55 protein-coding genes and 2 tRNA genes (1 of these 57 running past the window's edge) are annotated in these 57671 nt (G+C 35.1%); 16 read left to right on the top strand and 41 right to left on the bottom strand.

Features of this window, described 5'->3' with window-relative positions; genetic code table 11:
• Together TTHT_RS01580 and TTHT_RS01575 are read left to right on the top strand one after the other, a co-directional pair.
• Positions 1–205: the 3' portion of a ZIP family metal transporter gene (locus TTHT_RS01580; RefSeq protein ID WP_201328289.1), read on the top strand. 614 nt of this gene lie to the left of the window's left edge; only the last 205 of its 819 coding nucleotides appear in the window; its start codon lies off the left edge, out of view; its stop codon occupies positions 203–205.
• Entirely contained in the window at positions 198–2159 is a 1962-nt protein-coding gene (locus TTHT_RS01575) for an LTA synthase family protein (RefSeq protein WP_201328288.1), read from the top strand. Before TTHT_RS01580 ends, TTHT_RS01575 begins: the two co-directional genes overlap by 8 nt.
• Here TTHT_RS01575 and cmoB read toward each other — a convergent pair.
• Genes cmoB through TTHT_RS01555 form a run of 4 tightly spaced genes read right to left on the bottom strand, consistent with a single transcriptional unit; the run spans position 2143 to position 4116 of the window.
• Complete coding sequence (gene cmoB / locus TTHT_RS01570; protein WP_201328287.1) at positions 2143–3144, bottom strand: tRNA 5-methoxyuridine(34)/uridine 5-oxyacetic acid(34) synthase CmoB; 1002 nt, start codon at positions 3142–3144, stop codon at positions 2143–2145. The two genes, TTHT_RS01575 and cmoB, sit on opposite strands and share 17 nt — an antisense overlap.
• Positions 3080–3616 carry a signal peptidase I gene (gene lepB / locus TTHT_RS01565; RefSeq protein WP_201328286.1) on the bottom strand — a complete coding sequence of 179 codons (537 nt, stop codon included), beginning with the start codon at positions 3614–3616 and terminating at the stop codon, positions 3080–3082. Before lepB ends, cmoB begins: the two co-directional genes overlap by 65 nt.
• Positions 3597–3953 (bottom strand): 6-carboxytetrahydropterin synthase, encoded by a 357-nt coding sequence (locus TTHT_RS01560; RefSeq protein WP_201328285.1) that lies wholly within the window; start codon positions 3951–3953, stop codon positions 3597–3599. Before TTHT_RS01560 ends, lepB begins: the two co-directional genes overlap by 20 nt.
• A complete protein-coding gene (locus TTHT_RS01555; protein WP_201328284.1) occupies positions 3943–4116 on the bottom strand; it encodes a Trm112 family protein in 174 nt (57 codons plus the stop codon). The genes TTHT_RS01560 and TTHT_RS01555 overlap by 11 nt, the downstream gene beginning before the upstream one ends.
• A 139-nt stretch (positions 4117–4255) precedes the next feature.
• On the opposite strand from TTHT_RS01555, the gene TTHT_RS01550 reads away from it, so the two are divergent.
• The 5 genes from TTHT_RS01550 to TTHT_RS01530 are packed head-to-tail and all read left to right on the top strand — an operon-like array spanning position 4256 to position 10588.
• Positions 4256–4852, top strand: a complete 597-nt coding sequence (locus TTHT_RS01550; protein WP_201328283.1) for a TetR/AcrR family transcriptional regulator — start codon at positions 4256–4258, stop codon at positions 4850–4852.
• Entirely contained in the window at positions 4849–6135 is a 1287-nt protein-coding gene (locus TTHT_RS01545) for a TolC family protein (RefSeq protein ID WP_201328282.1), read from the top strand. Before TTHT_RS01550 ends, TTHT_RS01545 begins: the two co-directional genes overlap by 4 nt.
• The gene (locus tag TTHT_RS01540) at positions 6125–7210 is read left to right on the top strand and encodes an efflux RND transporter periplasmic adaptor subunit (protein ID WP_201328281.1); all 1086 of its coding nucleotides are present in this window, start codon (positions 6125–6127) and stop codon (positions 7208–7210) included. Before TTHT_RS01545 ends, TTHT_RS01540 begins: the two co-directional genes overlap by 11 nt.
• The gene (locus tag TTHT_RS01535; protein ID WP_201328280.1) at positions 7207–10299 is read left to right on the top strand and encodes an efflux RND transporter permease subunit; all 3093 of its coding nucleotides are present in this window, start codon (positions 7207–7209) and stop codon (positions 10297–10299) included. Before TTHT_RS01540 ends, TTHT_RS01535 begins: the two co-directional genes overlap by 4 nt.
• Positions 10292–10588: a PG0541 family transporter-associated protein gene (locus tag TTHT_RS01530; RefSeq protein WP_201328279.1), complete on the top strand. Its 297-nt coding sequence runs from the start codon at positions 10292–10294 to the stop codon at positions 10586–10588. Before TTHT_RS01535 ends, TTHT_RS01530 begins: the two co-directional genes overlap by 8 nt.
• A gap of 22 nt (positions 10589–10610) precedes the next feature.
• Here the strand turns inward: TTHT_RS01530 and TTHT_RS01525 are convergent, their stop codons facing one another.
• The 17 genes from TTHT_RS01525 to ffh form a co-directional block, all read right to left on the bottom strand.
• Positions 10611–11105 carry a hypothetical protein gene (locus tag TTHT_RS01525; RefSeq protein WP_201328278.1) on the bottom strand — a complete coding sequence of 165 codons (495 nt, stop codon included), beginning with the start codon at positions 11103–11105 and terminating at the stop codon, positions 10611–10613.
• Entirely contained in the window at positions 11077–11808 is a 732-nt protein-coding gene (dapF, locus tag TTHT_RS01520) for a diaminopimelate epimerase (RefSeq protein WP_201328277.1), read from the bottom strand. The genes TTHT_RS01525 and dapF overlap by 29 nt, the downstream gene beginning before the upstream one ends.
• Positions 11799–12452, bottom strand: a complete 654-nt coding sequence (locus TTHT_RS01515) for a LolA family protein (RefSeq protein WP_201328276.1) — start codon at positions 12450–12452, stop codon at positions 11799–11801. The genes dapF and TTHT_RS01515 overlap by 10 nt, the downstream gene beginning before the upstream one ends.
• A 1-nt stretch (position 12453) precedes the next feature.
• Positions 12454–13710 (bottom strand): transcription termination factor Rho, encoded by a 1257-nt coding sequence (gene rho, locus TTHT_RS01510; protein WP_201328275.1) that lies wholly within the window; start codon positions 13708–13710, stop codon positions 12454–12456.
• A 4-nt stretch (positions 13711–13714) separates the two neighbouring features.
• Positions 13715–14311: a ribosome biogenesis GTP-binding protein YihA/YsxC gene (gene yihA / locus TTHT_RS01505; RefSeq protein WP_201328274.1), complete on the bottom strand. Its 597-nt coding sequence runs from the start codon at positions 14309–14311 to the stop codon at positions 13715–13717.
• 13 nt (positions 14312–14324) lie between these two features.
• Complete coding sequence (lon, locus tag TTHT_RS01500) at positions 14325–16709, bottom strand: endopeptidase La (RefSeq protein ID WP_201328273.1); 2385 nt, start codon at positions 16707–16709, stop codon at positions 14325–14327.
• Positions 16710–16712: 3 nt separating this feature from the next.
• Positions 16713–17954, bottom strand: coding sequence for an ATP-dependent Clp protease ATP-binding subunit ClpX (gene clpX, locus TTHT_RS01495; protein ID WP_201328272.1), 1242 nt, complete (start codon positions 17952–17954; stop codon positions 16713–16715).
• On the bottom strand, positions 17954–18535 hold the full coding sequence (gene clpP, locus TTHT_RS01490) for an ATP-dependent Clp endopeptidase proteolytic subunit ClpP (protein ID WP_201328271.1): 582 nt from the start codon (positions 18533–18535) through the stop codon (positions 17954–17956). Before clpP ends, clpX begins: the two co-directional genes overlap by 1 nt.
• Positions 18535–19983, bottom strand: a complete 1449-nt coding sequence (gene tig / locus TTHT_RS01485; protein ID WP_201328270.1) for a trigger factor — start codon at positions 19981–19983, stop codon at positions 18535–18537. The genes clpP and tig overlap by 1 nt, the downstream gene beginning before the upstream one ends.
• A 35-nt stretch (positions 19984–20018) precedes the next feature.
• A tRNA-Leu gene (locus TTHT_RS01480) sits at positions 20019–20103 on the bottom strand.
• Positions 20104–20290: 187 nt separating this feature from the next.
• Positions 20291–20638 carry a 50S ribosomal protein L19 gene (gene rplS, locus TTHT_RS01475; protein WP_201328269.1) on the bottom strand — a complete coding sequence of 116 codons (348 nt, stop codon included), beginning with the start codon at positions 20636–20638 and terminating at the stop codon, positions 20291–20293.
• 1 nt (position 20639) lies between these two features.
• Positions 20640–21320, bottom strand: a complete 681-nt coding sequence (locus TTHT_RS10800; protein WP_456243432.1) for an RNA methyltransferase — start codon at positions 21318–21320, stop codon at positions 20640–20642.
• Entirely contained in the window at positions 21209–21976 is a 768-nt protein-coding gene (trmD, locus tag TTHT_RS01470; RefSeq protein ID WP_201328268.1) for a tRNA (guanosine(37)-N1)-methyltransferase TrmD, read from the bottom strand. Before trmD ends, TTHT_RS10800 begins: the two co-directional genes overlap by 112 nt.
• A gap of 1 nt (position 21977) precedes the next feature.
• Entirely contained in the window at positions 21978–22562 is a 585-nt protein-coding gene (rimM, locus tag TTHT_RS01465) for a ribosome maturation factor RimM (RefSeq protein ID WP_201328267.1), read from the bottom strand.
• A gap of 15 nt (positions 22563–22577) precedes the next feature.
• On the bottom strand, positions 22578–22808 hold the full coding sequence (locus TTHT_RS01460; RefSeq protein WP_201328266.1) for a KH domain-containing protein: 231 nt from the start codon (positions 22806–22808) through the stop codon (positions 22578–22580).
• A gap of 45 nt (positions 22809–22853) precedes the next feature.
• Entirely contained in the window at positions 22854–23099 is a 246-nt protein-coding gene (rpsP, locus tag TTHT_RS01455) for a 30S ribosomal protein S16 (protein ID WP_201328265.1), read from the bottom strand.
• Between the two features lie 13 nt (positions 23100–23112).
• Positions 23113–24462, bottom strand: coding sequence for a signal recognition particle protein (gene ffh / locus TTHT_RS01450; protein ID WP_201328264.1), 1350 nt, complete (start codon positions 24460–24462; stop codon positions 23113–23115).
• A gap of 327 nt (positions 24463–24789) precedes the next feature.
• On the opposite strand from ffh, the gene TTHT_RS01445 reads away from it, so the two are divergent.
• The 4 genes from TTHT_RS01445 (at position 24790) to TTHT_RS01430 (ending at position 30932) form a co-directional block, all read left to right on the top strand.
• The gene (locus TTHT_RS01445) at positions 24790–25908 is read left to right on the top strand and encodes an IS110 family RNA-guided transposase (protein ID WP_201327034.1); all 1119 of its coding nucleotides are present in this window, start codon (positions 24790–24792) and stop codon (positions 25906–25908) included.
• Between the two features lie 506 nt (positions 25909–26414).
• Positions 26415–27848 carry an FAD binding domain-containing protein gene (locus tag TTHT_RS01440; RefSeq protein WP_201328263.1) on the top strand — a complete coding sequence of 478 codons (1434 nt, stop codon included), beginning with the start codon at positions 26415–26417 and terminating at the stop codon, positions 27846–27848.
• Complete coding sequence (locus TTHT_RS01435; RefSeq protein WP_201328262.1) at positions 27845–30112, top strand: molybdopterin cofactor-binding domain-containing protein; 2268 nt, start codon at positions 27845–27847, stop codon at positions 30110–30112. Before TTHT_RS01440 ends, TTHT_RS01435 begins: the two co-directional genes overlap by 4 nt.
• The gene (locus TTHT_RS01430) at positions 30090–30932 is read left to right on the top strand and encodes an XdhC family protein (protein WP_201328261.1); all 843 of its coding nucleotides are present in this window, start codon (positions 30090–30092) and stop codon (positions 30930–30932) included. The genes TTHT_RS01435 and TTHT_RS01430 overlap by 23 nt, the downstream gene beginning before the upstream one ends.
• A 123-nt stretch (positions 30933–31055) precedes the next feature.
• Here the strand turns inward: TTHT_RS01430 and TTHT_RS01425 are convergent, their stop codons facing one another.
• The 7 genes from TTHT_RS01425 to TTHT_RS01395 form a co-directional block, all read right to left on the bottom strand.
• Positions 31056–32006: a Fic family protein gene (locus TTHT_RS01425; RefSeq protein WP_201328260.1), complete on the bottom strand. Its 951-nt coding sequence runs from the start codon at positions 32004–32006 to the stop codon at positions 31056–31058.
• Positions 32007–32175: 169 nt separating this feature from the next.
• Entirely contained in the window at positions 32176–33294 is a 1119-nt protein-coding gene (locus TTHT_RS01420; protein ID WP_201328259.1) for an aminopeptidase, read from the bottom strand.
• The gene (gene gcvPB / locus TTHT_RS01415; RefSeq protein ID WP_201328258.1) at positions 33287–34744 is read right to left on the bottom strand and encodes an aminomethyl-transferring glycine dehydrogenase subunit GcvPB; all 1458 of its coding nucleotides are present in this window, start codon (positions 34742–34744) and stop codon (positions 33287–33289) included. The genes TTHT_RS01420 and gcvPB overlap by 8 nt, the downstream gene beginning before the upstream one ends.
• Complete coding sequence (gene gcvPA, locus TTHT_RS01410) at positions 34741–36078, bottom strand: aminomethyl-transferring glycine dehydrogenase subunit GcvPA (RefSeq protein WP_201328257.1); 1338 nt, start codon at positions 36076–36078, stop codon at positions 34741–34743. The genes gcvPB and gcvPA overlap by 4 nt, the downstream gene beginning before the upstream one ends.
• Before the next feature lie 2 nt (positions 36079–36080).
• Positions 36081–36467 carry a glycine cleavage system protein GcvH gene (gcvH, locus tag TTHT_RS01405; protein ID WP_201328256.1) on the bottom strand — a complete coding sequence of 129 codons (387 nt, stop codon included), beginning with the start codon at positions 36465–36467 and terminating at the stop codon, positions 36081–36083.
• A 17-nt stretch (positions 36468–36484) separates the two neighbouring features.
• On the bottom strand, positions 36485–37576 hold the full coding sequence (gene gcvT, locus TTHT_RS01400; protein WP_201328255.1) for a glycine cleavage system aminomethyltransferase GcvT: 1092 nt from the start codon (positions 37574–37576) through the stop codon (positions 36485–36487).
• A gap of 149 nt (positions 37577–37725) precedes the next feature.
• Positions 37726–38643: a glycosyltransferase family 2 protein gene (locus TTHT_RS01395; RefSeq protein ID WP_201328254.1), complete on the bottom strand. Its 918-nt coding sequence runs from the start codon at positions 38641–38643 to the stop codon at positions 37726–37728.
• Positions 38644–38977: 334 nt separating this feature from the next.
• On the opposite strand from TTHT_RS01395, the gene gmd reads away from it, so the two are divergent.
• From gmd to TTHT_RS01380, 3 genes are all read left to right on the top strand, one after another.
• Entirely contained in the window at positions 38978–40165 is a 1188-nt protein-coding gene (gene gmd / locus TTHT_RS01390; protein WP_201328253.1) for a GDP-mannose 4,6-dehydratase, read from the top strand.
• A gap of 9 nt (positions 40166–40174) precedes the next feature.
• Positions 40175–41329 (top strand): GDP-L-fucose synthase family protein, encoded by a 1155-nt coding sequence (locus TTHT_RS01385; RefSeq protein ID WP_201328252.1) that lies wholly within the window; start codon positions 40175–40177, stop codon positions 41327–41329.
• A gap of 187 nt (positions 41330–41516) precedes the next feature.
• Positions 41517–43343 (top strand): hypothetical protein, encoded by a 1827-nt coding sequence (locus TTHT_RS01380; protein ID WP_201328251.1) that lies wholly within the window; start codon positions 41517–41519, stop codon positions 43341–43343.
• A gap of 84 nt (positions 43344–43427) precedes the next feature.
• On the opposite strand, the gene hutI is transcribed toward TTHT_RS01380, so the two are convergent.
• The 10 genes from hutI to TTHT_RS01330 form a co-directional block, all read right to left on the bottom strand.
• A complete protein-coding gene (gene hutI / locus TTHT_RS01375) occupies positions 43428–44663 on the bottom strand; it encodes an imidazolonepropionase (protein WP_201328250.1) in 1236 nt (411 codons plus the stop codon).
• On the bottom strand, positions 44647–45117 hold the full coding sequence (locus TTHT_RS01370; protein WP_201328249.1) for a DivIVA domain-containing protein: 471 nt from the start codon (positions 45115–45117) through the stop codon (positions 44647–44649). Before TTHT_RS01370 ends, hutI begins: the two co-directional genes overlap by 17 nt.
• A 7-nt stretch (positions 45118–45124) precedes the next feature.
• Positions 45125–45421 carry a YggT family protein gene (locus tag TTHT_RS01365; RefSeq protein ID WP_201328248.1) on the bottom strand — a complete coding sequence of 99 codons (297 nt, stop codon included), beginning with the start codon at positions 45419–45421 and terminating at the stop codon, positions 45125–45127.
• Positions 45408–46106 carry a YggS family pyridoxal phosphate-dependent enzyme gene (locus TTHT_RS01360; protein WP_201328247.1) on the bottom strand — a complete coding sequence of 233 codons (699 nt, stop codon included), beginning with the start codon at positions 46104–46106 and terminating at the stop codon, positions 45408–45410. The genes TTHT_RS01365 and TTHT_RS01360 overlap by 14 nt, the downstream gene beginning before the upstream one ends.
• Positions 46090–46815, bottom strand: coding sequence for a zinc ribbon domain-containing protein (locus tag TTHT_RS01355; RefSeq protein WP_201328246.1), 726 nt, complete (start codon positions 46813–46815; stop codon positions 46090–46092). The genes TTHT_RS01360 and TTHT_RS01355 overlap by 17 nt, the downstream gene beginning before the upstream one ends.
• Before the next feature lie 114 nt (positions 46816–46929).
• Positions 46930–47005, bottom strand: a tRNA-Ile gene (locus TTHT_RS01350).
• Positions 47006–47158: 153 nt separating this feature from the next.
• Positions 47159–47719 (bottom strand): HhH-GPD family protein, encoded by a 561-nt coding sequence (locus tag TTHT_RS01345; RefSeq protein WP_201328245.1) that lies wholly within the window; start codon positions 47717–47719, stop codon positions 47159–47161.
• Positions 47720–47792: 73 nt separating this feature from the next.
• The gene (locus TTHT_RS01340) at positions 47793–49241 is read right to left on the bottom strand and encodes a hypothetical protein (protein ID WP_201328244.1); all 1449 of its coding nucleotides are present in this window, start codon (positions 49239–49241) and stop codon (positions 47793–47795) included.
• Positions 49242–49259: 18 nt separating this feature from the next.
• Entirely contained in the window at positions 49260–51452 is a 2193-nt protein-coding gene (locus TTHT_RS01335; protein ID WP_201328243.1) for a sensor histidine kinase, read from the bottom strand.
• Positions 51442–52707 (bottom strand): DNA cytosine methyltransferase, encoded by a 1266-nt coding sequence (locus TTHT_RS01330; RefSeq protein ID WP_201328242.1) that lies wholly within the window; start codon positions 52705–52707, stop codon positions 51442–51444. Before TTHT_RS01330 ends, TTHT_RS01335 begins: the two co-directional genes overlap by 11 nt.
• A 440-nt stretch (positions 52708–53147) precedes the next feature.
• On the opposite strand from TTHT_RS01330, the gene TTHT_RS01325 reads away from it, so the two are divergent.
• Positions 53148–53858, top strand: a complete 711-nt coding sequence (locus TTHT_RS01325; protein ID WP_201328241.1) for an arginase family protein — start codon at positions 53148–53150, stop codon at positions 53856–53858.
• On the opposite strand, the gene TTHT_RS01320 is transcribed toward TTHT_RS01325, so the two are convergent.
• Together TTHT_RS01320 and TTHT_RS01315 are read right to left on the bottom strand one after the other, a co-directional pair.
• Entirely contained in the window at positions 53855–54655 is an 801-nt protein-coding gene (locus TTHT_RS01320; RefSeq protein ID WP_201328240.1) for an HAD hydrolase family protein, read from the bottom strand. The two genes, TTHT_RS01325 and TTHT_RS01320, sit on opposite strands and share 4 nt — an antisense overlap.
• Positions 54656–54712: 57 nt before the next feature.
• Positions 54713–55189 carry a DUF302 domain-containing protein gene (locus TTHT_RS01315; RefSeq protein WP_201328239.1) on the bottom strand — a complete coding sequence of 159 codons (477 nt, stop codon included), beginning with the start codon at positions 55187–55189 and terminating at the stop codon, positions 54713–54715.
• A gap of 125 nt (positions 55190–55314) precedes the next feature.
• Here TTHT_RS01315 and TTHT_RS01310 point away from each other — a divergent pair, with 125 nt between their 5' ends.
• Positions 55315–56460 carry a cation diffusion facilitator family transporter gene (locus TTHT_RS01310; RefSeq protein WP_201328238.1) on the top strand — a complete coding sequence of 382 codons (1146 nt, stop codon included), beginning with the start codon at positions 55315–55317 and terminating at the stop codon, positions 56458–56460.
• On the opposite strand, the gene TTHT_RS01305 is transcribed toward TTHT_RS01310, so the two are convergent.
• Entirely contained in the window at positions 56457–57665 is a 1209-nt protein-coding gene (locus TTHT_RS01305; protein ID WP_201328237.1) for an RtcB family protein, read from the bottom strand. The two genes, TTHT_RS01310 and TTHT_RS01305, sit on opposite strands and share 4 nt — an antisense overlap.
• Positions 57666–57671 lie beyond the last annotated feature (6 nt).

The raw sequence follows: 57671 nt of genomic DNA, 5'->3' as shown, positions 1-57671 counted from the left end.
TGCAGGGGTTTTAGGTGCCTGGCTTGTTACAATTTTTATTCAAATCCTTCCTTTTGCTCTGTCCTTTGCTGCAGGGGCAATGATTTATGTTGTAATTGAAGAACTAATCCCTGAATCGCAACTTAACTCAGAAACAGATTGGTCTACAATGGGTGCAATGATTGGCTTTGCTGTAATGATGGTGCTGGATGTGGCGCTTGGATAATTTAAAACAATCTCTTCAAAAAACCAAAAATTACATACTTTTATCAGTATTCCTGTTTACTGTTTTTCTTATATCCTATGGAGAATTTTACCTGTACACAATATGGAAGTGCCCATCCTGTATATCAGACAAAGCAATACCAATTCTATCATTGCAGACTATCTCTTTAATGAAATTCTTTTTAATTGAAAACTCACTGATAGCATCCTTTTTAATAGTTAGCTCACTTGTTGAAAAGAGAAAACTTAAAATTCTTTTAAAAACAATACGTTTTATCCTTCTTTTAATAATTCCGGTACAATTTGTTGCAATGTACTTCACAGGGGAATACATAAAACTCCAGCCTATTTTACAGATAAGGTATATAGGGTTTGTTATAAATCTAAAATCTCTTTTAATCTTTTTTTCAACACTTCTTATTATTTTTCTAACAGGCTATCTTATTGATTTTCTTGCAAAAAGATACTGCAAAAATAATTATATGAAGATAATAGGTTCTCTTTTTGCTTTAAATATAATCCTTATTTACTTTACAATGAACAATACAGCATCTATTAAGTTTAAAAAATATTACTCGGTAAACTTTTACCCACCGGTAAGGGAATTCATAAAGTTAGGTTACCTTGCATTTCAAACAAAGGATATTTACCTGGTTAAGGATTTAACAAAGAAAGAGAAAAAACTTGCTGAAGATTACGGTTTCTTTATCCATTACGGAAAAACCTATCCATTAATTAAAAACTTTGTTTACTCCTCTCCCTTTCCATATCCTAAAACAAGAGATGTTAAAAGGCCTAACATAATAATATTCTTTGTTGAAAGCTTATCAGCAGGAACACTTAACCCTTACAATCCAACTTACAAAGATTTAACCCCAAACATTAACAACTTTGCAAAAAACTCAATGGTTGTAAAAGATTACTATAACCACACCTACCCCACAATTCCAGGATTGCAGGGACAAATGGCTTCCTTTTATCCACCTTTTAACTGGTACGATTGGGATATAACATCAGATGACATTAAGCTAAACAAACTTTTAAGTATTGCAAATGTTCTTGATGAAAAAGGATACTATACAGTTTATCTAACACATAGCTCTGGTTTTGACACCTTTTTGAAGCCTCACATACTTGCCTTAGGCTTTGACAAAACTTACTTTGAAGAGGATTCAATTTACGATAAGTACCGCCCCAAAAACGGATTTCCAGAATACTGCGGTGCTGATGACCAGACTGTATTTAAGGTTGTAAAAAACTTATCAAACAAATTAGCACAAAATCAACCTTTTCTTTTAGCAGTCTCAACAATTGAAACCCATTCAGGATATAATCCAAAGAAAAATGCAAAAAAATACCCTTTAAACCCACAAAACCGGATATTAACACAATTCCATAACCTTGATTACTCCTTCGGGATTTTCTGGGACTGGTTTAAAAAAAGCAAGCTTAAAGACAACACAATTGTAATTTTAACTGCAGACCACGCTCACAACCCAACTATTCCATTCAACGCAACATTTGGAGACTATGTCTCCCATTCAACCTTTGACAGAGTTTGTTTCATAATCTATGACCCCATTCATAAATTACCTGAAAAATTTGACGCAAAAACAACCTCAATTGACCTTGCCCCTTCCCTTATTCACCTTTTAGGATTTGAGAACTTCAAAAACCCCTGGCTTGGGCTTTCTTTTTTTGGTGACAGGCAGATTTTCAACAAATCATTGGGGCTTCACAATACATTTTCTTTAATGAAACTTGAAAACGGAGAGATGACTGTTTTTGACGAAACTGAAACTTTAGAAAAGAAACAATTACTTGACATTATCCACTTTACTCAGGGGATTTACATTCAAAACAGGCTGTGGAACAACAACATAAAAATCAATCTTGAAAATGACAAAAGTAAAATTTTAAAACTAAAATTAGAGAAAGCTACTTCCTTGCAATAGCGTAAATCCTTATTGGGGCAGGATACCCTTCAACAGTCAAAGTGTTGTCTTCATTAATAAAATCTTCATAAGATTGATAAACCATCCATTCTGTCTTTCTCTGCTCTTCAGAAGACATTTTATGATAGGTAATTAAATTTACATCCTTAAACCCTGCTCTCTTTAAGAAATTGACAAGACAGGATGGAGTTGGCACAAAGTATGTCCCCGGTACTTTTGCATACCTCTTTTCAGGAAACAGTGCAACAGACAAATCCCCTTCTATCCCCTGGGATTCAACAATAAGGTATCCATCTTCCTTTAAAGAATGTTTTACTTTTTTCAAAATATCCACAGGGTTTGGGTGATGATAGATTATCCCCATTAAAAACACAATATCAAACATCTCTTCAAAAAGATGAATATGCTCAACCCCCAAAAGTTGAAAATTTGTATTTTCAACTTTAGCAAATGAATTAAGAGTGTGAAATTGGCAATAGTATTGAACTGTCGGGTCTATACCTAACACAAAATCCGGGTTATAATTTGCCGTTTTAAACATATAGTAACCGTTGTTGCAGCCAATATCACAAATGACCTTTCCCTCAAAATCAGGGAAATAATCTTTAAACCTATTCCACTTTCTAAAGCTTCTCCACTCTGCGTCAATTTCAATCCCAAAAACTGAAAAAGGGCCTTTTCTCCAGGGCATTAAAGACTTTAAAGAATTAAAGATTTTTTCTCTTTCAACTTCATCAATCTCTTCTTTCTTTCCTATAACAACAGTATCACCTGAAAAATCCTTAAAACCTGCCTTAATCCCCTGAATCTGAAAGAGAGGTTTCAAAAACCTCTCACTGCTTTCCCTTAACAGAAATAAAAATCTTGAATCTATTAGTTTTTCAATTTCTGAAAGTTTTTCACAGTCTAAAGAGGATAATTTATTTAGTAGGCGTCTCTTCTCCCGTAAATACAAGCTTTCCGTAAACGCTTTCAAATCTGACACAACCAAACTCCCTCGAATCTGAACTTATCACCCTGTTGTCCCCTAAAACAAAGAAACTTTTTGGAGGAACCCTTAAAAGAGGAATTGTCTCATGGCTTTTAACACCGTTTAAGTAATTCTCCTGCAACAACTTACCATTAACATAAACATCACCGTTGACTATTGCAACAGTATCATCTGGAAGTGCTATTACCCTTTTTATCAAAAGTTTATTGTGGTCTAATGGGGAATAAAAAACAATTATATCCCCTCTGTGTATATCATTAATCCCAACATTTCTTTTAATAAAAACAGTTTCATTATTGGTTAAAGTAGGAAGCATGCTTGAACCAGAAACAACCACAGGCCTGTAAAAGAGAGAGAAAAGTAGAAAAACAGTTAAAATCCCGGCATAGCTAAATGCAATAATAATCTTATAACGGAGAACAAAATTTTTTGTTCTTCTTAAAAAATCAACTATCAAATCTTGCAATATAACCTTCCTCGCTGTTTGTTAAAGAAACCTCGCTTATTACAATATGGCTATCTTTTAAGTATTTGGCAACAAAATCTTTGATAAATTGAAGAAAATCCCTGAAATCAAAGTCATTTTTTTCAATAACTTCATTTGCGGTTCTACCTTTAAGTTGCTCTTCAAGAGAGTTGAGTATTTTCTCAACCTCAAGAAAATCAAGAACAAAGCCGTTTTTGTTCAACTTATCAGACTCAATTACAAGCTTTAATTCAAACCTGTTGCCGTACAGTCTATCTTTTATTTTATAAACAAGATTTATATTTCTAACGGCTGAAATAAAAAACCTATTCTTCAACAACAGCTTCCTCTAACAAAAGATGGGGAATGCCGTTTTCATCAATAGGGTAAACCCTCTTGCACTGTTCACACTTCAATCCCTTTCCATCTTTAACAAGCTTTAATTCAACCTTGCACTCAGGGCAAACTATAATCTCAAGTAATTTTTCGTTAAACTTCATAAATCCCTCCGTTATTCTTTTTCAAGATTATTATAACATTAGAAAAAAACCATTTATCAACTTATTTTTCTTGACATTGAACTTTAATTCATTATAATGAACAATCGGTCAGAAAATAAACTCTACATTCGGAGGAACTATGGCAATTGACTTTGAAAGCATTAAAAAAGAAGCAATAATTAAAAAAACAAAAGAGTTTATAAGCAATTATGGATTAAATGAGTTTTCAATGGAGAAATTGGCAAAATTCTGCGGCCTTGCAAAAGGCACCTTTTACAACTATTTCAAAAGCAAAGATGAGTTAATTACCTCAGTAATTGAAAATTCAGTTGAAGAAGCCTGGGGAAATCTAATTGAAAAAATAGAAAAATGTAAATCCTGGACAGAAAAATTGCAAACAATTGTCTCCCTTTCCCTTTCATTCTTCAACGAAAACAAAGACATTCTCATTTTATATGCAAATGAAATCAAGATGCTTGACTGCGTTGCCCCAAACAGCGAAACAATGCACGGAAAATTTTTAACCTATCACATTAAAAGGATTACCTCACTAATAGGGAATATACTTGAAGAATCCGGAGTTAAAAAAGAAAGGGAAAAGATAGCCTTTTTGATACACGAGGCAATAGTGAACTTTGCAAAATACTTTATTTTCTTCAACAGGGAGATGGATATAAAAAAAGATTCAGAAATCTTATACACCTTTATCTTAAAGGGAATGGAGGGGATTAAATGAGAAAAATAACGGTACTGGTATTACTTTTGTTTTCATTTTTATTAGAGGCGGCAGATTTCAACACCCTTCTTGAAAACGCATTTAAAAACAACAAAGAAATTCAATCTGCAATGAAAGAGGTTAAATCCTCTGAATACCAGGTCAAGTCAGTAAGGTCTTTATACTTTCCTGATATTGAAGCAGGATACTTTAAGGTTATTTACGACAAAGAGCCTTTAGTTGTTTTACCGGCTGGGAGTTTTGCTCCAATTGATGTTTACTTCCCCTTAACAGATGATAATTTCACAAACTTTAACATTACATTAAACTGGTTGTTATACGATTTTGGTGGAAGAAGTTCAGCCTACAAATCTGCTAAAAAGGGATTTGAGGCTGCAATTTTAAACGTAAACCTTACGAAAAGGCAGGTGGCTATTAACCTCCTTGACAGGTACACAGATGCATTAACATTAAAAAGTTACATTGATGTAATTAACCATTCAATAGACGCAATAAACTCACACTTAAAGGATATTAAAGAATTCAGGGAGGAAGGGTTTGTTCCCAAAAGCGATGTTTTAAGGATTGAGGCTTTAAAACTAAACCTTGAGGCTCAAAAGGCAGAATTAAAGGGGAAATTAAAGGTTGTTTTAGGAGATATTGAAAGAATTTCTTTCACAAAGGTAAATGAAGATGATATATCCCCTCTAAAAGACATTAAATTATGGAAAGAACCTGTTAAGCTTGCATTAGAAAACAGGGAAGAATTAAAGCTATTAAAAACACAATCAGATGTTTACAAGCTAAAGGCAAAGATTGAAAAATCCCTAAACCTTCCACAACTTGTGGCAAAGGTTGAATACAACGACACCACAAATGCTTTGAATCCTGTTAAATCAAATACAACTTACTATGTAGGCGTTAAATTCAAAATCTTTGATGGAATGAAAAGCCATTACAACAAAAAAAGGTATTTGAAATTATCCGAAAAAACAACAGACCTTTATGATGACACAAAAGAAAAGATAAAGATTCAGATTGAAAATGAACTTGAAACACTTAACGCATTAAAAAAACAGTATAAATTTTCAAAAAAAGCATTTGAGGCTGCAAAAGAGAATTACAGGGTTGTTAAACTTCAGTTTAAAGAGCACATTGTATCTTCCGTTGACTTAAAGGATGCAATTACAGATTTAAAACAAAATGAGGCAAATTACCTGATTACCGGTGAAAAATTAAAAGCTCAAAAAATCAAAATACTCTGGCTTTGCAAAAAATTAGGGGAGGAAACCCATGAAGAATAAAATTTTTGTATTCATTTTTGCTTTAACACTCTTTTTTATGCCTTCTTGTTCAAAAAAAGAAGGGGAAAAGGTAAACGAGATGAAAGCAATTCCTGTATCTGTTTTTAAGGTTAGCGAAAAAACCTTTTTACTGTCAGAGGAGAGAGACGGGGAGATACTTCCATCAAACAGGGTTTACCTTGTGCCAACAGTCCAGGGCACAGTAATTGAAATGAAAAAAGATATTGGTGATTCTGTTAAAAAGGGAGAGATTGTTGCCATAATAGACCACAGGGTTATTGACAATCAGTTAAAGGGGTTAAAAAATCAGATTAACACTGTAAAAGCAAAGAGAATTCTCCTTGAAAAAGATGTTAAAAGGTTTAAGAGGCTTTATGAAAAAGATGCAATTTCAAAGCATAAGTTGGAAGAAATAGAGGCTGAATACAAAGCAACATTAAGCACAGAGAAGGCTTTAACCGACCAGTACAACTCGTTAAAGGAAAGGTTAAAAGACTATTTTGTTAAATCCCCTATAAACGGAACAATAACCGACAAATTGTACGATGTGGGAAATGTTGCCGCAGGAAAACCGATTTATGTTATTGACGACTTAAAAAAGGTTAAAATTGTAACAAACGTATCAGAAGAGTTGTTTAACAAAATTGATAAATCAAGCTATGTTGAAGCAACCATCCCTGCTATAAACTTAAAAGAAAAAGTACCAATCAGTAAGAAATCTGCCGCTGTTGACTTTGTTTCAAGAAGCGGGAAGGTTGAATCTATCATAGAAAACAAAGACGGAACAATCAAACCCGGCATGTATGTCAAAGTAAAGGTTGTAATAGGAAAGTACAATGCGCCAGCCGTTGACAGGGATTCGCTTATGAGGCTTCCAGCAACAGGGGTTTACTATGTATTCAAGGTTAATAAGGACAACACAGTTCAACAGGTTAACCTTAAACTTGGAAGAATCAACGGTAATTATCAAGAGGTGCTTGAAGGCTTAAACATAGGGGATATGGTTGTTGTAAAAGGACAGGGAATTTTAAAAACAGGTTTCAAGGTTGATGTAAAGGAGATTGAAAAGCTATGAGACTGCCAGAATTTGCCGTAAAAAAACCTGTAACAGTTGCAATGCTGTTTTTAGGGGTATTTATTTTAGGTGCGGTGTCAGTATTTTTCTTAAGCATTGACCTTTTACCCAAGATAGACCCCCCTGCTATATCAGTAATTACAACATATCCCGGTGCAAGTGCAACTGATGTTGAAAACGATGTTACAAAAATTCTTGAAGATAAATTAAGCTCGGTAAATAATCTTGACAAATTACTTTCTACATCAAAAGACAATATTTCTATTGTAACCTGTAAATTTGACTGGGGAACAAATCTTGACGTTGCGGCAAACGATGTAAGGGATAAGATTGACCTTGCTATGAAGGAATTGCCAAAAGACATTGACAGGCCTATGATATTTAAATTCAACTCAGCAATGGCACCTGTTTTAATCTTATCTGTTAACGCAAAAGAGAGTTACCCTCAGCTTGCAAGGCTTGCAAAAGATGTTATCGCCGACAATTTAAAGAAAGTCCCCGGTGTTGGTACTGTTGTAATTGAAGGTGAAAGGGACAGGCAAATAAATGTATTTTTTGATCCTGAAAAACTTGCAACCTATCACCTTACAACATTACAGGTAATTGAGGCAATAAAAAAGCAAAACATTGATTTGCCTTTAGGCTCAATAAAAACAGGGATAAGCGAATATATGCTAAGAATACCTGCAAGGTTTAAATCAGCAAGGGAATTAGCTGAAATGCCTGTTTTAGTCTTTAATGGCAAAGTTGTGTTTTTGAAAGACATTGCAAAGGTTGAAGACGGTTTGGAAGAGGAAATTGGCTATGGCCTTTCATTAGGTAAACCATCACTTGTTATGTATGTTCAAAAACAATCTGGGGCAAACACTGTTGATGTTGTTGACAGGGCTGAAAAAAAGTTAGATGAAATAAGAAAAATTCTTCCAAGCGATGTTCAGATTACAGAGATAATCAACACAAGGGATTCAATTGTGAAGATGATAGACAACCTTAAACAGAGTTTGTTTTTAGGCGGATTAATCGTTATTTTAATAACCTATCTGTTTTTGAGAAGTTTCAGGACATCAATGATTGTATCGCTAACAATCCCATTCTCACTCATAATAGGATTTATAGGGATGTATCTTTTAGGCTATACAATTAATGTTATTTCCCTTATGTCCCTGACTATTGCAATTGGAATGGTGGTGGACAATGCCATTGTTGTAACTGAAAATATAACAAAAAAACTTGAAAAGGGAGAGCAATTCAGGAAAAAGGCGGCAATTTCAGGTGCATCTGAAATGGGGCTTGCAATTACAGCATCAACCTTAACCACAGTTGTTGTTTTTCTCCCAATGATATTTGCAAAGGGAATTACAAAGATTATTTTCGGGCAATTGGCTGTTCTTGTAACCATCACCCTTTTAGGCTCACTTTTTACCGCTCTAACACTTGCTCCAATGCTTGCCGCAAAGTGGATGAGTGCAAAGGGGAAATTCGCCCACTCAAAGCTTTTCACCAAAACAGAAGAAATATATCAATCAATTGAAAGGGGATATAAAAAACTCCTTGCACTAGCCATAGACAACCCAAAGAAAACAGTTGCTTTAATGTTTGGAATATTTTTCCTTCTCCTTTTCCTTGTTCCGTTAATAGGAACAGAGTTTCTTCCTGAGGCAGACAACGGCGAGTTAAACATTGAAATAAGGCTAAATGAAAGGGTAAGGCTTGACGAAGGCAAGAGAATGGTAAAAAAGGTTGCAGAGTTATACGACAAACTTGTGCCAGAGAAAAAGACATACTATGCATTTGTTGGAAGAACAAAAAAGGGTGTGGGAAATGTTTTAGGTTACGAAGAGGGGAATTACATAATCCAATCAGGTGCAAAATTGGTTGATAAGGAAAAGAGAAAAAGAAGCGCAAAAGAGGTTGCAAATGTGTTGAGAAAAGAATTGGAAAAGATACCTGGAATTGAAAAACTTTCAGTTTCAGCAATGAGTGCATATCAGAAAATATTTTTCTCAGGTGGAGGAAAACCAATATCTCTTGAAATTTACGGAGACGACTTGCCTAAATTAAGGGAGATTGGCAACAGGGTAAAAAAAGAGTTTGAAAGAATACCTGGAGTTGTTGATGTAACAGTTTCCCTTGAGAAACCGAGGCAGGAGATATGGGTGAAAATAGACAGGGTAAAACTTGCAAAAGCAGGGCTTACACCTGCAGATATAGCATACATATTCAGAACTTCCTTTTACGGCAATGCTGCTTCAAAGTTTAGAGAAGGGTCAAAAGACTTTGATATATTTGTAAGGCTTCAGGATAAATACAGGACAGGTATGGAAGATTTAGAGAGGATAAAAATACCTTTAAAAAACGGGAAAACTGTATCTCTTTCAGACCTTGTTTCTTTTGAGCAGAATTTAGGGCCTGTAAAAATTGAAAGGATTGACAGGGAAAGAGTTGTAAAGGTTGAAGCATCAACATATGGAATAACCTTGGGAGAGGCAACGAGAAAGATTAAGGAAGCATTGAAAAAAACACCGTTCCCACCTGGATACCATTACAAATTTGGCGGCGATGTTGAAGAACAGAGGAAGGCATTTAGGACATTAACTCTGCTCTTAATACTTGGAATTTTACTTGTCTATATGGTAATGGCATCACAGTTCGAATCACTTAGACAGCCGTTTTACATTATGTTTTCCATACCTTTTACCTTTACAGGAGTAATTGCTGCGTTTATATTAACCAATACCCCGCTATCTTTAATATCTTTCATCGGAGTGGTAATGCTAATGGGAATTGTTGTTAACAACGCTATTGTTCTTGTGGATTACATAAACCTTCTAAGGGCAAGGGGATATGAACTTGCAGAAGCAATTAAAGAGGCCGGGCAGTCAAGGTTAAGGCCTGTTTTAATGACAACCCTAACAACAATTAGCGGAACAATACCAATGGCTTTAAGCAGGGGAGAGGGAAGTGAAATGTGGAATGAATTGGGAATTACCTTAATCGGTGGTTTGTCAGTTTCAACTCTTATTACCCTTATAATAGTGCCAACTGTATACTATATCTTTGAAAAAAGAAAAGAGGTGGCAAATGGATAAAGTTATGCTCTTAGCATTCTTCAACAATATACTTGATGAAGAGGTGAACAAAGTTTTAAAATCCCTGAATGTTAATGGGTTCAGTATAATTGAAAATGTAAAGGGAAAGGGGAATACTTCCGGCTATCACTTAGGAGACAATGTATTTCCAGACTTAAACAACACACTTATTATTGTGGATTCACAAAAAAATATAGAGAGAATTAAAAGCAAATTGGTTGATTTAAAAGAAAAGTATAAGGAAGAAGGGATTAAAATCTTTATACTTCCGGTTTTAGAGAGTATATAAAGCCCCTCTTTTGAGGGGTTTTTTATTTTATAGTTTCAACCTTTTCAGTTTCAAGCGGCTTTAACAACAACCCATCGTAAGGGCAGTAAATAAAATCTGTGTTCCTGAAAATATGTCCCAAAGGGCATATTTTATCGCATTTATGTGTGGTAAACTTTATAAACTCAATATCTGAAAGCGGAACATTCAAATCCCTTCCCTTTCCATTGTTAAATTTAAACTTTAAATTTTCAATCTTTTTTACCTTTTCAGCACCGGTTCTAATCTTTACAAGGTAAATCCCTTTAGCAGTATTCTTTATCTCAACTAAATCCTTGAATGAAACATCAACATAAAACCCGTCTTTGTCAGTGTACCAGAACCTGTCAGGCTCAGCGTTACCGTAAATTTCAAGCTTATTAACCCTGTAAGTTTCTCCATTTTTAAGTTTGATTTTAATAAGGTTTTTATCTGTTTTTGATAAACCCAAAATGCAAAATAAAGTAAAACTAAATAAAACAATTACCTTTCGCAACATATTGTACCTCCCCCTTTACATAAAGGGTATTATCTGAAAACTTAACATTCAATGGAATCCCTGAAAGGGGAATAAATTTAGCTTCTTTCATATTAAACCCCACGCAGAAGGCGGCACAGGCAGAACCGCAGGCAAGGGTAAAATCCTCCACCCCCCTTTCAAAAGTGGCAATCTTGATAACTTTATCTTCAAGCACTTCAAAAAAGGAGATGTTTGCCCCTTTTTCAAATGATTTTGAATTTCTTAAAACTGTTGCAAGCTCTTTTTCAGGCTCAATCCCTTCAACAAAAAAATGGGGATTCCCTATATCCACAAAAAGCCCATTTACACCATCAACAGTTTTCCTTTCACAGGAATTTACTTTTGGGAAAAAACTTATTTCAGGGTAATCTGAATTTGCAATTTTGACTTTCACTCCGTTTAAACTAAATTCTGAAGGAATATACGAAATTCTCTTTTTTAAAAAAGCAAGGCAAAGGCTTCCATTTACACAAAAACTCTCGCTTCCGTCAGGGTCAAAGTGTTTTACCGTGCCGTTTGAATAAACAAAAAAAATTCCGTCTGCACCAATCCCAAAATTTCTGTGGCAAATCTTTCCAATAAAATCTTTGTTTTCTTTTAGTTGAAGTGAAGGGTTTTCTTCTTCCGCTAACACTAAAAAATCATTTCCTGAAGAATGAAGTTTATGGAAAATCACTGCCATTTCTCTTTTTTGTATCCCTTTTTTGAAAACTCAAAAACTGAATCTTTTATCTTAATATTTGTTTTAACCCTGCTTACTAAAATATCTGTTACAGTTCCGTTTTGCTCTTCAATATGAAGCTTTTTAAAAAGGAATGTTTCAGAATCAAGCCACATCTCAACTATCTTAAACTTTTTTTTCACCCTTCTTTTCTTCGGGAAGAATATAAGATAAATATCCTTCTTTTTTGTTTTAACCTTTTTAATTACAAAGTATTTTGTAAGGAAGTCAAAGGTTTTTGAAACATTTAGAAAGTTTACAGCATTCTCTTTATGCCTTTTAATGTTTAAAACAGCGTAAACCTTTCTCTTTTCATCAAACCTGTAAATTTTATTCTTTTTATAAAAAATTTTTAGTTTATAAGGCTTTGTAAACTCAAGAAGGAGTTTATCTGGCTTTTTAAAATAAAACTTCCCGTAAGTTATTGCACTATTTTTCAACAAAGGGGATTTTTTAACCTGTTTAAAATCCGCCTTAAAACTTTCAATAGTTAAGTAATTCTCTTTAATTTTTTTAATTAAATCAAGAATTTCCTTATCCTGCTTTGGCTTTGAAAACGCAGGTAACAAAAACAAAATAATAAGAAAGACAATTATCTTTCTCATTTTAGCCTCTGCTTAAAGATTCAAGAAATTCCCTGTTTGTTTTGTATTTTGAAAGCCTTTCAATAAGCAATTCCATCTTTTCAACAGTTGAAAGTGGTGCAAGTACTTTTCTTAACACCCATACCCTGTTTAATTCAAATTCGTCACAGAGTAACTCTTCCTTCCTGGTACCTGATTTATCAATATCAATTGCAGGGAAAATTCTCTTGTCTGCAAGCCTTCTGTCAAGAACAAGCTCCATATTACCAGTACCCTTGAACTCTTCAAAAATAACATCATCCATCCTTGAGCCTGTTTCAATCAATGCTGTGGCAATAATTGTTAAACTGCCGCCCTCTTCAATATTCCTTGCAGCACCAAAAAACCTTTTTGGCCTCTGCAATGCGTTCGAATCAACACCGCCTGATAAAACCTTACCTGATGGGGGAACAATTGCATTGTAAGCCCTTGCAAGCCTTGTAATACTGTCAAGGAGAATTACAACATCCCTTTTATACTCAACAAGCCTTTTTGCCTTTTCAATTACCATCTCTGCAACATGTACATGCCTGTCTGCTGGCTCATCAAAGGTTGAACTAATAACCTCTCCTTTTACAGACCTTTCCATATCAGTAACCTCTTCAGGCCTTTCATCAATGAGAAGAACTATTAAATAAACCTCAGGGTGATTTGTGGTGATTGAATTTGCAATAGCCTGCAAAAGCATTGTTTTACCTGTTCTCGGAGGTGCAACAATCAAACCCCTCTGCCCTTTACCGATAGGAGTAAGCAAATCCATAATCCTTGGGGATAAATTCTTAGGGTTGTCTGTTTCAAGCCTTATCCTCTCCATAGGATAAAGCGGGGTCATACTGTCAAAAGTACCCTGCCTCTTCACTGAAGGAGGCTCAAAGTTAATTGCTTCAACCTTTATTAAAGCAAAAAACCTTTCCCCGTCTTTGGGAGGCCTTACCTGCCCTGAAATTGTATCTCCAGTTTTTAATTCAAACTTTTTAATCTGAGAGGGGGAAACATATATATCATCAGGCCCTGGAAGGTAATTATACTCAGGGGCTCTCAAAAACCCAAAACCCTCAGGTAAAATTTCAAGGACACCTTCGGAGAATATCAACCCATTTTTTTCAGTTTGAGCTTTCAAAATAAGAAACATCAATTCATTTAGGCTAATTCCCTTTGGTACTTCAACACCTAATTCCTTTGCAATCTTCTTCAATTCCTTTTCATTTTTTTCCTTTAAATCTGCAAGACTGTAATCCATACAATCACTCCTTATAAAAATTGTCTATTGTTAGTTTTAAATAATCTTCCAATTCCTTGATTCCTTCACCTGTTTTTGAGGAAACCGGGTAAAATCTGTAATCAGGCACCTTAAACTCTTTTCTCAAAACAGCAAGGTTTTTGTTTAATTGGTTCTTTGAAAGTTTATCCGTTTTTGTAGCGGCTATTATAAACTCAATATCATTATATACCAAAAATTCATACAATTCTCTATCTTTTTTTTGAGGCTCATGCCTTGAATCAATCAAAAACACCAGAATCATTATATCTTTTGTTGTAATTAAATAGTCTTCAATCATTTTTCTCCACTGTTTTTGCATTTCTTTGCTCACCTTTGCATACCCATATCCTGGCAAGTCAACAAGTAGAAACCTATCATCAACATTAAAAATGTTTAAAAGCCTTGTTTTACCAGGCGTCTGGCTAACCTTTGCAAGTTTTTTAGTGTTTGCCAGTTTATTTATAAGGGATGATTTACCCACATTTGAACGCCCTGCAAAAGCAAGGTGTGGCAATTCAATAGGCGGGAAATCCCTTATACCTGTTGCACTCTTGATAAAAGTAAACTTCTTTCCAATCATAAAATTTTCAACTCTATTTGTAATCTCTCAAATCTTTTTCACCGGAAGATTCGGAAGGCAAAATATTCTCTTCCTTAATTTTTTGCTGGTTAAACAAAATATCAATAACCTCATCCATATTTTTTACCAGATGAAATGCCATAACATTTTTAATTTCTTCAGGGATTTCAGCTAAATCTTTCTCATTTTCGTAGGGTAAAATCACCTCATAAATGCCTGCCCTGTGGGCAGCAAGCAATTTTTCTTTTATACCACCAACAGGAAGCACCCTTCCCCTTAAAGTAATTTCCCCGGTCATAGCAATAGTATTCGGTACTTCTCTTTTTGTCAATGCAGAAAATATTGCAGCAGTCACTGTAATGCCTGCTGAAGGCCCATCTTTGGGGATAGCCCCCTCCGGGATATGAACATGAATATCGGTATTCCTGATTTTCTCAATATTTATTCCAAACTTTTTGTAATTTGCCTTTATGTATGAAAAAGCCGCCTTGATTGACTCTTTCATTACATCTCCTAACTGCCCTGTAATGTCAATCCTCTCACTGCCTGGCATTGTCATAACTTCAATAAAAAGAACATCCCCGCCTGCAGGAGTCCACGCAAGCCCGGTTGCAACCCCAACCTGAGGCGCTTCCTCTGCAACAGATGATTTATAGATTGGAACTCCCAATTTTTCGTAAACAAGGTCTTCTGTAATTAAAAAGCCTTTTTTAAACCTGTCTTTTTCAACAATATCAACCGCACACTTTCTAAAAAGCTTCTCTATTGTCCTCTCCAGTGTTCTTACCCCAGCCTCTCTTGTATACCTTTCAATAACAACTTCCAGCGCACTATCTTTTATTTCTGGCTCAAATTTTTTCAAACCAGTCTCTGCAAGTTTTTTTGGAATAAGGTGTCTCTTTGCTATCTCCATTTTTTCGTTAAATGTGTAGCCTGGAATTCTTATTATCTCAAACCTGTCCCTTAAAGGAGCCGGGATTGTATCAAGTATGTTTGCTGTAAGTATAAAGAAAACCCTTGATAAATCGTAATCCACATCAAGGTAATGGTCAACAAAGTGAGAATTTTGTTCAGGGTCCAAAGCCTCTAAAAGTGCGCTTGATGGGTCTCCCCTGAAATCAGAAGAAAGCTTATCAATCTCATCAAGAAGCATTAAGGGGTTAATTGTCCCTGCCTTTTTCATCAGATAAATCAATCTTCCCGGGATTGCCCCTATATAGGTTCTTCTATGCCCTCTAATTTCAGCCTCGTCTCTTACTCCACCTAATGACATTCTTACAAACTTTCTACCGATAGATTCAGCGATAGCTCTTGCGAGAGAGGTTTTACCTACTCCAGGAGGTCCAACAAAGCATATAATAGGGTTTCTCTTTGTTTTATTTAGCTTTCTTACTGCAAGAAATTCAATAATTCTCTCTTTTACATCTGTCAGGCCGTAATGGTCTCTGTCCAATACCTTTCTTGCCCTCTGAATATCAAGGTTGTCCCTTGTTTTCTTTTTCCACGGCACATCTATAAGCCACTGAATATATGTTCTTGAAACAGAGGCTTCTGCAGATGCAGGATTCATTGTTTCAAGCCTTTTCAACTCTTCCATTGCCTTGGTATAAGCCTCTTTGCTCATACCGGCTTTTTCAATCTGCTCTTTAAGCTTTTCTAAATCGTTTTCCCCTGTATAACCCAACTCTTCCTTTATTGCCTTCAATTTCTCGTTAAGGAAAAACCGCTTCTGGCTCTCCTCAACATTCTTTTTAACCTTTTTTTCAATTTCAATTTCATACCTGTACTTATCCACCCTGTCTTTTAAAAACTCATACACTCTCTTTAACTTAAATTCAGTGTTAAAGGTTTCAAGCAACTCCTGTTTCTCTTCAAGGGGCAGTTTTAAAGCATAAATTAAATTGTTTACAAAAGCAACAGGGTGGTTAACCCTTCTCATTGCCTTTTCAAGGTGTTTGAGTATTATTAACTTTCTTATTGCAAGGGTGTTTTTATTCATTAAGCTTTTAATGTCGTTCACATATTCAACTGCTTTGAAGATATCGTAACCGTCTTTTACATCAATCTCCTTCCCCTCGCATACAAAAAAACCGCCTTTGTCTTCAATATGGTTAACAGAAAAAAGAGATACTCCCTTTACACTTACAAGGGTGCTTTCCCCTGAAGGCTCAGTTAATGAGTTTACAACCTTTAACCTGACGCCTACAGTGTAAAAGTCTGTCACAGAAGGGATAAAAGTTTCGCCTTTAACAAGGAGAATAATAGGGTCTATCCTGCTTTCCCTTGCATAGTCAAAGGCTTTTTTATTGTACTCTTTTTCTAAAAGGATATCGTCTTCAACTTCCGGGAAAAATACCACATTGTCAAAGGCAAAAATAGGGTGTTTAATTTTTTCCATAGATTAACCTATCTTTTTTTTCTCAAGGATAGATTTAACATGAGCAGCGTCAATTGTTACCTTTTTAATTCCTTTTTTAGAAGGAGCTTCAAACATATACTCAAACATAACCTCTTCCATAATCTGCCTTAAACCCCTTGCTCCCAACTTGCTTCTTATTGCCTCGTCAACTATTTCGTCAAGGGCGTCTTCCTTAAACTCAAGCTCTATTCCGTCCATTTCAAATATCTTTTTATACTGCTTAACAAGAGAGTTTTCAGGCTCAACAAGGATTTTCTTTAAAGCGTTTCTGTCTAAGTCATGAAGAACAGTGATAACAGGAAGCCTTCCCACAAGCTCAGGGATAAGCCCGTATTTGATTATATCTTCACTCATTACATAGTTTATTATATTTTCTCTGGATACATCTGCTTTTTTCATTCCCTCAACAGTTTTAAAACCAACAACCTTTTTCCCCAACCTTGAAGCTATTATTTTTTCAAGCCCAACAAAGGCTCCACCGCAAATAAAGAGTATGTTTTTGGTGTTTATCTGGATAAACTCCTGATACGGGTGTTTCCTTCCTCCCTGCGGAGGCACATTTGCAACAGTCCCCTCTATTATCTTCAAAAGAGCCTGCTGTACTCCCTCGCCAGAAACATCTCTTGTAATTGAAGGGTTTTCGCTTTTTCTTCCTATCTTGTCAATTTCGTCAATAAATATTATCCCTTTTTCAGCCTTTTTCACATCAAAGTCAGCAGCCTGAATAAGCCTTAACAGGATATTTTCAACATCTTCTCCAACATAGCCTGCCTCTGTTAAGGTTGTAGCATCTGCAATTGCAAATGGAACATCTAAAAACTTTGCAAGAGTCTGGGCAAGAAGGGTTTTTCCTGTCCCGGTAGGCCCAATCATCAAAATATTGCTTTTATCAAGCTCAAACTTATCTCCTCTGTCCTTTGTTTCCTCAAAAAGGATTCTCTTGTAATGATTGTAAACAGCAACAGAGAGTTTCTTTTTAGCCTCATCCTGGCCTATAACATACTTATCAAGAAAAGCCTTAATCTCAGCAGGCTTTGGCAAAGTCTTTTTCTTCTCATTGTAAACAATCTTTTTTTCTTTTGTTATTAACTCATTGCAAAGTTCAACACACCTATCGCAAATAAAGGAGTTTTCTCCCTGGATAAGTTTGTCAACCTCGTTTTCACTCCTTCCGCAGAAAGAGCATACTGCTTTTGTTCTGTAAAATTTAGATTTTTCTCCCATTACTCGTTCCTTGTAATAATTTTGTCAATAATGCCGTAATCAACGGCTTCCTTAGCGCTCATAATATAATCTCTGTCAGTATCTTTTTCAATCTTTTCAATTGGCTGGCCTGTATGCTTTGAGAGTATCTCATTTAAAAGCTTTTTTATCCTTATTATTTCATTAGCGTGTATTTCAATATCAGAAGCCTGTCCCTGCATTCCACCCATTGGCTGATGGATTAAAATCCTTGAATTAGGAAGTGCAAACCTCTTACCCTTTGTCCCCCCCGCAAGAAGCACCGCAGCCATTGAAGCAGCCTGACCAATGCAAATTGTTGTAACATCCGGCTTTATAAACTGCATTGTGTCATAGATTGCAAGCCCTGCAGAAACAGAACCGCCGGGAGAGTTAATGTAAAGGTAAACATCTTTATCAGGATTTTCAGCCTCTAAAAACAGCAACTGGGCAATAACAAGATTTGCCACATTGTCATCAATAGGGGTGCCTAAAAATATTATATTGTCCTTTAACAAACGGGAGTATATATCGTAAGCCCTTTCACCCCTACCTGTTTGTTCAATTACCATTGGAATAAGCATTAGTTAGCCTCCTCTTCCCCTTTATCGGAAGACTCTTCTGTTTTTTCCTCTTTATTTTCCTCTGCCTTTTCTTTCTCTTCTCTTTCCTTTTTCATCTCTTCAGTTTTCTCTTCAAGCATCTTTTTCATTTTTTCAACCCTTGCCTTGTGCTCATCTTCGTATTCCTCTTCGCTAACCTCAACAAACTTTGCCTTTTCAATAAGTAAATCAAGAGCTTTTTCCCTTTTAAGGGATTCTTTTATATCTTCTAACTGGCCTTCTTCATCAAGCCTGAATTTAACGCTTTCAAGTGTTGCATTTTCACCAAATTGAGGAACAAAAGGTTTTAAAAATTCGTCCAATTCATCTTCGGTCACCTCAACATTAAACATTTCAGCAAGTTTAGAAAGAACAATCATCCTCTTTACATTATCAACAGCAGCCATATAGTATTGAGGCATTAATGTATTGATTATATTTTCATCCGCCTTGTTGTATCCTAAATTTCTTAAATAATCCTGAATCATTCTCTTTGCCTCTTCCCTCGCATACACAGGAGGCACAGGAATATCAACCTCTGAAAATAGTTTTTCAAAGAAATTGTGAATCTTCTCTTCTCTTCTAACCTCTTTAAGCCTCTTTTCAATGCTTTCCCTTATGTCTTTTTTCAAAGCATCAACAGAGTCAAAGTTCAGGGTTTTTGCAAACTCTTCATCAACTTCCGGCATCTCTTTAACATTAATATTGTTAACAGTAACAGTGAATTTCACCTTTTTTCCTTTAAAACCTGAAAACTTTTCTTCATCAGGGAATTCAATTTCAAATTTTGTTTCCTCACCTTTTTTAGCCCCTATTAATTTCTCTGAAACCAATTTCCACATATCGTCGTTGTCAGGGTTTATCTCAAGTTCAAAGTTTTCATTGTCAAAAAGAGTCTTACCTTCTTCATCTTCTCCGTAAATTTTCATTGTAACTATATCGCCTTTTTCAACTGTGTCTCTATCCTCAACAGGCTTAACCTTTGCATACTTATTTCTCAAATCCTCAATTACCTTCTCAACCTCTTCGTCTATATTTACCTCTTTTTCCTTTTTAATCTTCACTTCAAGGTTTTCAAGGTCAATGTTTTCAATTTCAGGCATTACCTCAAAGTAGAATTTTAAGGTTGCACCGTCTTTCTTGCTAAAATCATATGAACTTAAATGCTCGTAAACAGTTTTGCCTGCTTCCTCTTTTACCTCGTTATAATACTTTTCAACAATGTATTTCAATAACTCTCTTTCAATTTCGTATTTGAATCTACCCTCTATAATTGAAACAGGTGCTTTCCCTTTTCTGAAACCGGGGATACTTGCTGCATTTCTGTATTCTTTTACAATTTCGTTATATTCATTTTCCAATTCGCTAAATGGAAGGTTTAAAATACCTTCTTTTACAACATCGTTCTTTTTCTCAATCTTTTTATCCATTTAAATCTCCTTAAAGTTAATTTTTAATCAGGATTTGGTGCGGAAGGGGGGACTCGAACCCCCACGCCGAAAGACACTAGATCCTAAGTCTAGCGCGTCTGCCAATTCCGCCACTTCCGCAAATCTGGCAAACACACTCTTTTTAGTCCCTCACAAATTTTAAAGGTTTTTCCGTTTTTGTCAAGGAAAAGGGCATTTTCAGGCTTGAAATATGTGCTTTTTCATACATAAAAAACATAAAGTCAAATTACCAATCAAAAAAACAAAACCCCGCAAAAAGCGGGGTGTATTTTGAAAACTATTTGCTTTACCAGGTCTTCTTTTCTTTAATTCTTGCTTTCTTACCAATTTTCTCTCTAATGTAGTAAAGTTTAGCTCTTCTAACCTTACCAACTCTTACAACCTCAATCTTTTCAATAAAAGGTGAGTGAAGAGGGAATATTCTTTCAACACCGACACCCTGCGATATCTTTCTAACTGTAAAAGTTTCTCTTAAACCACCGTGCTTTCTTGCAATGCAAAGCCCCTGAAAGATCTGAATTCTCTCCTTTTCCCCTTCCTTTACTTTTACATAAACCTTTAAAGTATCTCCAGGTTTAAACTGGGGAATGTCGTTTCTCAACTGCTTTTTTTCAAATTCCTGAATGATGTCCATTTCATCTCTCCTTATATAAAAGTTTTCTAACTATTCTATCAACCGTTATGGTTACTGCGCTTCTTACCGAAAGGTGATTGTAATCAAGCACCCCTTCAATCGGTTCAAGGAAGTAATGACACTTCTCTGCCGCTTCCTCGTGAAGCCCCCATCCTGTGCCGAATACAACAAGCACAGGAAAGCCAGCGGATAGCATTTTATCACATACATCGGAATAATCAATAATTTTATTAAATATTTTCTTTGCAGCAGTTCCAATTATGACAGGCTCTTTCCCTGTGGTATTTTTTATGTAAGAGACGCAATCTTCAAGTGTGTCAATTATTTCAACCTTTTCAAATGCCTCTCTTCTAAACTGATTATATGTTGAGCCAAAGCCCTTTGTCCAGTGGTCAACAATTGCCCTTGCATGCTCTTTCTGAGATTCAACAGGGGATACAACGAAGAATTTTCCCAATTCAAAGGTTTTTGAAAGCCTTGCAATATCATGAATGTCAAGGTTGGTGATTGAGGTAAACCCCAAAGAGCCGTCTCTTTTTTTAATTAAATAATGAAGAAGGGCAATATAAATCAGGTTAGTCTTCTCAACTGCTGTTTTATCTCTTTGAGAAGCTTCCTCTGCAAATCGTTCAACTTTGCCCTCTCCAGTAAGTCTGGCCTCTTTGTCAGGGTTTCCACCAATTTCATTTTTTCCCGCCATAATTCAATCCTTTTATGGTCTCCACTTAATAAAACTTCCGGTACTTTTAGCCCGTTATAGGTTTCCGGCCTTGTGTAATGGGGATAGTCAAGAAGCCCATCGTAAAATGAGTCTTTTACAACAGAATCCATCTCTTTTACAACCCCCTTAACCTGCCTTGCAACTGCATCAACTACAACCATTGCCGCTAATTCCCCGCCGGAAATTACATAATCTCCAATTGAAATTTCATAATCAACATACAAATCAACTATTCTCTGGTCAATCCCCTCATACCTTCCGCAGATAAAAACCAACTCCTCCTCTTTCGCCAATTCCTTTGCAATATCAGAGTTGAAAACCCTTCCTGAGGGGGTAAGGTAAACAACCTTTGTTTCCTTTTTACTTTTAGCCTTTTTTATTGCTTTACCTAAAGGGATAGGCTTAAAAACCATCCCGCTTCCACCGCCATAGGGCTCATCGTCAACAGATTTATAATTATCTGTTGCAAAATCCCTTAAATCAATCGTTTCAAAACCAATAAGCCCTTTTTTATAAGCCCTTGAAAATATACCATATTCAAGCATAGGCTTAAAAAAATCAGGAAATATTGTAATTATCTTAAATTGTATTACCTTTTTGTTCTCGGATTTTTCCATTTTAATTTTTTGAAGGCTTTCTAAAAATCCTTTTCCTGCCTTTTTTCTTTTTGTCTTTACCCTTAAAAAAGTTTGCCTCTTTTAATCCTTCAGGCATATTAACTTTAATTAGATTAGAGTCTGTATCAACCTCAACACATATATCTTTCACAAAAGGGATTAAAATATCCTGTCCATTTTTATTTTTCACTTCTAAAACATCGTGATTGCCATCTATAACAAGGACTGATTTTACGCTGCCAAGTTTTTCTCCATCAATGGTTTCCACTTCCATACCTTCAAGCTGATAAAAGTAGTAAAAATCTTCCTCTTCCATTTTTTCGCTTTCAGGGATAATTATTTCCGCATCCCTCAAGGTTTCAGCATCATTTATAGAATTGTACCCTTCAAATTTAAGGACAACTCTTCCCTTGTGGTTTCTTGCATTTAAAACTTTTAGTTTAAGGATTTCTTCTTCGGTTTTTACAAGTAGAAACTCAGATTCAAAAAAACGAGAGGGGAAGTCAGTTTCAATATTAACTATGACTTCCCCTTTATTTCCCTGCGGTTTTGCAATCTTGCCTATGGTAAGGTATTCAACCTTCATTTACTTAATATTAAATTACTCCAGAATCTCAAGGACAAATCTTTTCTTTAACTTCATTCCAGCTGCGTTAAGAATTGTCCTGATTGCCCTGGCAGTTCTTCCCTGTTTTCCAATAACTTTTCCTAAATCCTCAGGAGCCACTTTAAGTTCAAGCACAGTTGTCTGCGCTCCCTCAACCTCGTTTACCTCAACCTTATCCGGGTGATCAACCAATGCTTTAGCAATAGCTAACAACAAATCTTTCATATCCTTCCTCCTTAACTTTTACAGGGCACCTTACCTAAGGCAAAATTAATATACGTTGTGTTTTTTAAACAATGTTTGAACAGTATGGGAAACCTTAGCGCCTTCTTTTAGCCACTTTCTCGCTTTCTCTACATCAATTTTGACATCCGCAGGATCTGTCATTGGGTTGTAATATCCGATTTCCTCTACAAACCTTCCTGTAGGTCTGTAATCGTCCTCGGAAACAACAATTCTGTAGAACGGCTTCTTCTTCTTTCCCATCCTCTTCAATCTAATAGCAATCATTAGCATCCACCTCCATTTATTAAAAAGGAAAATCCATATTCCTTAATTTCTTCAGGTTTTTCATTTTACCAAGAAAGGAAGGGTTTGACAACTGTTTCATCATCTTTTTCATCTGTACAAACTGCTTCAGCAACTGGTTGACTTCCTGCACAGGCCTTCCTGAACCCCTTGCAATCCTCTTTCTTCTCTTTCCATTTATAATCTGGTGATTTCTCCTCTCCTGAGGAGTCATTGAGTTAATTATAGCAACAAGGTGTTTAACCTTTTTATCATCCATCATTTTAGATGCATTCTTAATATTGGCCATACCCGGTATCATACCCAGAATCTTTTCCATTGAACCCATTTTTGTTAATTGTAACAACTGGTCTCTAAAATCTTCAAGAGTAAACTGGTCTTTTTTTATCTTTTTCTGTAACTCTTCGGCCTTCTTCTTATCAACAACCTCTTCCGCTTTCTCAATAAGCGACATAACATCGCCCATACCAAGAATTCTTGAGGCCATTCTGTCCGGATGGAATTTTTCAAAATCGGTATATTTTTCTCCTACACCGACAAACTTAATAGGCTTGCCTGTTACAAACTTAACTGAAAGTGCAGCACCACCTCTTGCATCACCGTCAAGTTTAGTTAAAACAACACCTGTTAAGGGAAGTTCTTTATCAAAGGCAGCAGCTGATTTAACCGCATCCTGACCTGTCATCGAGTCAACTGTAAAAAGAATCTCGTCTGGATTCACCTCTTTTTCAATATCCTTTAACTCTTTCATTAACTCTTCATCAATGTGCAATCTACCTGCTGTATCTATAATTACAACATTGAAGCCTTTGTCCTTTGCCTCTTTAACCGCCTTTTTTGCAATTGACACAGGATTTCTATCCTCTCCAATATCAAAAACAGGAACATTAACAGCCTTACCTACAACCTTTAACTGCTCAATAGCAGCAGGTCTGTAAACATCAGCAGGAACAAGGAGAGGGAAAAAACCCTGTTTTTTAAGGTATGCTGCAAGTTTTCCAGAAGAGGTTGTTTTACCTGAACCCTGTAAACCAACCATCATAATCACATTAGTTTTTGTTGGCTCAAGTTTTAAATCCTCTGCTTTTTCACCTAAAACTTTAACAAGTTCATCATGAACAATCTTTATAAACTGCTGTCCCGGGTTTAAAGCCTTTGAAACCTCAACTCCCAATGCCTTTTGTTTTATACTCTCAGTAAACTGCTTAACAATCTTGTAGTTTACATCCGCCTCAAGGAGAGCCATTCTTATCTCACGCAGAGGCTCCTCAATGTTTCTCTCTGTAATCCTTGCTACGCCTTTTATTTTTCTAAATGCATTGTTTAGCTTGTCGGTAAGTTGATCAAACATACCTCTCCCTCTTAAAAATTTACCTGTAAAAGTATAACAACAAAAAGAAAGGTGTCAATAAAAAAATGGTTTGGGGATTTTAGGTCTTGAGTGTTAGTGTCCCCTGCTGAAAAAAGTTAAAACATTCCCATATAAATTTGAATTTGGGATTTTAAATTATGGATCTTGGATTATTGATTTTCGATTATAGATTATGTTGCTATAAACAAAGTCAAGCCCCCGGGGCCTATTCTTCGAGGTCTATGCCTCACTATTTCTTTCACGAGGTCTGTGCCTCACTTTTGATAAAATAGGCCCTAAGAAACCCTTACAGAAAGGAGGCTTGACATGAAACATTGTACCTCAAAAAAACCGAAATTATACTGCGGAATTGACCTGCACACTAAAAAAAGTTACATCTACATTATAAACGAGCAGGGAACAAAGGTTAAAAGCAAAGAAATTGACACTGAAGAGCAAACATTTATTACCTTTTTTGAAAGCCTAATTGAAGAAAACGAAATCTATTCGGCAATTGAAATCAGTTCATTAACCTTTCAATACTGCAACATACTCAAAGCCATAGGAATATCTGTATATGTGGTAAACACCTTAAAAAACGCCTACATCTCAAAGTCAATGAAAAAAACAGATAAAGAAGATGCAAAACGGCTTGCAATAAGCTTATGGAAAGAAATCCTTCCAGAACCTGTATATATCCCGTCGGAAAAAGAACATAGTTTACGCAAACTCATATCCCACCGTGCTGACCTTGTAAAAAGCAGAACAAGGCTAATAAACAGAATAAGGCAAAGATTAAGGGAAAAAGAAATAAAAATACCTTTAAGAACACTCAATAAAGCTAAAAAGATTGAATCTGTTCTAAAAAGCATATCATCTGAAACACAACCTATACTCCACTTTGAAATATCCCACATGTTTGAACAATTCAAACTACTTGAAAAGCAAATAGAACAAACGGAACAATTAATACACTCTCAAATAAACAAAGATGCCGACTTTAAAGAAATGTACAATCTGCTATTAACCGTCCCCGGAATGGGGAAAATAACTTCTGCCGCATTTATCTCAAGGGTAGGAAAAAACATAGAAAGATTTAAAAACGTACGCAAACTCATATCCTACTTCGGTCAATGCCCTAAAATAAGAGAAAGCGGAGGCAAAACAATAGGCAATCAGGGAATAACCAAACAGGGAAACGGAATGCTCAGGGGATACCTCTCACAGGTGGCAATAGCTGTTTTAAGATCAAAAAGTTGTAACTCCATACCGCTAAAAAAATGGTATGAAAACATAAAAAGAAGAAAAGGCTGGAAAAAAGCAAGAGTGGCACTATCAAGAAAAATAGCGGCAATATGCTACGGGGTACTTATACACAAAAGGCCGTATAACCCAATGCTTGTAACGGGAGAAAACAAATGTGAGAAACCATTGATAACAACTTAAAGCAAGGAGCGGTTCGCCTTTCAATCAGGCGATTCCATTTAAGCCGGGACACCCTGTCATAATCCATGTGCATATAAGCACTAAATTTTGTTTAGGAACCGGCTTATGGAAAGCAAAGTGAGGCAATGACCTCGGATAAATGAATGAAGAATCCCTGATAATGCTAAAAAGCAAAGGTGAACCGATAGATATATAACCTTTAACCTGAATTCAAGAAAGGAGGTGAAACAAAAAAATTATTTCCCCACTTGACTTTGTTTATAAATGAATTGAGGAAGAGTTTTTTTAAATTAAAAATGTTAATCCTCAATCTAACATTTAACATCCAACATTCAAAACCTCTTTATAAAACTCTTTCCCCTCAATCTATACAGCGTTTTATATTAAAAACTTCTAATTTTTCCCTCCTGCCATTGGTTTTTTGGGCCAACATATATCAGGACAAGACAGTTTTTTGGGAAAAAATGTAATTTGAAGGGAGTGCCTGCTAATGTTATAATTCATTGATGGCAAAAGAAGAGATTATATTTTTTTTAAACGGTGAAAAAATTAGTTTTAACATAGAAAAAATAAAGCATTTTTCCCTTCTTGATTTTTTGAGAGAGGATTTAAAACTCACAGGAAGCAAAAAGGGTTGCTCTGAGGGGGATTGCGGTGCCTGCACCGTTGTAATAGGGGAATATTCGCCTATTGAAAAAAGGATTGTCTATAAAGCAATCACATCTTGTATTTACCCTGTATTTAAAATTGAAGGAAAGCACATAATAACCATTGAAGGTTTAGCAGAAAACGGGGAGTTAAACCAGATACAAAAGGCATTTGTTGACAACCATGCAATTCAATGCGGGTTTTGCACTCCGGGAACGATAATGAGTTTGCTTGGCCTTCTTTTAAATAATGCAAATCCAGATAACAACGAAATAAACAAAGCACTATCAGGAAACCTTTGCAGGTGTACAGGATACAAATCAATAAAAAATGCGTGCAAAGATATAACCACAAAGCACTTCAAAAAGCCTGAATTTATTAAAAAAACTGAAAAAGATTTGAAAAAAAATCGAAGAAAAGGGGGGAAACTTATTCCTAAAATCCCAAATTCTCCCATTAAAAAATACATAATACCTGAAACATTAGACGAAGCATTAAGCATTCTTGAAAAGGAAAAGTGCAAAATATTCAACGGTTGTTCAGACTTGCTTGTAAGGATAAACAAGGGTGAGGATTTCTTTGAGAGAGTAATTGACATCTCTCAACTGAAAGAGTTAAAGTTTATTCACAAAGAAAACAACAAAGTAAAAATAGGGGGAAATGTAACCTTTCAGGAGTTTATAGATTTTGCCAGAAGAGAAAAATTAAATCAATTAATAGAATTCTTTGAATTTATCGGCTCAAAGCAAATAAGAAACATTGGCACAATTGCAGGAAATGTAGCAAATGCATCCCCTATAGCAGACAGCGCAGTCTTCCTTCTCGCCACAGATGCAAATTTAACTTTAAGAAGTAAAAAAGGAAAAAGAAAAGTTTTACTTTCAAAGTTTTACAAAAACTATAAAGAAACTGAATTAAAACAGAACGAGTTAATTGAAAGCATTGAATTTGAAATACCACAGGGCAAGGTTTCATATATCAAAACATCAAAGAGAAAAGAGGTTGACATTGCAAGCGTTAACTCATGCATAATTGCCAGTATTCAGAATAAGAAAATTAAAGATGTTTCAATATCTTTCGGAGGGGTTTTCCCCTATCCTGTTCGAATTTATAATGCTGAAGAGCTTTTAAAAGGTAAAGAGATAAATGACGAAACAATTGAAGAAGCAGCAAAGATTTGCGCCAGATCTGTTAAGCCAATTTCAGATGTCAGGGGAAGTGAGGAATTCAGGAGAAAACTTGTTTACAATCAGGTAATAAAACATTTTTTTACATTAAGGAAGGGAAAATGACTGAAAAAATCCCTCACATAGACGGTATTTTACACGCAACAGGCAAAGCAAGATTTGTAAGCGATTTGCCAAAACAAAATGGAATGCTCTATGTTTACCCTGTTTTTTCAAAAATCCCAAAGGGGATTATAAAAAATATTGACTTTGAAGACGCAAAAAAGGTAGAAGGTTTCGTTGACATTATTACATACAAAGATATTCCAGGGGAAAACGACATTGGAGAAATGGAAAAGGGAGAACCTGTTTTTCCTGAAAGAGAGGTTGAGTACTTTGGCCAGCCTGTATGCGCTGTCGTCTGCAAGGATTACTATTCTGCTATTTTGGCCTCAAAAAAGGTTAAGGTTGAATATGAAGAATTAGAGCCAATCTTAACCATTGAAAAGGCAATAGAGAAAAACTCATTTTTCAATCCACCGCTTAAAATCAAGAAAGGAAATACAAGGAAAGGCTTTTTAGAAAGCGATTTTATAATTGAGGGGGAAATTACAACCCCAATTCAGGAACACTTTTATATGGAAACCCAGAGTTGCAGAGTAATACCTGAAGAAAAGGGATTTAAGGTTTTGCCTGCATCTCAAAGCCCAACAGAAATTCAGGAGCACATTGCACCGGTTTTAGCATTGCCAATAAACAAGATAACTGTTGAAATTAAAAGGATTGGCGGGGCATTTGGCGGCAAGGAGCATTCACCCACCCTGTTTACCGCAATATGTGCAATTGCAAGTTATAAAACAAAAAGAGAGGTTGAGTTAAGGCTATTAAGAGACCACGACATTACAGCAACAGGGAAAAGGCATCAATTTAAGGCAAAGTATAAGTGTGGCTTTACAAAAGAGGGCAAAATTAAAGCACTTGAATACGAAATATTTAGCAACGGGGGAGCCTATGCAGATTTATCAATCCCTGTTCTTGAAAGGTGTGTTTTAAACGCTGAAAATTGCTATTTTATTGAAAACTTTAACCTTAAGGCAAGGGTCTGCAAAACAAATTACCACCCATTTACAGCGTTCAGGGGATTTGGGGGGCCCCAGGGCACCTTTTTTGCAGAATACATTTTAAACGAAGTTGCAAAAAAATTGGGGAAAGACCCATTTGAAATAAGATTCAAAAACCTGTACAAAAAGGGAGACATAACCCCATACAGCCAGAAGCTTGAAGAGTGCTATCTTGATATAATCTTCAACAAAATAAAACCTGTTTACTTTGATTGGAAAAGAAAGGCTATTGAGTTTAACACAAAGAACAAATTTGAAAAAATTGGAGTAGGCGTTGCTCCAATAAAATTTGGAATTTCCTTTACAACAAAGGCTTTAAACAGGGGATATGCCCTTGTAATTCTCTATCCAGACGGAAGCGTGTCAGTATCCCACGGCGGAGTTGAAATGGGACAGGAGGTATCTACAAGGGTTGCGCAAATTGTATCTAAAATTTTAGGGATTTCCTTTGATAAAATTCACATTGAAAGCGTTAACACAAAGGTAATTGCAAATTTACCACCAACAGCAGCATCCACAGCAGTTGATTTAAACGGAAACGCTGCAAGAAAAAGCGCTGAAATTTTAAGAAAAAGGCTTGAAAAAATTGCTAAAAGGATTTTTAAAGAAGAGTTCAACATTGATTGCAAAAAAATAGAATTTAAAGACAACTTTGCACACTGTAATGGGGGAAAAATCCCTATTGCCAAGGTAATCAACAAGGCATTGTGGGAAAGGGAAAAGCTTGCTGAATACCAGTTTTACAAAACCCCTAAAATTACAGGATTTAACAAAGAAAAGGGGAAAGGCAAGCCATTTCTTTACTATGTTCACGGGATAGCAATATCAAGTGTAAAGGTTGATTTACTAACAGGAGAGTACAAGATTTTAAAAACAAAGATAATCCACGAAACAGGAAAATCGTTAAACAGGGAGATTGAGTTAGGCCAGATTGCAGGTGCATTTGTCCAGGGAGCAGGCTGGCTTACAACTGAAGATATGGTTTACAAAGATGGTGTTCCTTTAAGCATATCCCCATCAACCTATAAAATCCCCACAATATCCGACATCCCTGAAAAATTTGACATAGAAATATTTGAAAGCAACTCAAAATATGCAAGCGTTTTCGGTTCAAAGGGAATAGGAGAACCACCATTCCTTTATGGACACAGTGTATTTTTAGCAATAAAAAACGCAATTGAAAGCGAAGGGGGAATATCAAACCTTATGCCCCCAGCAACCCCTGAAAACATATTAAAGGCAATTGATGAGGCAAAAAATAATGGATAACCTGTTTAAAAAAATTGCAGAACTAAAAGAAAAGAATGAAGAAGCTTACCTTTCAATAGTTACAAAAACAAAGGGGATAACATCCTGCAGAGAGGGAGCAAAGATGCTTATTTTCCCTGACGGAAAGACTATTGGCACAATTGGGGGGGGAGAGGTTGAATTTGAGATAATAAAATTTGTAAAGGAAAGAAAGATTGAAAAGCCACAAACATACACATTCAACTTGACTGGGAAAAGTATAAAAAACACAAACAGTGAGGCAATAGACATTAACTCTATCTGCGGCGGGATTGTTGAGGTGTTTGTTGAACCGTTAAACACAAAGGAAAACCTTTACATAATCGGCGGGGGACATTGCGCTGTTCAACTATCTGAAATTGCTTCAAAATGCGGTTTCTTTGTAACTGTTGTTGACAACAGAAAGGAATGGGCGACAAGAGAAAAACACCCGTATGCACAGAGAATTATAATTTCCGATTTTGAAAAAATAACAGAAACAATTGAACTTAAACAATCAGACTATGTTGTAATAATGACCCCAAAACACAACTTTGACAAAGAGGTTTTAAAACAACTTGTAAACTTGGACTTAAAATACCTTGGAATGATGGGAAGTCTCCACAAGGTAAAGGAAATCTTTAAACAGCTAAAAAATGAAGGAATTGGTGAAGAAAAACTAAAAAAAGTCTATGCCCCAATAGGCTTCCCCATAGAATCAAAAACACCGGAAGAGATTGCAGTTTCAATCACCGCCCAACTAATTGCGGTTAAAAACAACATAAAAGAAATAGAATTTTCATCAAACCCGCTGTTGAAATAAAATCCCCCCACAATCCTTACAATGTTTGTTCTTTGTTGCCTGATATTCTTAGATATTTTGGTTGTAAAAGGGAATAGAAAAAAATCTGTGAAAAAAGAATTTCCATAAAAATAGCATTCTCATTCACAAAAACATGTCAAAAATATTCTCTGTGCTAAACCAGGTATTTTTTTCTTTAACTGCAATTATTTTTCCTCTTTCTATCAATTTTCTATGACTCCCCTCTTTGTAACCTAATTGTTTCAGCAATTCAGAAACCGGGACTAATTTTTCTCCCTTATTCAAAAGTTTTCCTATTATCATTCTATCTATACTTTCCCTCAATGAAGATTCAATAATTCTTTTTAAACTTTTTGGATTTGTATCATTTAGAATTTTCAAAGCAAATTCTTTTTCAGGAATCTTCGTTTTATATTCAGAAAACAGTTTTAAATGTTGCTTATCAATCTCTTCAAGTGCAGAATAATATTTTTCCTTATTAGATTTTAACCCTTTAATAATAACAAGAGGGAATCCCTTACTTATTAAAATGTAATTCAGCAAAATCCTGCCTGTTCTTCCATTTCCATCCTCAAAAGGATGAATCTCCTCAAAAAAAGCATGTGAAACACAAAGAGCACTTATAAATTGTTCTTCATTCAAGGAAAAACTCTTTTTTACATATTCAACAAATAATTGAACCCATTCTTTTAAATTAAATTCTGGTGGCTCAATCTTTGAACCTGTAATTGTAATGCTACCCTTTCTAAACTCACCCTCTCCACCTAATTCTTTGTTTATCTGGCGAATTAAAGGAATGGTTAATTCAAATTCATTTTCCCTGTAATTTTGGTAACCTAAACCGTAAACAAATTTGGCAGTTGAAAAATAGTTAAAAGCTTCTTTCTGGCTTCTCGTCAAATTTGAAGATCTGCTTAAAACCTCCTTTAATTCCTTATTATCTACAAAAAAACCTTCAATCATTATTGAGTTTCTTGTTTCTTCTTCAAGAAGATAAAGCCATTCTTTATTTTTAACAACAGGCTCCTCTATACCACCTAAGTCTTCAAGCAACTTCTTTCTTTCAAAAATCAACTCTCAACCCCCTGTCACGCTTCTTTTGCAATCTTCCTATAATATACAGTAAAAATTCAATAATATCAAGAAAAATAAACATTGTCACAAAATGCACACAAACAAAAAACGTGACAAAAAAACCCCGCATTTTAGCGGGGCAAATGGTTTTTTGGATTTTATTTTTAATTTATTTTAGGTTTTCAGGATTCAGGGGTTCTAATTCAGGGATAACAAAGAGGCCGTCTTTGCGGATAAGTTTTCCGTCAAAGTAAATTTCTCCGCCGCCGTATTCTGGCCTTTGAATGCAAACCATATCCCAGTGAATTGCGGAGCGGTTGCCGTTGTCAGCCTCGTCATAAGCATTGCCCGGGGTAAAGTGAAATGAGCCTTTTATCTTTTCGTCAAAGAGAATATCAAGCATTGGCTCTTCAACATAAGGGTTTAAGCCTAATGCAAATTCACCAATATACCTTGCCCCTTCGTCTGTGTCTAAAATCTGGTTTAACCTCTCTGTTTTCTTTCCCGCCTCTGCCTTTACAATCTTTCCGTCTTTAAATTCAAGGTAAATTTCGTCAAATATTGTTCCCTGATAGAGTGTTCTCGCATTATAAGTTAAATAGCCGTTTACAGAATTTTTAACAGGCGCTGTAAAAACTTCTCCGTCAGGTATGTTCATTTTGCCGTCGCATTTTATCGCAGGGATGTCTTTTATAGAGAATGTTAAATCAGTTCCCTTGCCCTTAATGTGCACTTTGTCTGTTTTGTTCATTAAATCAACAAGTGGGTCCATTGCCTTTGACATTTTTGAGTAATCAAGGGTGCAAACATTGAAGAAAAAGTCTTCAAACTTTTCAGTGGGCATATTTGCACTCTGGGCAAATGAAGGTGAAGGCCACCTCATTACAACCCATTTCTTCTTTGGTACCCTTATTTCCATGTGAACAGGGTGAAGCCACTCTTTTTGATACTCAGCAAGCCTCTTAGATGGTACATCCCCAAATTCTGCAACATTTAAATGCCCTCTAATAGCAACATAGCAGTCCATATCTTCCATAAAGGGAGCATCGTACTTTGCCTTTAACTTCCACATTTCAGCATTTGACTTCATTAAAATCTTTCTTAAAATCCTATTATCCATAAAGTTTACAAACGGCATTCCGCCTTTTTTGTAAATTTCGTCAATAAGTGCGGTTGCAAGGGAGATGTCATCAATTGTTGTGTCAATTAAAACCTTTTCTCCCTTTTTAACCTCAATTGAATAATTAACTATTATCTTTGCAAGTTTTTTTACTCTATTATCAATCATTTTCTCTCTCCCATTTTAGTACCGGCTTTCTTGCCGCCAGTGTTTCGTCAAGCCTTCTTACAGGTGTATAGTGAGGTGCTTCATGCAATATTTCAGGGTTTTCCTTTGCCTCTTCGGCAACCTTTTTCATTACCTCAACAAAGTAATCAATCTCTTCCTTGCTTTCGCTTTCAGTAGGCTCAATCATTATTGCCCCGTGAACAATTAGCGGGAAGTAAATTGTAGGCGGATGAATTCCGTAATCAATAAGCCTTTTTGCAATGTCAAGGGTTGAAACGCCGTATTCTTCCTGAATTTTGTCATTGAAAACAACCTCGTGTAATGTTTCAGACTTAAACGGCAGGTTGTAATAGCCTTTTAATTTTTCCCTCACATAGTTTGCGTTTAAAACAGCGTCAATTGTTGTTTGCTTTAATCCTTCCCCACCCATTGCCATAATGTATGCAAGCGCCTTTAAGGTAACAAGAAAGTTTCCGTAAAAGCCGTGAACCTTGCCAATTGAATCAGGAAGATTCCAGTTCATTGTATAGCCGTTATCATCGTCTCCCTCAATTACAGGAACTGGCTGATAGTCTTTTAAGTGGGATTTAAAGCAAACAGGGCCTGAACCTGGGCCTCCGCCACCGTGGGGGGTGGAGAATGTCTTGTGCAAATTCAGGTGCATTACATCAACGCCCATTTCACCAGGCTTGACAATGCCCATTAAGGCATTCATATTTGCCCCATCCATGTATAACAGTGCATCCTTTTCGTGAAGGATATTTGCAATTTGCTTTATGTTTTTTTCAAATACACCTAATGTGTTTGGATTTGTCAGCATTAAAGCGGCAACATCCTCGTTTACAGTCTCTTTCAATGCCTCCAAATCAACACAGCCTGTTTCATCAGACTTTATTTCAATTACCTGATAGCCAGCAAAGGTTGAAGTTGCAGGGTTTGTGCCGTGGGCTGAATCGGGGATTAGAACATACTTTCTCGGATTTCCTTTTTTCTCGTGATACCTTCTTACCATCATCATTCCAGTTAATTCCCCGTGTGCCCCTGCCGCAGGCTGTAAGGTGCAAAAATCCATCCCTGTAATCTCGCAGAGGTAATCCTGCAACACCTTCATTGCCTTTAGGCTTCCCTGAACAAGGTTGTATGAAAACATAGGGTGGGAGTACAAAAAGCCTTCCATTGTGGCAACTTTTTCATTCATTTTTGGGTTGTGTTTCATTGTGCAAGAGCCTAACGGGTAAAATCCGTCGTCAACACCGTAATTCATTTTAGAAAGCCTTGTAAAGTGTCTTACAACCTCAACTTCAGAGACCTGAGGAAGCCCTATTTCTCCCTCTCTTTTGTATTCACCCTCAAAAGCCTTTTCTTTAACAGGAAAATCAATGTCAATCCCCGTTTTCCCTTCAACGCTTAATTCAAATATAAGTTTTTCTTTATCTCTCAAGGTTTTCATTGTGCCTTCTCCATCAATTCTATAAGTTTGTCAATATCTTCAGTTGTAATTACCTCGGTGCAGGTAAGGATAAACTTGTCTTTATCAAGGCCAAATTTTGCAAGGCGAACGCCGGGGAAAATTCCGTTTTCCTCGCACATATCTCTAAATTTGAGAAAGTCAACATCTGTTTGCACAAGGAATTCGTTGAATGTTGGTTTGGTGTTTAAAACCTTAAAGTGCTTAGTTTTGTTTATCTTTTCTTTTGCGTATTCGCTTAAAGAATAGTTTAAGGAAGCAAGTTTTTTAAATCCCTCTTCACCAAGCAAAGAAAGGTAAATAGTTGCCCTCAACATACACCAGCCCTGGTTTGAGCAGATGTTTGAGGTTGCCCTCTCCCTTTTAATGTGCTGCTCCCTTGCAGACAAGGTTAAAACATAGCCTGTTTTACCGTCAACATCTTTAGTTTTTCCCACAACCCTTCCAGGCATCTGTCTTACATGCTTCATTGTGGTTGTAAGAAACCCTAAAAGAGGGCCGCCAAAACCAGGATAATTACCAAATGATTGTGCATCTCCGCAGGCTATCTCCACGCCAAAATCTCCCGGAGGTGCAATTAATCCAAATGCAAGAGGCTCTGTTGTTGAGGTTATTACAATTGCCTTTTTATCGTATTCCTTAACAATAGGCACAATATCTTTTAAGTTTTCAACATTTCCAAAAAAGTTAGGGTAACCGACTGCAACAGCAAAAATATCATCGTTTTCAGAGAGGAGTTTCTTTAACCCTTCAATGTCTGTTGCATAATCCTTTAATTCAAGTTCAATTATGTTTATCCCTAAATTCTTCAAATATGTTTTTACAACCTTTAAATAGTGTGGGTGCACTCCCTTTGAGATAGCAACTGTGTTCTTCTTTCTAACAATCCTTTTTGCCATTAAGATACTTTCCGCTAAAGCAGTTGCCCCGTCGTACATTGAGGCATTTGAAACTTCCATGTTGAGAATGTTGCTCATCATTGTCTGGTATTCAAAAATAGCCTGCAATGTGCCCTGAGATATTTCCGGCTGGTATGGAGTGTATGCTGTTAAAAACTCTTCCCTCATTGAAAGATAATCAACTGCTGATGGGATAAAGTGGTGGTAAATACCTGCACCTGCAAAAGAGGTGAGGTTTTTGTTCATATCTGCAAGTTTTTTAAAGAAATCAAGTACCTCTTTTTCAGAGTGTGCTTTGATTTTTAAATTATCCTTCAACCGCAACTCCTCAGGGATAGGAGAGAATAAATCTTCTCTTCCTATCTCCTTTAACATTTCTTCTCTCTCTTTGTCAGAGAGAGGAAGGAAGCGGCTCATTGTTACTCCCCTTCTGCCTTAATTAATTCCTCGTAAGCCTCAGCAGTTAAAAGCTCTTCTAATTCGCTCTCATCTGAAAGTTCAACCTTAAATATCCAGCCTTTTCCGTGAGGATCCTGGTTTACCAGCTCTGGGGAATCTTCAAGTTCTTCATTAATTTCAACAATCTTTCCTGAAACAGGGATAAAAATAGGTGATGCAGCCTTTACAGATTCAACAGTTGCAACCTCATCCCCCTTTGAAAACTCATCGTCAATTTCAGGGAGTTCAACATAAACAATATCCCCTAATTGTTTTTGAGCATAGTCTGTAATCCCAACAATACCGGTATTTCCTTCAACCTTAATCCATTCATGGTCTTTGGTATAGCGAAAATCTTTTGGATACATAACACATCTCCTTTATTTTATTTTTTAGGCCTTTTATAAAAAGGTGTTTTAACCGTAATTGCCTTTGCCCTCTTTTTCCTTATTCCTATTTCAATCTCATTTCCCGCCTTTGCAAGTTCAATTGGAAGATAGGCAAGGCCAATATTCTTTTTCAAATATGGTGCATAACTCCCGCTTGTGACAACTCCAACTTCTTCACCGTTGTGGAAAACAGGGTAACCGTGTCTCGGTATTCCTTTGTCTATCATTTCAAAGCCGTAAAGTTTTCTCTTCAAACCCTCTTCCTTTTGCTTTAAAAGAACATCTCTTCCTAAAAAGTCTCCCTTGTCAAGCTTACAAATCCAGCCTAATCCTGCCTCTAAAACTGTTGTTGTTTCATCCATGTCGTTGCCGTATAGATTCATCCTTGCCTCTAATCTCAAAGTATCTCTTGCTCCCAATCCACAGGGCTCAATACCAAACTCCTCTCCCGCATCAAGAATTTTGTTCCAGATTTTTGATGCCAACTCAGGTTTGCAGTAAATTTCAAACCCGTCTTCTCCCGTATAGCCTGTTCTTGAAAGCAGGCAGGTCTCTCCCTCAAATTCAACATAGTCAAACCAGTAATACTTCATCTCTCTAACAACATCACCAAAAATTTTAAACATTGTATCTTCAGCCTTTGGCCCCTGAATAGCCATCTGGGCAGTGTCATCAGACTCGTTTGTTAAAGAAACATCAAACTTATCAACAAACTTTGAAAGATGTGCAAAGTCTTTTTCAATATTTGCGGCATTTACAACGAGGAGGTATTCGTTATCATTTACCTTATACACAAGCAAATCGTCAACAACTGTTCCCTTTTCAGTTGGGAAGGCAGAGTATTGAACCTGCTTTATAGACAGTTTAGCTACGTCATTGGTTGTTAAATATTGAACGAAATCAAAAGCCTGATTTCCCTTAACCCTGAATTCCCCCATGTGGGAAACATCAAACATACCAACCTTTGTTCTAACAGTCATGTGTTCTTCAATTACACCCTTATATTGTACAGGCATGTTAAAGCCTGCAAATTCAACCATTTTCGCACCTAATTTTATGTGTTCGTCGTACAGTGGAGTCTTTTTCACAACATCCCCCTTTATCTTATTCAACTCAAAGTTAACACACGGTTTTTTCACTGTCAAGGAATGAAAAATAAGGGATTAAAAGGGGGTTATTTCAAGAAAATTGTCCGAGTTTATCTAATTTTTAACTCTTTGAAAACAATGGTAGTAAACTATTTTTTCAAAACCAATTTATCAATCTTCCACTTTAAAACAATTGCATACCTTGCAAGCAAGGGGAATTTTTTAATAAGCAATATTTTTAATTTTAAAGATAATGGCAAACTTGCTTTTAACACCTCTGCAAAAGAAATTTTCTCCTTTGCCATAAGTTTGTTAAAAAGAATTGCTTTATTAAAAATGTCAGGGCTAAAACCGTTTATTATTCTCTCTTCCTTTTTCAATTCTTCAATCAGTCTTAAAAGCCTGTTGGCACGGAAGATAACCACATCTTTACTAAAATTGGCAATACCCCCGAAAGTCTGATTTCCGTGTTGCCTGTAAAGGTAAAGCGGTTTCTCAATAAATAAAATGCCTCCCGCATTCTTTTTTATGCTTAAAGACATCCAGACATCTTCAAATGGGATTGACTCAGGCATAGGGAAAATTTTTTCTGCAATTTCTCTCTTAAAAGACCACGACCACTTAGGAATACTTACCAGGTTTTCAAGGACAAAACTGTAATCTTTCTGAAGCAAAAGGGGGTTTACATTGTAAAGATGTAATTTTTTCAGATTTGAATCAACAATATAAGCGCTGTGGCAATGGGCATCATAATTTTTCATCTCTTTATAAAAATTGAAAAAATCAGGCAAAAGCACATCATCAGAGTCTATGCACTTTATAATATCTCCCTTTGATAGTGAAAATCCATAATTTGTACCTAAAACCTTGCCCCTGTATTTATTTTTGTAAATCCTTATTCTTTTATCGTTTTGAGCAAAATTCTGTGCAATTTCAAAGGTTTTATCCTCTGAATGGTCATCAATAACAATCAATTCCCACTCAACCTTGTTTTCTTTTTGCAAAGAAATAATTGCATCAGCAATATAATTTTCAACATTTTTGGCCATCATTATAAAGCTAATCAATTTATAACCCCTTTAAAAATAAAATAGCTACGGCTTATTCATTTTAGCAGGAAGGAGTAAAAAATCTACCTTATAAAAAAAGTTGAGTTGATTTTGTTAAAATTTTTATAAAAATGAAAAGTATTCCTCCCAAAAGGACAAACTTTTGCACTTTATTTATGATAAAATGATTTCTGGCATGAAAAAAAGAAGGGATTTTTTTGTAAATTTGAAAAAATTTTGGATTCAAGCACATCTTTCAATTAAGTTTTGTGAGAAAGAAATATATTCCCTGACTCATGCTTACTAAAAAACAAATCATTCTAATATCAAATTGCTATGTTTGGGGGGATTGATGAACAAAAAGAAAGCACTGATTACTGGAATCACAGGTCAGGACGGAGCATACCTTGCAGAATTCCTTCTTGAAAAAGGGTATGAGGTACATGGAATAAAAAGAAGGAGTTCTTTGTTCAATACGGAAAGAATTGACCATTTATATAAAGACCCTCACGAAAGAGATGTAAACTTTTTTCTTCATTACGGAGATTTAACAGACGGCTTGAGCTTAACCAAACTAATTGGAGAAATTCAACCTGATGAAATATACAACTTGGGGGCACAATCCCATGTTGCAGTTTCCTTTGAACAACCAGAATATACAGCAAACTGCGATGGATTAGGCACATTAAGGATTTTAGAAGCTGTTAGAATGCTCGGGTTAAAGGATAAAGTAAAAATTTACCAGGCATCAACATCTGAATTATACGGCAAGGTACAGGAAATCCCCCAGAACGAAAAAACGCCATTTTATCCGAGAAGCCCATATGGGGTCGCAAAATTATACGCATACTGGATTACAGTAAACTATAGAGAGGCATACGGGTTATTTGCCTGCAATGGAATACTTTTCAACCACGAATCCCCTATTAGAGGAGAAACATTTGTAACAAGGAAGATAACAAGAGGGGCAGCAAGAATACTATTGGGGCTTGACAAAAAACTATTTTTAGGAAATTTAAGCGCAAAGAGGGACTGGGGATATGCAAAAGACTATGTTAAAGGAATGTGGTTGATTTTACAGCAGGATGAACCTGAAGATTTTGTACTTGCAACAGGAAAAACCTCTGAAGTTAGAGAATTTGCTAAAAAATCATTTAAAGAACTTGGGGTGGAAATTGAATTTAAAGGAAGCGGAGTTGAGGAAAAGGGAATTATTGTGGGAATTGATGAAAATACTCTTACTAAAAAACTGAAAAGTGCAAATGTAGATTACACCGAACATATAGAACAAATTGTCAACAATGCTAAAAAATTAATCGGAGAAAGCGTTATTGAGGTTGATCCTAAATATTTCAGGCCTGCTGAAATTGATATACTTGTGGGAGATTACTCAAAGGCTAAAGAAAAATTAGGCTGGGAACCTAAACACACTGTTGATGATTTAATCAGAGACATGGTTGAAAACGACCTTGAGAAAAATTACAGAGATGTTGTACTAAAAAAATGCGGATTTAAAATAACTAAAAGCTGTGAATTATAGGAAAGATTAATGGAAAAAAACAGCAAAATATTTGTTGCTGGCGGGACTGGATTAGTCGGAAGCGCAATTATAAGAAGGTTAAAAGAAAAAGGATATAATAACATTATTGCATCCTACCATGATAGAAAACCAGATAATGATGAAACTAAGTGGATTAATCTTGATTTAACAAATCAAACCAACACTGAAAACTTTTTCAAAACATATAAACCAGATTATGTTTTTCTTGCCGCTGCAAAGGTTGGCGGAATTTGGGCTAACAATGTTTACAGAGCTGATTTTATATTTCAAAACCTTCAAATCCAAAACAATGTTATTGATTTTTCATACAAATATGGGGTGAAAAAACTTTTATTCCTTGGAAGCACCTGCATTTATCCTAAAAATTGCCCACAGCCTATAAAAGAAGAATACCTTTTAACCGACACTCTTGAATACACAAACGAGCCTTATGCAATAGCAAAAATAGCCGGTATAAAACTATGCGAAAGCTACAACTTACAGTACGGAACAAATTTTATTTCTGTAATGCCAACCAACTTATATGGTTACAATGATAACTTTGACCTTGAAAAATCACATGTTCTTCCCGCTTTAATAAGGAAAATACACCTTGGGAAACTATTGGAACAGGGAAATTGGAGAAAAATTAGAGATGATTTTAATAAATACCCTCTTGAAAGGATAAATGGGAATTCCCCGGAAAATGAAATACTAAATATCCTCTCAAAATATGGAATAAAAAAAGAAGGAGAAAAAACATTTGTTGAAATCTGGGGAACAGGAAATCCCTTAAGAGAATTCTTGTGGTCAGAAGATATGGCAGATGCCTGTGTTTTCTTAATGGAAAAAATAGATTTTGAGGATATTGTAAAATTAAAATTTCCTGAAGTTAAGGATGTAAAAAGTGACTACACAAAATTTGAAATAAGAAACACCCACATAAATATAGGCACAGGAAAAGATCTCTCCATAAAAGAATTGGCATACCTTATTAAAAATACTATTAATTTTAAAGGAGAATTAATATTTAACTCATCAAAACCAGATGGAACATATAAAAAACTTACAGATGTTTCTGTTTTGCATTCCTTAGGCTGGAGACACAAAGTAGAGCTGGAAGAAGGAATAAAGAAGTTATATAACTGGTATTTAAAAAATTAACTACAAATTAATTTTAAAATCAACTTTTCAAAATTTAAACAAATAAAAAATTGTGAGTGTTATCACTTTACAAAGAAGAAAAAAAGGAATATCTTTTAACTAAGCTTAAGCAACAAAATTCAGGCAATTAAATTTATCAACCAGTTTTTTGGCATTAAGTTAAAAAATTTTTCCGAAGGAGGAAAATATGGCATTCAAAAATATTACTTTTAAAGTAATGGTTCTTGTGTTTATTCTATTTTGTATGAGAGCAACTGCTAACACTTTTTATTTACCTCACATCCATGCTTCAAGTGATGCGTGGGAAACCTATTTAATTGTTGACCCTGTTTTATACGGAAACGCTTACTATGAACTAACCCTATACGATGACAATGGAAATGTTGTAACAACTCAAACAGGAACAATCCCAAAAAATCAAGAACTCAGGCTTTCTTTAAGACAATTTGGAGGGACAAGCGGTATTTTTAAAACAAAGGCATACCCTGTTAGGGTGAGGTTAGGCTATATTGCCAAAGATGATTTAGGGGGAGGTACTGCTGAATTCTCCCTTCCAGAAAGTTTAAGTATGCAGGCTGTAATGACTCTTTCAAATTACTATGACAAGCTCAACTGGAGCGGCTTTGCACTTTTTAACGGCTCTGATCACGATATCACTGTAACAGCAGAAGGCTATAAAGATGGAACTCAGGTTGTTTCAAAATCCTTTGATATGAATGCTCACACAAAAGTTGTTGACTTTTTTGATAACTTTTTTGGATTAAATAGCTTTGGTGACATTGACTCAGTTATTTTTTACACTGATTTTCCGGCTTTAACAGGTATAGTTATTTCAGGAATGGATAACGATAAGTTGCTATTTTCTCCTTCTATGAACTCTGTACCTAACCAATCTATTTCTAACGAAGAGTATTTTGAAGGATTTACCTATCAGAGAGGAATAGTTTATGTAAACTACAATTATTACACTTTTGTTTACAATAACAGCAAATACTATTTAAGAAAGATTTACAGCGATTCTGACAGTAAATTTGCAATGTATGAATTGAGTACAAATGTTTTTGCATACGATATTTTCCCAAGTTCAGACGGAGAAAACATTATTCTTGCAGGAACAGGGGATAATGGGAAATATGTTGTAGCCAAAGTAAGCCCGGAAGGAGATACTATCTGGCAAACAGCTGTTGGGGATTACAATACCTCATGGCTTGCAGAAACTGACGAAAATAATATAGTTGGCCGTGCTTATAATGGCTCTGTTATAGTTGCCTTTCATGATCACAGTACCGACTCAGGCACAATAGTTACATTAAACGACAATAACGGTTCACAAACAGCCATTAACAACAATTTCATGTCATCTGGCCGATTTTACAAAGCATTTGTTTACAACGGAAAAATTGGATTTGCGTGGAAATACATTTATTTATCAAAATATAGACTCCAATTTATTTTTATCAATCCCGATGGTAGTGAGGAGAAGAAAATTTTTGCAGATTCCCCTTTAAATCCCGATACTGACAATGTTTTCTTTGATGCCTTTGGAAACGGTGATTACATTTACAGCGTTATTGGAGTAAAGATTAGTGATGGGACATCGGTTGTTGGCTCATCTTATTACTCTCTCTTTACCCTGGTTTTTCCTTACTCTAACTCTGACTTTTCAAATGCTAATATTCTCCCCATTTACGGCACATTTCTACCTTTAGGTTCATGCGTATATTCAGGCTTTACATATACTTTTAGCTCAAGTTACAGTGCAAGCTGGATGATATTCACCTCTCCCTATTACTCTGGAATGACAAGTCAGGGTATAATTATGGGGCTTGATTCAAACAATCTTCCAAGCGGCATATACACATATACCTATATGCCATACAAAATGACAGGGGCTATTGATCTCTGGGGAATGTTTCTAATAACAGGTTTGCAAGAAGAAAAAATTGATTCCGCAACCTCACGAACTAAACTTATTGAAAAAACCTTAATAGGAAATAATCTTTTAAGTTATTAGAAAAAGGGAAAGCAAAGATAATCTATTCTATTACCATTTAAAAACATTTAAAGTTGTAAAAAGGGGGAAGGAAATCCCCCTTTTTTATTTCTGGAAAACAACCTTTCCTTTTTTTATCAATGCTGTTATGTGATTTACACCGTAATTGTAAACTAAAAATTTATACGACGGAATGTCAAGGAAAATAAAGTCTGCCTGCTTTCCTTTATGTATTGAACCTGTTTTGTTATGTAAGTCAAGAGAGTATGCCGCGTTAATTGTGGCTGCATTTATTGCCTGCTCAATTGTCAATCCCATTTTTAAACATGCAAGGGTTATAATCATTGGCATAGAATGTGTGTAAGAACTGCCAGGGTTAAAATCTGTAGAAAGGGCAACTATTCCACCTCTTTCTGCAATCTTTTTAGCAGGGGCGTACCTTTCAGACATCAGGAAAAATGTTGTCCCTGGAAGCATAACAAAAACAACATTCTTTGAAATCATTGCATCTATACCCTTATCTGTGATGTAAACAAGGTGGTCTGCACTTTTTGCTCCCAACTCAGCTGCAAGCTCAGCCCCTCCTAAAGGTGTTAATTCGTCTGCATGCATTCTTATTTTAAAGCCTAACTCTTTTGCCTTTGTAAGTATTTCCCTTGATTCCTCAATATCAAAAACACCTTCTTCGCAGAAAATATCACAGTACTCTGCTATCCCCTGCTCTTTTGCCGCAGGAAGCATTTCGTTAATCAATAAATCAATGTACTTTTGTTTATTATCCCTGTACTCAGGGGGAACCTCGTGAGCTCCCAAAAAAGTTGCCTTAATATCAACAGGCATCGTTTCCTTTAATCTTTGAATGACATTTAACTGCTTTAATTCTGTTTCCATGTTTAGCCCGTAGCCACTCTTTATCTCAAAGGTGCCTATACCGTGCTCAATCATTTTAAGAAGGTTTCTTTTTGCCGTTTTGAAAAGCTCCTCTTCGCTTGCCTCTCTTGTTTTTTTTACAGTGCTGTTTATCCCTCCACCTGCCTTTGCAATTTCCATATATGTTTTGCCCTGAATTCGCATATTGAATTCATCTTCCCTTGTACCTGCAAAAACAAGGTGGGTGTGAGGGTCAACAAATGCAGGCATTACCACCTGATTCCTTGCATTAATTACCCCTGCAACTTCAATATCAGGGTCAGGCTCTTCAATAATCTCCTCAATTATTCCATTGTTAACAACAATTGAAACATTCTCATAAACTGAAAGCCTTTTAAAATCAGAGAGAATTGCAAAATCTTCATTAACAGGAGAAACAAGCTGTTTTATATTTTTAATCAGTATTCTCATTTTGCTGCCCCTCTTCAATTCCCTCTATAAACCTTTCAGTAAATTCAATCACCCTCTTTAACTCAGAGACAAGCCTGAATTTCTCTCTCCTTAACTCTTCTATCTCTCCCTTTAAATCTTCTATTTTCTGATAAGCATTGTTTATTATTTTCTCAGCCTGAATTTCGCTCTCTTTAACAATCATCTCAGCTTCTTTCAATGCATTGTTTTTTATATCCTCTTTTGTCTGCTGTGCCATTAAAAGTGTGTCCCTTAAAATCTCTTCCTTCTTTTTTAAATCCTCATAATCATTTTCAAGTGTCTGCAGCTTTTTTTTCAACTGAACATTTTCATTTATCAATTCCTCAAAATCCTCTGCAACCATTGAGAGAAAGTTCTTAACCTCTTCTTTGTTGTATCCCCTTAATTTCTTTGAAAAATCTCTATTGATTATGTCCATCGGAGTAAATTTCATAATAACCTCACATTAAATGCATATTTATCAACAACATTCTTAAAAAGACCTTTACAAAGTAAAGGAAAAAAACCAGAACAAGAGGGGATAAATCAACCATACCCACCCTTACAAATGGCAACCATCTGCGAATTCTCATTGTTACAGGGTCAACAAGCTGAGACAGTATTCTAACTATTGGATTGTATGGGTCTGCATTTACCCAGGTAACAAGAGCCCTTATAATCACAATCCACACATAAAGGTCTATTAACATGAAAACAACTGAAAATAACGCAACAAGAAAAGCATTAATTACCATCATAGTTCCTTTCTCCGAAAATTCCTGTCCCTATTCTAACATAAGTCGCACCCTCTTCAATTGCAACCTCAAAATCGTGGGTCATTCCCATTGATAATTCAGTTAAGCTATTTTCAAACACCTCTTTATTTAATTTGTCCCTTAATTCCCTCAATTTTACAAAGTAAGGCCTTACCTTTTCAACATCGTCAAAATATGGGGGAACAGTCATCAACCCAATTATTTTCACATAATTCAAATTTCTGCAAAACCTTGCAAGGTTATCAAGCTCTTCAATTAAAACACCATGCTTTGTTTCCTCTTCAGATAATTTAACCTGAATAAAGCCTTTTATTGTTTTTCCTATTTTCTCAAGCCTTTTTTCAACCTTTTCAGCAAGTTCAATACTGTCTATTGAATGGATAAAATCAAAAATATTAACTGCATACTTAACCTTGTTTTTCTGAAGATGCCCGATTAGGTGCCATTCAATCTGGTAATCCTTTAAAATTTCAAACTTTTCCTTTGCTTCCTGAACCCTGTTTTCTCCAAAAATTCTTAATCCGTTTGAATAAGCCTCAATTATTTTTTCCACAGGATGCAATTTAGAAACCGCAACAATTTTAACTTCGTCAGGGCTTCTATTTGCCCTTTTGCATGCAGCTTTTACTCTTTTTTTTATTCGTTCAATATTACTCGCTATTGTCATCTTCAGGAATTAAAACCAGAATCCTCTGGCAATTTTCACAGTAATACAGGCTGTCTGGATGCTTCTTTATCTCATTTATCTTCTGTGGCCTTATTTTCATGTGGCATGCAGAACAGGTTTCATTCTCTATTGTCGCCACCCCTATCCCGTTTCTCTTTTTGGCGATATTGTAAAACACTTTCAAATATTTTAAAGGAATTTCGCTCTCAAGCTTCTTTTTAACCTCAAGAAGCTCATCCCTTCTCTTTATCTGCTCCTGATTTGTTGCTTTAAAATCTTCCAGCGCTTTGTCAAGTTCTTCTTTCTTTGTTGACAAAACCTGAGTAAATTCATCAATTAACTTTTCATTCTTCTCTATTTCTTCAAAAAGTTTTATCAACTCTTCTTCGGTGTTATGAATTTCCTTTTTTGCGTAATCAATCTCGTTTAAAACAGCCGAATAATCTTTCTGATTTGTAACTTCCATTAAATCGCTTTCATACTTTTCAAGGTTTGTTTTGCACATTTCAAGATACTCTTCCCTCTTTTTCTGAGTATCCTTATTTTCGTCCAGCTCAGTTTTGGTTTTGGTTAGTTTTTTTTCTATTGTCTTGATTTCTGTTTCCAGAGTCCTGATTGATTCAGGATAAGTCTTTAAGGCTTTGTTAAGCCTTGCAATTTCCAGTATAGCCGCTTGATAATCCCAGAGTTTTGAAAGTATTGTTCTCAATGTCCCCTCCATAAAAAAAAGGTGTTCTTCTTAACCGAAGAACACCCTATTCTATTTAATTTAAAATTGTTAATTCCAGAAAATCCGTTATACCCACTCCCACTTCCTTCAAAATGGTGGGCCCGGCAGGACTCGAACCTGCTACCGTCCGGTTATGAGCCGGAAGCTCTACCAGTTGAGCTACGGGCCCAAATTTTCAAATAACTACCAGAAAAATTATACCAACATCCTCAAAAATATCAACTTTAAAATTGACAAATAAATTCCTACAAAATTCTTTTAATCTAAAAAGCAAAATTTAGAGGTTATGTACAGACAAAAATCTAAAATATCAATAGTTAATTCAACTTTCTTCCACTATCTTTTGCTCTTTGTTTAGACTGCATAAAAACTTTAAAGGGCAGGAATCACAATTCGGTTTTTGTGGTTTGCATACAAGGGCGGTAAAATCCACCATTGCAAACAGTAACTGACCAGGGTTATCATGATTAAATATTTCTTTAGCTTTCTGTACAATTTCTTTTTTTCTTCTGATTTCTCCTTTCAGATTCAATCCATAAAACCTGTTTATAAACCGCGCTATATTACTGTCAACAACAGGAGTGGGTTTATTGAAACACACTGTTAATATAGCACCAGCAATGTATTCACCAATACCCGGTATTTTTCTTAGATCTTTATAATCTTCAGGGAGTTCACCATTATGTTTTTCTACAATGTATTTTGCAGACTTTATAAAATGTTCACTTCTCCAGTGAAGTCCTAGATGCTCAGTAACCTTTCTTATATCATCTGAATTTGCGCAAACCAGGGCAAACACATCTGGATATTTTTTTGTAAATTCATTATACACTGGCACAACCTGTTCCGCTCTTGTTCTATGAAGCATAAACTCTGCAATCATTATTTTATAGGGATCTTTTGTATGTCTCCAAGGGAAATCACGGGCGTATTGATTGAACCAATCCAGAATATTATTATGAACTTGTTTTATCTTCGTCTGTTTTTTCATATATTAATTTCATTTTCTCTGGTAATAGTGATGGTATTCCTTTTCTGTTAAAAAGATTTGAGAATTTATTCTGAATATCCACCATTAATGGGTCATTGACTCTTAATTTTAATTTCCAGCTATACATTTTATTTGCAGATATTGACTCTATTATTCTAAAATCCAATCCTATATGCTTATAGATTTTTTTTTGGCCATTGCTATTCTTACCTTCTTCAATTGCAAATGGAAGCAAATAAATATATTGATTTGGATTTTTTATTTTATTGAGAGAGTTGAAACTTTTCCATTTCTCAGAATTATTTCTATCCCTTCCAGCCCTCTTAACAAATATAGGGACATTATCATCGGTTCTATTATAAGAGTTGTTAAAGTTATCATTAACATTAAATCCATAGACCACTACATATCTATCTATATTTTTACTTTGAGCTATGTCACATTCAGGAGTCAAAATAAGAGCATACTCTTTTTCTACATCATTTTTATTAGTTTTGTATAGATTTCCAGTAAAAATGACAGTGCTAGGTACATTCTCTACATAATTAAAACTTCTATAGATTTTACTTATCATTTCAATATCATATGATTCATCACCATTATTTTCTTGATTATCATTGTTATTCTTATTATTATCATAATCTTCTTTATTATTATCTCTATTATTATTTTCTTGATTATCATTGTTAGAGTGGCGTAAGAACACTTTACTTTTTTCCATACTTTGCTTTATCAAATTTAGCAATAAGGTAATCATTTCAAATTCCCATAAATCTCCTACTTCTTTTTTTTGTTTAGAAATAAGGTATTCCCAAGTTTCTTTATTAAATTCAACAAATTTTTTTGCAACGATATCACGAGCTTTATTAAGTTCTTTTTCAAAACTATATATAATATTTAAGGAATTTAATTCTCTTATTTTGTTTGAAATAACACTAAATACATCTTCCTGTTTGTCCAGTTCCCCACTCATATGATTTAAAAACTCATATTTTTGTATTAAATCACTCTTTATATCATTTTCCCATTTTTCTTTATGATTGGATAAAATAAATAGGAAGAAATACCCTTGATTTTTTATTAATATTTCAATGAAACGTTTGATGACTTCTTCATCAGTATCAGTAACCTTTCCATCGCCGTCTATATCGAGGTCAAGAAAGACGAGTCTTATATTTCGAGTGTTTTTAATAAGATTCTCAAAATTATTAATATCATTTGAAGAAAACATTGTAACAGGTATACCTTTTCGATTAAGATACAAAATAAGCTCCAAAAGCTTATTTAATTCTTTGTTTTCCAATTTTTTGTTAATATCTTCTTTTTCTGATTTTAGTAGAGTTTTTGAATTTTTAAGACAATCTTTTATCTGCTCTAATCTATCATCTACTATCAGAGCACTCCCTGGAATCATTATAGCCCCCTTTCAATATTATTTTTCAAATATTAATTTAAAAACAGCTCCTTCTTTCCAATTTTTTGCTTCTAGCTTTCCATTATGCCTTGTCATAATATTATCCACAATATATAATCCGAGTCCATAACCATTCTCTTTCCTGCTGTAGTAAGGTTCTTTGAGCATTTCAATTGGATCCTTTATACCTGTCCCATTATCTTTGATGGTAATAAAAGGTCTATCATCTTCTTCGCCCAATATTATTTCTATGATACCTTTGTAATAAATCCCTTTTTCTCTTAGTTGCATTCTTTTCACACGGATCCAGTAAATAGCATTATCTACCAAATTAAGAAAGGCTGTACCTACAAGATTCTCAATTATAACTGCCTTTTGCTGGAGATCTCCGACAATTGAAACTTTAATATCAAATTCTTTTAATTCCCTTTCTTTTATTTTGATAGCATTTTTAACAACCTTTAATAGAAGAACCTCTTTTCGTTTCTTTCTTTGCATCAAATTACCAATTGCTTTTACTATATTCTGCGTATTTTCAATTAAATTCTCCAGTTCTCGTATATAATCATTTAAAAACAAAGGATTCTTTTCTATTTCTTTTATTAAAGAATTGATTGATTTAAACCTGATATTCAATTCATGAACAGGGAGTGTATAGCTAATTCCTATTGCAGCTGCCTGCATATATCTATCCAGAATATCTGTTACTCTTTCTTTGTAGACCTTTTCAATTTTTTCTACGTCCTCTTTATAGAGATCATAATGCTTGTTCCTTCTTAACTTATTTTTAAGATTAGAAATAGTTTGAGTAACCTCATCGTCATATTTACTCTTTTCTTTTGCTTTATCCATCTTTGTTTTATCCTGCTTCCGAAGGTTGGACATATGCTTTAGAGAAGCTTTCACAAGTTCGTAGAAAACCTCGTATTGAGTATTTTTTATCAATCCCTCTCTGTTGGACTGATCAATAAGCAGTGGATTTCTTTCAGAAGATATATTTATAAATCCTACTATTTGATTCCTGCTGATTAATCTTTCCTTTGGGGCGTTTAATCTCCTGAGGTCTAACCCAAGCCAATCATCATCTTCTTCACCGTAAGGCCAAACTCTGAATCCATCACGATAAACCCTAACGCCTGCATTTGGTTTGATAACAGTCTTGTATTCCATCTGCAATCCTGCTACTTTTAAAGCTGATGAATCAAGATCCCATACATAAAAATCCACATAAAACTTGCCAGGAAAAATATCTTTATAAAAATTCTTTTGATTTTTCTCTTTATTAGTTTCGTTCTTAGACTCGTAAAGTTTTTTTAGTTCCTCTAAAAAATTTAGGATGAATTCTTTTAAATCAATTTTTCCCCCCGGGATACTTCTTGAAAGCTCTGGATAATCTGGTCTATTGAATGAATAAGTGAAGTGTAAAATGCCTTGTTCATCTACTACTCCATGAATTTTATAAAAAGCTGACTCAAGAAGAACATTTATACTTTTGACAGCATCTATTTCTTTCTGAATTTCAGAGTTATTACTCGCTATTTTCATCTTAAATTGACCGGTTTTGCTTCCATCAGAATTATCACTTCTTCTAATAATATCAGGAGATTCAAGTGCTTTAAGTTTTCGTACTGTATTTACTATTGTTGACACTTTCCATGGATTTATATTCGATATTTCTATATATACTCCACCCCTTTGCAAAAAATATTGAGGAGTTCTAGTTTCAATTTCTATTTTAACTTCATCAAGATACTTATCCTCAGAAAATTTATTCCAATTAATATCTACCACTGTTTCATAATTTTCCAGAGTTCCAAAGCAGTCAATAGTTGCTCTGGTAACTAATTTAACTTTTTCTCCAAGTTTATGCACAGCAAATCTCCCGATCCCTTTTTCTCCAAGTAATTTTCTGTTAAAACACTTGCTATATCTTTTGCATTCTTCCATTTTCTTATCAGGTGTGGCAGGTTCTAACCATACATTCCTGATTTTTTCAAGACTCATTCCTGTTCCATTATCTTCTATTATTATCTTTCCTTTCTCAGGATTCTGTATATCAATTAATTTAATAAATACTTCAGTTGCATCAGCATCATAAGAATTTCTAACCAGTTCTACAAGCGCGATGACCTCACTGGATATAAGTTGTTCTCCAATTATCTTAATTAACCTTGCCCTGGGTCTAAAAGAGAGTTCATCTTTATAAAGCATTTATCATCTCCTTTATTTTTTCAGCAATTTTTTGTGCCATAAGCGGAGGAACGGCGTTTCCTATCTGACGGAACATTGCAGTCATGGGTCCTTCAAAGTAAAAATTATCCGGAAAAGATTGCAATCTGGCAGCCTCTCTTACCGAAATTGAGCGAAGTTGATTTATATCCGGATGTATAAAATAATGTCCATCTTTACCAAGGTGGGCTACAATAGTCTGAGAATATGGTAAATCAGGAGCAACAACTTTAAATCTATCTTTAAATGCCTTTCTGTTTCTATGCGTTTTAAGCTCTTCCGGCAGTTCATTATATTCGGGCCTTCTTTTTTCTTTCATCCATGCTTCAATATATAATTTATAGATTCTCCTGTCTCTTTCATTGTGATTTCTTGCAATATGCAGGGTGAGAATATCATCATTGTTTCTTATCCCATAGTATTTTAAATATTCAGAAGGTTCTCCAATGTATTCACCAGTATACATTTTTTCGCCGGGTTTTAGAGGGGGAAGATCTTTAAATACTTCCTTAACATTGAACTTTTCGACATAGGAATCTTTTTCAAATTCAGGATATTCTAGATTTAATTCTATCCTCCACCCAATAACAATAATCCTTTTTCTGTTTTGTAACACACCAAAATCATAGGCATTTAAGATTTTATATTCTATTTTAAATCCCGCTTCTTTGAAATACCTTTGCACATCTTCCCATAGTTTCCCATTCCCTGCTGAAAGCAATCCCGGGACATTTTCAAATACAAAAACCTTTGGTTTAAACACCTCCAGAAATTTAACATAAAGCTGATAAAGGTAATTTCTTCTATCATTTTTCATCCTGTATGGATCCCTGGCTCTTCCAATAAGAGAGTATGCCTGACAGGGCGGCCCACCAACTATCACATCTACATTCTCTATTTTTTTCTGTTTCATTTTATTCTGAATCACACCTATCAAATAGTAAATATTTTCTTCACTAATTTCTTCATTTATAACTGTGTTTAATTCAATATTAGGGACCATTCCATAAAGTTCTTCTCTTGATATTTTCTTTTGCAAATATTTTGTGTAAATACCCGCTTTTCCTTTTTTTACAAGATAATGATAAACAATTCGCGTTTTAAGAGTAAGTGAGGCATATCTGTCCATTTCTACATATGCTACTGGCGTAAATCCGGCACTTGAAAAGCCCTCGGCCAGTCCACCTGCCCCGGCGAATAATTCTAGATAAGTCAATTGCTTACTATTTACTCTCATTATACAACCCTTTAATTGCCATTATTTAATACTTTTTTTATTTCAATATGTTCCGCATTGTAATCCCATAGATTTTTAAATACATATTTATCTCTTAGTTGCATACATATATAGCATTTGTAAATATTTAAAAATTCTAACAAATACATATTTCACCCTCTCATTGTTTTAATTTTACACTATACAAATAACAACTTCAAATATTAGCTTTGGCAGTGTAACATTAATTGTATCAGTGAGAAAAAACCATCTTCGGGAAGGAGAGGGTAAAATACCCTCAGAGCAAAAAATAACTTTAACAAACTGATATTTAACCAGAACTAAAGAAAGTAAAAAAACATCTAAACAGAGAATAATCTTAGAGATTATTGATTTTTATAATTTTTTAAATAAAATAAAAGTGGGTAAATTAATTGGATATGGGACTGAGGGCATAGGTTATGTTTTCAGTACTCATATTGCACACAGAAAACTCTTACTTGCTGCAAAAATCCATTCTTAAAAAAGCTAAGTGTGTTGATTTAAGGGATATTCCTGAAAAAAAACTAATGGCCACATTTGAAACTTTAAAGAGGATTGAAGAAAAACTGCCACAAAAACAACACTTAATTACCTTTTTAGGCAAAGGGGATTATCACTATTTAAGTTATCTATTTTTGAAAAGGATAAAAGAGGAGTTTACCCTCGTTGTTTTTGATAATCACCTTGATAATCAGCCTGTATTTGATAAAAATTTTATATCTTGCGGTTCGTGGTTAAACAATGCAATTACCTTGCCTTTACTTAAAAAAATTATAGTTATTAAACCAGAAATTGAATCAACCAATAACACGAAAATTAAAGTGATTGACTTTAACCCTGATGCACTTGAAAAAGAATTGGAGAATGAAAAAAGGATTTATGTATCAATTGATAAAGATATTCTTGATGAAAAATTCCTTAAAACAAACTGGGACGGTGGGAATTTCTCCCCTGAAATGATTGTTGAATTGCTTGAAATTATCCCGAAAGAAAAGATTTTAGGGGCTGATATTTGCGGTGAACCTGATGATTTCAACCTGTTTGACATTCAAAAAAGCGAAAAGATAAACAACATGCTTTTAAAAGCACTAACAAAAGCACCTGTTTTGAGAAGAGAATTTATCTCTTAAATTTTAAGGTTGAAGTATTCAACAAGAAACTTTGCCACCCCGTCGTTGTAACCTGCATCAACAACATGTTTTGCGTACTTCTTTATCTCATCATCTGCATCTCCAACAACCACCGGCTCACCAACTATTTTCAACAATTCAATATCGTTGTAATTGTCACCACAGTAAATTGCATCTTTCAAATCAATCTTTAAGTATTCTGCAAGTTTTTTAAATGCTATGTGTTTTTTTGCCCCAGGATTGTTAAACTCAAGCCACTGGTGGGTGCCGTATAGTCTGGGGCCAAACATTACAATTTCACCAAATTTTTCAATGGCTTTTTCAGTTATTTTCTCAATCTTTTCAACCCTTTCAAAAAATCCCACCTGAATTACATCTGAAGGCAAATCTTCAACACTTCCCTTGAAAATCCTGTAAATCGGCTTATCCCACCTTAACGGTTCTTCATTGTAATCTTCAGGCACAAAGCAATACACATTGTTGTCTGTGCAAAACACCCTCGCTATGCAATTGTTTTCCAGTCCAAAATCAACGATTGCCTTTACAAACCTTTTATCAAGCAGTGAGTACATTAAAAGCTTTCTGCCGTGATAAACAAAAGCCCCGTTCTGGGCAATCATATAGGCATCTTCCTTCCCCACCATATCAAAGTATTTAAAGGCTATAAACCTGTTAAACCCCGTCACAAAGCAAAAGGGGACAGGAAGGGTGTGGATTACCTTTTTTGTAAAATCGGAAATTCTGTTTTCATTATTTGTTAAAGTGCCGCCAATATCGCTTGCAACTATTTTTACCATAACATTTAAAATAATATCAGGAAAAAGAAAAATAAAAAAGGGGGCTTTTGCCCCCGTTTATTCCTTTATCTCTTTTATAAATTCCTCTTCCTCTTTTGCAACCTTTTTCATAACTGTTCCTAAAATGCCTGTAAACATCTTTGACATTAATGGGATATTCATCTTTGCAACATAGGTGTCTCCATTTTTCATCTCATAAACAGACCATGAGCATGGCATAATCCCTGACCATTTTGGGTCATCATTCACAACCTTGTTTGCATAAACAGATTTGCACACAAAATAAATCTTGCAATTTTTAATGTTATCGTAATTGAGGTTTTTTTTAATTTGAGATTGATAAAATTCCCATGCAGGAATTGGAAATCCCCAGCCTTCTCCTTTGGGGACAACCTCTTCAATCTTTTTACAGGTTTCTTCAAAGTTGTACTTGCTTTTAACGGTTGTAATCATCTTTGCCCTTAAAACAGCAACAAAAATCCACCCAACAACAATTGCTGTAATCAATACACTTGCAATAATACACAGTGCCATACCTTCCCTCCCATTTTTATTCTATATAAAAGTATTATAGGCTTTTAAAGAACTATGGTTCATAAAAATTATAACTAAATTTTTTATTTATTCCATAGAAAATAAAAATTTAATAGAATATTTGTATGAATGGATTTTTTGAGTTTCTCCTTAAAATTTTTAAAATTAAGGAGAATGAAAGAAAGAAAATAGGTTACTTTGAAGGATTTTTCAGCATTTTTGTAAATATTGTTATTTCTGTCGTAAAACTATTCTATGGAATTACCTTAAACTCTGTTAGTTTAATTGCAGATGCTGCACATTCAATTTCAGATGTTTTATCTTCAATTGTGGTAATAATCGGTTTTAAGCTTTCAGACAAGCCGGCAGACAAAGAACACCCCTTTGGACACGGAAGGATAGACTTAATTGCAACTGTAATAATCTCAACAATGCTTCTTATAGTTGGATTTGAATTTTTGAAGGATGCAATAGTCAAAATAAAAAATCCATCAATAGTTTCCTCAACCAACATTGAAATTTTAATAATTGCTTCAACAATTTTGCTCAAAGAGTTGCTTGCACAATTTTCCTTCTTTTTAGGCAAGAAAATAAACTCACCCTCTTTAATTGCAGAGGGACATCACCATCGTTCAGACGCACTATCAACGGTTATTGTTATAATTTCGCTGATTGGAAGCAATTATGGATATAAGTGGATTGACGGGGCTGCCGGTTTAATAGTGGCACTTTTCATTATGCACACAGCAATTGATTTGTTGAAAGATGCGGCAAATCCTTTAATTGGAAGCGCACCTGACAGAGAGATGGTGGAAGAAATAAAACAAATTGCAATGTCTTACCCTGAAGTTATTGATGTTCACGATATAGTTGTGCATCAGTTTGGAGAGAAATGGCACATCTCCCTCCACATTGAAATTCCCCACACTATGAATATTTTAGAAGCACATACCCTTGCAGACAATATTGAAAGAAGAATTCAATCAAAGTATAAAGGAATGACAGTTGTTCACATTGACCCTGTAAATTCTGACCATCCTCGTTATAGTGAAGTAAAACAATTTATTAAAAAGCTTGCAAATAAATATCCTGAGTTAAAAACAGCACACGATATAAGGATTGTTGGAGACAAAGACACTTTTAACATACTTTTTGACATAAACCTTGAAGAAACAAGGGAAAATTACGAAAAGCTTAAAGAGATAAGAAAAGTGATTGCAAAAAAGTTTAATGCAGGGGTTGTTGTAAATGTTGACCCGCCGTTAAGTTAGGTTGCCTTTACATTCAACAAAGGCTTTACCCTATCAAGAATATTAGCAGTTGGCTTAATTGCCTGTTCAATTAAAGCAGGGTCTTTGTAAGCATCAGGGGCTTCATCAAGGGTGGATTTGCACACAGAAGAGGAAACAATCCCCTTCATCTGTTTTTTAAAAACTTCAAGAGACAACCTTCTCTTTGCCTCTCTCCTTCCCATAACCCTTCCTGCGCCGTGGGGGGCTGAAAAATTCCACTCAGAGTTTGATTTGCCTGTGCAGATAAGAAGCCCATCTCTCATATTGAAGGGAATAATCATTCTTTCCCCATTGTAAGAGCGAATTGCCCCTTTTCTAATAATCAAATCATCCATATCAATGTAATTGTGCACCGATTCAATTGTATCTAAAACCTCACAATCTAAGATTTCAAGCAAGGTTTCAATAATTGTCATTCTGTTTAAATGAGCATAACTCTGTGCAAAAAGCATGTCATGAATGTAATCAAGTAACAACTCTCCTTCAAGGTATTCAAGCCCTTTTTGAACCTTTATTCCCTTTTTTTCAACATACTTTTTTGCAACCTTTTGATGATAGTTTGCAACACATAAACCAAAGTGCCTGCTTCCAGAATGCACGGTTAAACATATATCCCCTGAATTTTGAGACTTGCCAATCTCTATAAAGTGATTTCCTCCCCCCAATGTGCCTATTGAGTTTATGGTTTTTTCAAAATCAACACCAATTTGCGCTGATTTTCTTTTAAGCCAACAGGGAGAATAGGCTTCAGGTTTATAATTTGTTTTTCCTATTTTTTCCTCAATCTTTCTCTTTACCCTCCCAAATGCTTTGTTTAAGTTGTTCCACTCAAATGCAGTTTCTATATTAACCTTTGGTTTTTTGTGAATAGAAAAACCAGATGGTATCCTTGATTTTATTGCAGAATCAATCTTTTCAAGCTTTAGTTTTTTAGGCTTTCCAATGTTTACAAGCACCATCCCACAACCAATATCAACACCAATTGTGTTGGGGATTACCTTATCAGTCATAGGCATTGTAAAACCGATAACAGAGCCAATCCCTGCGTGGCAATCAGGCATTATTACAATGTTTTCTGTAAAAGCAGGGTGATTTACAATAGAGTAAACCTGGTTTAAAACCTCTTTTTCAACATTATCAATCATTATTTTAGCCTTTGAATATTTGCCTTCAACAATTATCATATTAAA

This window comes from Thermotomaculum hydrothermale (assembly GCF_016592575.1).
In the GTDB taxonomy this organism is placed as follows: Bacteria; Acidobacteriota; Holophagae; order Thermotomaculales; family Thermotomaculaceae; genus Thermotomaculum; species Thermotomaculum hydrothermale.
Note: the sequence above shows the minus strand (reverse complement) of the source record. Positions and strands in the feature narration are given on the sequence as shown.

Excerpts from the sequence above, each read along its gene's own strand:
- TTHT_RS01555 (WP_201328284.1), bottom strand. The coding sequence starts at position 4,116 with ATGAAGTTTAACGAAAAATTACTTGAGATTATAGTTTGCCCTGAGTGC.
- TTHT_RS01550 (WP_201328283.1), top strand. The coding sequence starts at position 4,256 with ATGGCAATTGACTTTGAAAGCATTAAAAAAGAAGCAATAATTAAAAAA.
- TTHT_RS01545 (WP_201328282.1), top strand. The coding sequence starts at position 4,849 with ATGAGAAAAATAACGGTACTGGTATTACTTTTGTTTTCATTTTTATTA.
- TTHT_RS01540 (WP_201328281.1), top strand. The coding sequence starts at position 6,125 with ATGAAGAATAAAATTTTTGTATTCATTTTTGCTTTAACACTCTTTTTT.
- TTHT_RS01535 (WP_201328280.1), top strand. The coding sequence starts at position 7,207 with ATGAGACTGCCAGAATTTGCCGTAAAAAAACCTGTAACAGTTGCAATG.
- TTHT_RS01530 (WP_201328279.1), top strand. The coding sequence starts at position 10,292 with ATGGATAAAGTTATGCTCTTAGCATTCTTCAACAATATACTTGATGAA.
- TTHT_RS01525 (WP_201328278.1), bottom strand. The coding sequence starts at position 11,105 with ATGTTGCGAAAGGTAATTGTTTTATTTAGTTTTACTTTATTTTGCATT.
- dapF (WP_201328277.1), bottom strand. The coding sequence starts at position 11,808 with ATGGCAGTGATTTTCCATAAACTTCATTCTTCAGGAAATGATTTTTTA.
- TTHT_RS01515 (WP_201328276.1), bottom strand. The coding sequence starts at position 12,452 with ATGAGAAAGATAATTGTCTTTCTTATTATTTTGTTTTTGTTACCTGCG.
- rho (WP_201328275.1), bottom strand. The coding sequence starts at position 13,710 with ATGGATTACAGTCTTGCAGATTTAAAGGAAAAAAATGAAAAGGAATTG.
- yihA (WP_201328274.1), bottom strand. The coding sequence starts at position 14,311 with ATGATTGGAAAGAAGTTTACTTTTATCAAGAGTGCAACAGGTATAAGG.
- lon (WP_201328273.1), bottom strand. The coding sequence starts at position 16,709 with ATGGAAAAAATTAAACACCCTATTTTTGCCTTTGACAATGTGGTATTT.
- clpX (WP_201328272.1), bottom strand. The coding sequence starts at position 17,954 with ATGGGAGAAAAATCTAAATTTTACAGAACAAAAGCAGTATGCTCTTTC.
- clpP (WP_201328271.1), bottom strand. The coding sequence starts at position 18,535 with ATGCTTATTCCAATGGTAATTGAACAAACAGGTAGGGGTGAAAGGGCT.
- tig (WP_201328270.1), bottom strand. The coding sequence starts at position 19,983 with ATGGATAAAAAGATTGAGAAAAAGAACGATGTTGTAAAAGAAGGTATT.
- rplS (WP_201328269.1), bottom strand. The coding sequence starts at position 20,638 with ATGGACATCATTCAGGAATTTGAAAAAAAGCAGTTGAGAAACGACATT.
- trmD (WP_201328268.1), bottom strand. The coding sequence starts at position 21,976 with ATGGAAAAATCCGAGAACAAAAAGGTAATACAATTTAAGATAATTACA.
- rimM (WP_201328267.1), bottom strand. The coding sequence starts at position 22,562 with ATGAAGGTTGAATACCTTACCATAGGCAAGATTGCAAAACCGCAGGGA.
- TTHT_RS01460 (WP_201328266.1), bottom strand. The coding sequence starts at position 22,808 with ATGAAAGATTTGTTGTTAGCTATTGCTAAAGCATTGGTTGATCACCCG.
- rpsP (WP_201328265.1), bottom strand. The coding sequence starts at position 23,099 with ATGCTAATGATTGCTATTAGATTGAAGAGGATGGGAAAGAAGAAGAAG.
- ffh (WP_201328264.1), bottom strand. The coding sequence starts at position 24,462 with ATGTTTGATCAACTTACCGACAAGCTAAACAATGCATTTAGAAAAATA.
- TTHT_RS01445 (WP_201327034.1), top strand. The coding sequence starts at position 24,790 with ATGAAACATTGTACCTCAAAAAAACCGAAATTATACTGCGGAATTGAC.
- TTHT_RS01440 (WP_201328263.1), top strand. The coding sequence starts at position 26,415 with ATGGCAAAAGAAGAGATTATATTTTTTTTAAACGGTGAAAAAATTAGT.
- TTHT_RS01435 (WP_201328262.1), top strand. The coding sequence starts at position 27,845 with ATGACTGAAAAAATCCCTCACATAGACGGTATTTTACACGCAACAGGC.
- TTHT_RS01430 (WP_201328261.1), top strand. The coding sequence starts at position 30,090 with ATGAGGCAAAAAATAATGGATAACCTGTTTAAAAAAATTGCAGAACTA.
- TTHT_RS01420 (WP_201328259.1), bottom strand. The coding sequence starts at position 33,294 with ATGATTGATAATAGAGTAAAAAAACTTGCAAAGATAATAGTTAATTAT.
- gcvPB (WP_201328258.1), bottom strand. The coding sequence starts at position 34,744 with ATGAAAACCTTGAGAGATAAAGAAAAACTTATATTTGAATTAAGCGTT.
- gcvPA (WP_201328257.1), bottom strand. The coding sequence starts at position 36,078 with ATGAGCCGCTTCCTTCCTCTCTCTGACAAAGAGAGAGAAGAAATGTTA.
- gcvH (WP_201328256.1), bottom strand. The coding sequence starts at position 36,467 with ATGTATCCAAAAGATTTTCGCTATACCAAAGACCATGAATGGATTAAG.
- gmd (WP_201328253.1), top strand. The coding sequence starts at position 38,978 with ATGAACAAAAAGAAAGCACTGATTACTGGAATCACAGGTCAGGACGGA.
- TTHT_RS01385 (WP_201328252.1), top strand. The coding sequence starts at position 40,175 with ATGGAAAAAAACAGCAAAATATTTGTTGCTGGCGGGACTGGATTAGTC.
- TTHT_RS01380 (WP_201328251.1), top strand. The coding sequence starts at position 41,517 with ATGGCATTCAAAAATATTACTTTTAAAGTAATGGTTCTTGTGTTTATT.
- hutI (WP_201328250.1), bottom strand. The coding sequence starts at position 44,663 with ATGAGAATACTGATTAAAAATATAAAACAGCTTGTTTCTCCTGTTAAT.
- TTHT_RS01370 (WP_201328249.1), bottom strand. The coding sequence starts at position 45,117 with ATGAAATTTACTCCGATGGACATAATCAATAGAGATTTTTCAAAGAAA.
- TTHT_RS01365 (WP_201328248.1), bottom strand. The coding sequence starts at position 45,421 with ATGATGGTAATTAATGCTTTTCTTGTTGCGTTATTTTCAGTTGTTTTC.
- TTHT_RS01360 (WP_201328247.1), bottom strand. The coding sequence starts at position 46,106 with ATGACAATAGCGAGTAATATTGAACGAATAAAAAAAAGAGTAAAAGCT.
- TTHT_RS01345 (WP_201328245.1), bottom strand. The coding sequence starts at position 47,719 with ATGATTGCAGAGTTTATGCTTCATAGAACAAGAGCGGAACAGGTTGTG.
- TTHT_RS01340 (WP_201328244.1), bottom strand. The coding sequence starts at position 49,241 with ATGATTCCAGGGAGTGCTCTGATAGTAGATGATAGATTAGAGCAGATA.
- TTHT_RS01335 (WP_201328243.1), bottom strand. The coding sequence starts at position 51,452 with ATGCTTTATAAAGATGAACTCTCTTTTAGACCCAGGGCAAGGTTAATT.
- TTHT_RS01330 (WP_201328242.1), bottom strand. The coding sequence starts at position 52,707 with ATGAGAGTAAATAGTAAGCAATTGACTTATCTAGAATTATTCGCCGGG.
- TTHT_RS01325 (WP_201328241.1), top strand. The coding sequence starts at position 53,148 with ATGTTTTCAGTACTCATATTGCACACAGAAAACTCTTACTTGCTGCAA.
- TTHT_RS01320 (WP_201328240.1), bottom strand. The coding sequence starts at position 54,655 with ATGGTAAAAATAGTTGCAAGCGATATTGGCGGCACTTTAACAAATAAT.
- TTHT_RS01315 (WP_201328239.1), bottom strand. The coding sequence starts at position 55,189 with ATGGCACTGTGTATTATTGCAAGTGTATTGATTACAGCAATTGTTGTT.
- TTHT_RS01310 (WP_201328238.1), top strand. The coding sequence starts at position 55,315 with ATGAATGGATTTTTTGAGTTTCTCCTTAAAATTTTTAAAATTAAGGAG.
- TTHT_RS01305 (WP_201328237.1), bottom strand. The coding sequence starts at position 57,665 with ATGATAATTGTTGAAGGCAAATATTCAAAGGCTAAAATAATGATTGAT.